A 56525-nucleotide genomic window follows, 5' to 3' on the forward strand; every position below is an offset into this window, starting at 1 on the left:
TTGATCAGGGCCGCTTCCGTGTGTACCACGCGCATGCCGCGTCCGCCACCGCCACCGGCGGCCTTGATGATGACCGGGTAGCCGATCTTGCGGGCAATTTGCACGATCGCTTTCGGATCGTCCGGCAACGCGCCTTCCGAGCCGGGTACGCACGGTACGCCAGCCTTGATCATGGTTTGCTTGGCCGACACTTTGTCGCCCATCAAACGGATCGATTCGGAGCGGGGGCCGATGAAGACGAAGCCCGATTTCTCGACGCGTTCGGCAAAGTCGGCGTTTTCCGACAGGAAGCCATAGCCTGGGTGAATCGCTTGTGCATCCGTCACTTCAGCGGCGCTGATGATGGCGGGCATGTTCAGGTAGCTCAGGGCGGACTGGGCCGGCCCGATACAAACGGATTCGTCGGCCAGCTTGACGTATTTCGCGTCCTTGTCGGCTTCGGAGTGGACTACAACCGTTTTGATGCCCATTTCGCGGCAGGCGCGCTGAATACGGAGGGCAATTTCACCACGGTTGGCAATCAGGATTTTTTCAAACATGGTAGGTTCGCGTATGTCTGTGAGAGCCGGCGAGCCGGCGAAACAACAAGTGTGGGAGGGGCTAGAACTGCAAACGGCCGTTGCCGGCCGTGTTGACTGGGTTTTAGCCGATCACAAACAGGGGTTGACCGAATTCGACCGGCTGGCCGTTTTCGACCAGGATCTGGGTCACGACACCGGCTTTGTCCGAGTCGATTTCATTGAGCAGCTTCATCGCTTCGATGATGCACAGGGTATCACCTTCCTTGACGGTGGAACCCACTTCGACGTACGCGGCGCTGCCAGGAGCGGAGGAACGGTAGAAGGTGCCGACCATCGGCGACTTGACCACATAGCCCGTTGGCTCGGCGGCAACGACGACAGCGGCGGCCGCCGGTGCTGGCGCAGCGGCTGGCGCGGCTGGCTGGTAGTGGGCTTGCATGCCTTGCGGCTGCATCATGACCATCTGGTTTTGCGGCATGGCCGACGATTTGACGATGCGAACCTTGCTTTCGCCTTCGGTAACTTCCAGCTCTGCGATATCCGATTCGGCGACCAGGTCGATCAAGGTCTTGAGTTTTCGTAGATCCATGTAAAACCCCTAGGAATGTAGTTTGTTTTATGAGTGATGCGGTGATGTCCAGAACCTATCGCCGCGCTAAATGCGTGCAGATCGCGTAGATTAACGTTTTTTAAGCGCAAAGTCGATGGCAAACCGATATCCATCGATACCCAGGCCGCAGATCGTCCCCTGCGCGATCGCGCTGAGAAATGAGTGATGTCGAAACGTTTCGCGTTGATAAATATTCGAGATATGGACTTCCACGAACGGAATGGCAACCCCGGCCAGCGCATCGCGCAAGGCGACGCTGGTATGGGTCAAACCGCCCGGATTGATGACGATGGCATCGATCCCTTCCGCTCGCGCGGCATGGATGCGGTCGATCAGCGCGCCTTCATGGTTGCTTTGGAAGCAGACCAGGTCGGCACCGGCCGCCATGGCTTGCGCCATTGCTGCCTGCTCGATATCGGCCAAGGTGCTGGCGCCGTAGACCTCAGGCTCGCGCGTTCCCAGCAAATTCAGGTTGGGACCGTTGAGCAGAAGGAGGTTTTTTGCCATGTATGGAAGACCGTTTTAGCGAAAGTTCCGCATTTTGCCGCCAAAGATACGCATTGGCAAGAGAAAAAAGCACGCTCCGAATTTACAATTTATCCAGATCGGCGCGCAACTGATCAAATTTCAAGCGTCCCAGATAGGTCTTTTTGACTTCGCCATCGGCGCCGATCAGCACCGTAAAGGGCAAGCCGCCCGTCGCATTGCCAAAATGGCGCGACAGGTCGGTGCCGCTCATGCCGGACACGTAGACGGGATAGGCAATCTTGACCTTGCTGGCAAAGGTGGCAATATTGCTGGCCGAATCGATGCCGATACCGATGACCTGCAGGTTTTTCCCCGCATAGTGGCCTTGCACTTCGGATAACTCCGGCATTTCTTCCACGCAGGGCGGGCACCATGGGGCCCAGAAATTGACCAGCAGGTTCTTGCCTTTCCATTGTGACAAGGCTTGCGTGGCGCCGGCCGCGTCCGGCAGCGACAGCGCATACAGTTCATTCACGGGGCCCGTCGCGCCCGGCGCGATGGTGGTCGTCAGCGGACCCGCTTTTTCCTTGTCCTTATGCAAACCTACGTATGCGCCCATGCCGCCAAACATCAGCGCAACGATGGTGCAAGCAATCCAATTCTTCTTTGTCATAGCTATTATTTATCTATCTGTTAGTGGGCGCGCCATCGGCCAGGCTGATGGCCAGCAGGCTGCGCAAGCCTGTGATATCCGTGCGCAGCACCTTGCCGTCCGCCTTGGCTTTCAGCGCGCCGCGCATATCGTCGAGCTCATACAGGGCCGCGTGCACGCCTTCGTTTTTCCATAAGAAACTGGCCGTCTCGACCGCATCATAACGCGCTCCCTTGAAATGCGGGCTTTCCGACATGTCGAGCACGACATTTTTATTCAGCAGGAAGATGTGAATCTCCTTGGCGCTCTCGGCAAACAGCTGCAAATAGATCTCGTCGTGCGGGCCGGCCGTGCCGTTGAGTACGGGGCCGCTAAGCAGGGGATGAAATTGTTGCAAGGCTTCCATTACCTGCAGCGCAATCGTGCGCAGCTGGAACAGGCGCGCCGGCTGGCTGTCGGCCAGGAACAGGGCATTGTACTGGCGTACCTGTTCCTCGATCAGATCGTTGTCAGGAAGTATATTGGGGCGGTTCGGCGCGTCGCCGAGGACTTGCCGCGCGGCCTTGCGCTTGGCGCTGGCATAGTCGGCGCCGTCCTGCGCCACCAGGCGCGCGGCGGCAGCGGCGATTTCCAGGCGCAACTGCGCGCTATCGTCAAATGCATCGTTTGTCATGAGCGAGATGATACTCTGAAGCGGAAAAAGTCATGGCGTCAGGTAAAATCCTACACTTGCTCTTTTTTATCTCACCGTCTTACTTAACTTCGCACCTTTCGCACTGATCACATGCACATTCATATCCTCGGCATTTGCGGTACCTTCATGGGCGGCCTGGCTGTCCTCGCCAAGGAAGCCGGCCATAAAGTTACCGGCTGCGACGCCAACGTCTATCCTCCGATGAGCACCCAGTTGGAATCGCAGGGAATCGAACTGATCCAGGGCTTTGACCCGGAACAAACCCGGCTGAACCCGGATTTGTATGTGATTGGCAATGTGGTCTCGCGCGGCAATCCGCTGGTGGAAGAGATATTGAACCGCAGCCTGCCATACGTGTCTGGCCCGCAGTGGATCGGTGAACATATATTACGCAACAAGTGGGTGCTGGCCGTTGCCGGCACGCATGGCAAGACGACCACCTCGGCCATGCTGGCGTGGATACTCGAAGACGCCGGCTACGCGCCTGGCTTCCTGATCGGCGGCGTGCCGATGAATTTTGGCATTTCCGCCCGCCTCAGCGGCAAGATCGACGGTAAAAGCGCCGATTCCGACTTCTTCGTCATCGAAGCCGATGAATACGACACGGCCTTCTTCGACAAGCGCAGCAAATTCGTGCACTACCACGCGAAAACGGCCGTCATGAATAACCTGGAATATGATCACGCCGACATCTTCCCCGATCTGCATGCGATCGAGACGCAATTTCATCACCTGGTGCGTACCGTGCCCGGCATTGGCCGCCTGATCGTCAATGGCGACGAAGCGTCGCTGCAGCGCGTGCTGGCGCGCGGTTGCTGGAGCGAACAGGAAAGTTTTGGTCAGGATGCCAACTGGCAACTGCAAGAGCAAGCCGATGGCAGCTTTGACGTGTTCTTCAATGGCAAGCAGGAAGGCCATGTGGCGTGGGCGCTCACGGGCAAGCACAACCGCAGCAATGCGCTGGCGGCGATTGCCGCCGCGCGCCACGTCGGTGTGCCGATTGCCCAGGCGTGCGCCTCGCTGGCCACGTTTGACAGCGTCAAGCGCCGCATGGAAGTGCGCGGCGTGGTCGACAGCATTACCGTGTACGACGACTTCGCCCATCACCCGACGGCGATTGCCACCACGGTGGGCGGCTTGCGCCAGAAAATCGGCCAGGCTGGCCGCATCCTGGCCGTGCTGGAACCGCGTTCGAACACCATGAAGCTGGGCGCCATGAAAGACGCGCTGCCGGGCAGCCTGAAGGATGCCGATCTGGTCTTCGGTTTCGGCAGCCAGCAAGCGCTGGGCTGGAGCCTGGGCGACGCGCTGGCGCCGCTGGGCGCGATGGCCAGCGCGTATGAGGACATCGATACGCTGGTGGCCGCCGTGGTGGCCGCCGCCCGTCCCGGCGACCAGATCGTGGTCATGAGCAATGGCGGCTTCGGCGGCGTGCACGAGAAATTGCTGAAGGCGCTGGGCCGATGATTCTGTATCTGCATGGATTCCGCTCGTCGCCGCTGTCGATGAAGTCGCGCCTGCTGGCTGAGCAGACGCAGGCGCTGGGCCGCACGGCGGAATGGCTGTGCCCGCAATTGCCCGCTTCGCCGAAGCTGGCCATCGAACTGGCCCGCTCGCTGGTGCAGTACGTGCCGCCGGCGGAATTGACGATCATCGGCTCCTCGCTGGGCGGCTATTACGCCACCTGGCTGGCCGAGCAACTCGCTTGCCGTGCAGTGCTGCTCAATCCGGCGATTGTTCCCTTGATCGACCTGGAACAGCATGTGGGCGTGACGACCGAGTTTCATTCGGACAAGCCGTTCGAATTCAAGCGCGAATATATCGATGAGTTGCGCGCGTTTGCCGTGCAGCACATTACTGAACCACAACGTTATTTCCTGATCGCCGCCACCGGTGACGAAGTGCTCGACTACCGCGACATGGTGGCGCATTATCGGGGGGCGCGCCAGCTCGTCATCGACGGCAGCGACCACGGCATCAGCGAATTTGCCGATTACGTGGCGCCCGTCCTGGCCTTTTGCGGTATCGATATCAATTCTGCAATGGCCGAAGGCGCGGCCCGGTGAGGCCGGGTTCGCTGCGGCAGGCGCAGTGGCATGCGCATGTGAACGCCGTCAATGCGCCCCCGGCCCTGCGCCACTGGCTGACGGGCGGCGGTTCGCTGACGGCCAAGCTGAAGGCGCATAGCCAGGCATTCCGCGTGCAATGTTTACATCAGGAAACGGCGCGTTGTCTGAGCGACGAGTCTGCCATCATCGGCCTGCATCGCGCGGGCCGGGTATGGGAACGCGAAGTGCTGTTGCGGTGTGATAATAGACCGGCCGTGTTTGGCCACACCGTCGTGCCCATGCAGGCGACGGCCACCGACTGGCCCCTGTTTTCCGCACTGGGCGAACGCTCGCTGGGGACGACCCTGTTTGGCGATCGCATGGTACGGCGTGGCACGCTCGAATTTGCCCGTTTGCGCGCGGGACACCCGCTGGTGCAGCGGGCGCAGGCGGCGCTGGCCCTGGAAGGCGCAGGCTGCGATGCCAAGGCGCTGTTTTTTGCCCGACGCTGCTTATATCAGCGTCATCAAGGATTGCTGCTGGTAACGGAAGTATTTCTGCCGGCGGTGCTGGAGCTGAATTTCGTCACTCGCACCGTTGCAACCGACACATTAATAAACAAAGCATAACAATGAATCTATTTTTTGAAGAATCCGGCGATTTCAAGGTCGGCACGGTCCTGTCGCAAGCGGGCGAGGCGTACCAGGTTGAAATGGCCAGCGGCAAGCGCAGCAAGGTCAAGATCAAGGATGTGCTGCTGCAGTATGAGAAGCCGGCCCCGGCCGAGCTGCTGGAGCAAGCCAAGGCTGTTGCCGCCGAGATCGACCTCGATTTCCTGTGGGAAGTGGCGGGCGAAGATGAATTCGGCTTTGCCGAGCTGGGCGCCGAGTATTTCGGCCATGTCCCCTTGCCGCCGGAAGCGGCGGGCCTGATCCTGGCCCTGCATTCGGCGCCCGTGTATTTCTACAAGAAGGGCCGCGGCCGCTACAAGGCGGCGCCGGAAGCATCGCTGAAGGCGGCCCTGGCCGGCATCGAAAAGAAAAAGCAGCAGGCGCTGGTGCAAGCCGCGTACGTGGAAGAGCTGAAACAGAACCGCTTGCCCGCCTCCATGCAGCCGATGGTGCTGCAGCTGCTGTTCAAGCCGGACAAGAACACCATCGAATACAAGGCGCTGGAAGCGGCATGCACGGAATTGCACACGACGCCGCCGCGCCTGATGCTGGCCATCGGTGGTATTGCTTCGCCAAAAGACTTGCACCTGTCGAAATTCCTCTTCGAGAATTTCCCCAAGGGCGCCGGTTTCCCCAGCGTGCCCGTGCCCTCCGTGACGGCCAAGCTGCCGCGGGCGGACGTGGCCGCGTTCTCGATCGACGACGTGACCACCACCGAGATCGACGATGCCTTCTCCGTGCAGCCGTTGCCGGATGGCACGGTGAAAGTGGGCATCCACATCGCCGCGCCGGGCCTGGGCATCCGCCCGGAAGACGTGATCGACAAGATGGCGCGCCAGCGCATGTCGACCGTCTACATGCCGGGTGACAAGATCACCATGCTGCCCGATGAAATCGTCAACGCCTTCACCCTGGCCGAAGGCACGACGTGCCCGGCCCTGTCGCTGTATGCCACGCTCGACCCGAAAGCCGACTGGGCCGTGGTCAGCACGCAGACGCGTGCCGAACTGGTGCCGATCGCCAGCAACCTGCGCCACAATCAGCTCGACGACCTGGTCAATGAGGAAACCCTGGCCAGCGGCGAGGGCGAGTACCCGCACAAGGCCGATTTTGCCGTGCTTTGGCAATGGGCGCAGCAGCTGGAACAGGGCCGCATGAAGAAGCGCGAAGCGTTTGGCCTGAAGCCGGAACAGAACAACCGCGTCGATTTCAACTTCTACGTGGAAAACGACATCGTCACCGTGGCGCGCCGCAAGCGTGGCGCGCCGCTGGATAAGATCGTCGCCGAATTGATGATTTTTGCCAACAGTACCTGGGGCAAGATGCTGCACGACCATGGCGTGCCCGGCATCTACCGCAGCCAGGGCGGTGGCAGCGGCAATAGCTGGGCGGCAAAGATGCAGGTGCGCATGGTCACCCATGCGGCGCCGCACCAGGGCCTGGGCGTGGATCAATACGCTTGGAGCACGTCGCCCTTGCGCCGCTATACGGACCTGGTGAACCAGTGGCAAATCATCGCCTGCGCCGAGCACGGCGTGACGGCGCCCCTGGTGGCGCCATTCAAGCCGCGCGACGCCAACCTGTTCGCCATCGTCTCGGCGTTTGATGCGGCGTATGCCGCGTATGGCGACTTCCAGTCGAACATGGAACGCTACTGGTGCTTGCGCTGGTTGCACCAGGAAAACGCACGCCAGGTCGATGCCGTCGTGCTGAAAGATGAAATCCTGCGCCTGGTCGACATTCCGCTGGTCATCAAGCTGCCGGGCATGCCATCGGTGGCGCGCGGCGCGCAAGTGAAACTGGACTTGCTGCGCTGGGATGAGGTCGACCTGAGCATCGAGGCGCGCCTGCTGGAAATCGCCGCCGTGCCGGATGCGGCGGCCGACGCCGAGCTCGATTACGAGGAAGACGCGGGCGACGACGTGGCCGACGATGGTGTGGCAGCAGCGGAAACATCGCCGGAAGCGGCGAACCAGGTCAGCGACGCCGACGCGGAAGTGGCGGAACTGGCCAGCGAAGACGTGGTCAGCGAGCCGGAGGTCAAGTAAGGCGTCGCTCCAGTCACAGGGCGGTGCTGAAAACTGTTACCAGCACCGCCCTTTGACGTAGAATTCAGCCATCTTGTATCTTGTGCTTGTTGCGAACTGGGTTGCGCGTGAAGTCTTTCCGAGAGTATCGTTTCCTGATGGTGGCCGTGGCGGTATCGCTGCTGGCGCACGGCGCCTTGCTGGCGATGCATTTTGTCGCCCCGGCGCCGCAGCGGGCCGTCGCCACCGACCCCGGCCTGGAAGTGATCCTCGTCAATGCCAAGCATGCCAACAAGCCGCTGAAGGCCGATGCCCTGGCGCAAGCGAACCTCGATGGCGGTGGCCAGGCCGACAAGGGCCGCGCCAAGTCGCCGCTGCCCGACCTGCGCAAGGTGGAAGAGGGCGAGAGCGTCAAGGCCAGCGCCCGGCGCATTGCCGAACTGGAACAGAAACAGCAGGAACTGCTGACGCAGGCGGCCAAGCCCACGCCCTACAGCGCCGCGCCCGTCACGGAAAAGGACAAGCCCAATCCGCTGGCATCCGGTTCGGACCTGATGGAAAGCAGCAAGGCCATCGCCCGCATGGCGGCCGAGATCAGCCAGACCGTGGAAGACCAGAACAAGCGTCCGCGCAAGACCTTCATCACGCCCAGCACGCAGGAGGTCGGCTATGCCATGTATTACAAGACCCTGCAAAAGCGCATCGAGGAAATCGGCACCCTGAATTTCCCGCAAAACAATGGCCGCAAGATGTATGGCGAACTGGTCGTGTACATTCCCATCTTCCAGGACGGTACGATTTACCAGAAGGAGGGCGGCGCCCGCGTCGAACGCAGCTCGGGCAATCCCGCGCTGGACGCGGCCGCCCTGGCCATCGTGCGCCGCGCGGCGCCCTTCGGTCGTTTCCCACCGAATATGTTGTCCAGTGACAAGGATGACCTGTGGGTCGTGATTACCCGCTTCAAATTTACCCGCGAAGAAAAAATGGAAGCCAACCTGACTGGCGGCAGCAATTGAACAAGCACAAGATGAATCCAGATCAATATTGCGTCTTCGGCAACCCGATCGCCCACAGCAAGTCCCCCCTGATCCACGCCGCCTTTGCCCTGCAGACGGGCGAGGCCATCGCCTATGAGCGCCGGCTGGCGCCGCTGGACGGCTTTGCGCTGGCGGCGCGCACGTTTGCCGCCGAGGGCGGCAAGGGCGCGAACGTGACGGTGCCGTTCAAGCTCGACGCCTGCGCGCTGGCCACGGAACTGACGCCGCGCGCGCGCGCGGCGGGCGCCGTGAATACCCTGCGTTTCGATGGCGACAGCATTCTTGGCGACAATACCGATGGCGCCGGCCTGGTGGCCGATATCGTGCGCAATGCCGGCGTGGCCATTGCCGGCAAGCGCGTCTTGCTGCTCGGTGCCGGCGGGGCCGCGCGCGGCGTGTTGCTGCCCCTGCTGGAATGGCAACCGCAGGAAATTGTCATTGCCAACCGCACCGTGGCCACGGCCCAGGCCCTGGTGGCGCAGTTTGCCGATGCGCTGAGCCACCCCGGCCAATTGCATGCCGGCGGCTTCGAGCAGCCCGGGGGCGTCTTCGATATCGTCATCAATGCCACCTCGGCCAGCCTGGCGGGCGACTTGCCGCCCGTGCCTGCCGGCATCTTCGGCAGCCATACCCTGGCGCTGGACATGATGTATGGCGCCCAGCCTACCGTCTTCATGGACTTTGCCGCCCGGCATGGCGCGCAGGTGCGCGATGGCCTGGGCATGCTGGTGGAGCAGGCGGCCGAAGCGTTTTACGTGTGGCGCGGCGTGCGGCCGCAGACGCAGGACTTGCTGGCGCAATTGCGCAGCGCCCTGTGAGCGGCGGCAAGAAGGGCGGCCGTAACGGCGCCGGCGGCCGCCGCTACGGCTGGATCAAGTGGCTGTTCATCGTGCCCATCCTGGCGTTTATCGTCGTGCAATTGTATTTTTTCCTGCAAATCTGGTGGTGGATCGACCATAACCCCAGCAGCACGGCCTTCATGCGCGAGCAGTTATCTGTTTTACAGGAAAAAAATCCGAATGCCGCCATCAAGCAGACGTGGGTGCCGTACAACCGCATTTCGACCAATCTGAAGCGGGCCATCATCGCCTCGGAAGACGCGAATTTCTCCGAGCACGAAGGCGTGGACTGGGAAGCCTTGCAAAAAGCCTATGAAAAGAATAACAAGAAGCAGAAAGTCGTCGCTGGCGGCTCCACCATTACGCAGCAGCTGGCGAAGAATCTGTTCCTGTCCGGTTCGCGCAGCTATGTGCGCAAGGGCCAGGAGCTGATCATTACCTACATGCTGGAAAGCCTGATGGACAAGCAGCGCATTTTCGAGATTTACCTGAATGTGGTGGAGTTTGGCACCGGCATCTTCGGCGCCGAAGCGGCGGCGCGCCATTATTATCACGTCAGCGCGGCCAGCCTGAGCGCGGCGCAGGCGGCGAAACTGGCCGTGATGCTGCCGAATCCCCGCTTCTATGACCGCCACCGCGACACGGGCTACCTGAACCGGCGCACCGGCGTGATCCTGCGCCGCATGGGCGCGGCGGCCTTGCCTTGATTTAAGTCATTCCACATTATCAAACATGCCTGAATTGAATGATTGCGTTCAGGCATCTTGAAATGCCCCCGATGTGCAGCGCCGCACATTTTTCCGCGAAAAAGCGCCACGCAGGGGTGGTCGTGAAAAGGCCTTTGCGGGTACACTTGCGCTGTTTTCATTTTTGGCGCCAGCGCCAGCACATCACGATAACCCAACATCCGGCTGAGAGCGCGCATGATCAATGTCTTTGTATTACAGAATGGCCGGCTCAACCAGGTGCCGATCGACAGCCGCGCAGACCTCGAAAATGCCGAACCGGTCTGGGTCGACCTGACCGACCCCACCGATGACGAACGGGCCTGGGTCAAGGCCATCTACAACGTCACCCTGCCGGGCGAAGACGAAGTCAAGGATATTGAAGCGTCGGCCCGCTATTACGAAGCGGAAAACGGCGACCTGCATCTGCGCACGGACTTTTTGCGCGAAGAGGACGACGGCCCGTCGCGCGTCATCACGGTCGCGTTCATTCTTGCCCGCAAGATCCTGTTTTCCATGCATACGGACGACCTGCCCGTGTTCCGCCTGGTGCGCATGCGCGCCCGCTCGCGGCCAGGCTCGATCGCCGACTACATGGACGTGCTGCTCGACCTGTACGCCACCGACGCCGAATATTCGGCCGACGTGCTCGAAGGCATCTACCAGAACCTGGAAGAAGTCAGCACGCGCGTGCTGCAAAAGGAATTTACCGATGCGCACGCGGCCGAAGCGCTGAATGCGATTGCCCACGAGGAAGATTTGAATGGCCGCATCCGCCGCAACATGATGGATACGCGCCGCGCCGTGAGCTTTCTGATGCGCGGCCGCTTGCTCAATTCCGAGCAGTTCGAGGAAGCGCGCCAGATCTTGCGCGATATCGAATCGCTCGATGGCCACACGTCTTTCCTGTTTGATAAGATCAACTTCCTGATGGACGCCACCGTCGGCTTCATCAACATCAACCAGAACAAGATCATCAAGATCTTCTCGGTGGCCAGCGTGGCCTTCCTGCCGCCGACCCTGATCGCCAGCGTGTACGGCATGAACTTCAAGCTGATGCCGGAGCTGGAATGGTCGTTCGGTTATCCCTGGGCCTGGGGCCTGATGATCACCAGCGCCATCGCACCCTTCCTGTACTTCCGCCACCGCGGCTGGCTGAAATAAGCCACCAGCGCCGGGACGCTCCTGCGCCCGGCGCCGTTGCCGGGCCCGCCCCAATTTCAAGGCGCACGCAGCAAATTCAAAAATCAGCGATAATCACTGGTATTGCGTGGTATTGAATTGGTATTTGTCGTTGCCACCATCATTCCTGTCCGCGCGCGCGGTGCTTGCTGAAAAAAAGTATCGCTATCTGTCCGCTTTTGGCGTGGCTGCGCCCGCCTGCTCCACCGTATGATTGCTGTGGCACCGCCTTGCCGGCTGGCCGCCGCATTTCCCGTCACCGTCGTTCTTTTGGAGAATCCATGCCTGATACCGCTACCGCCCAAGCGCGCTTTACCCACCTGATCAGCGACTGCGATGGCGTGCTGATCGACAGCGAAGCCGTGGCCCTGCAAGCACTGCTGGAATTGCTGGCGCCGCGCCTGCCGAACCTGCCCGCCGGCGTTACCCTGCAAGGCTTGATCGAGCCGCGCCTGGGCCAGCGCCTGGTGCCGCTGATGCAGGACATCTACCGGGAACTGGGCTTGCCGCAATTGCCGGCCGACGACATCATGTCCATCGGCAACGCCGTCGATGCGGCGTGCGATGCGCAATTGCGCGCCGTGCCCGGCGTGGCGCAGGCGTTGGCCGCCATTCCCCTGCCCAAGGCCGTGGCGTCGAACAGCGTCAGCGCGCGCGTGCTGTCGGCGCTCGAGCGCACGGGCATGGCGCCGCTGTTCGAGCGCCGCGTCTTCACGCCGGACCTGGTGGGTCACGCCAAGCCGCATCCGGGTGTCTACCTGGCGGCAGCGGCCGCCTTCGGCGTGCCGCCGGCCCGGTGCCTGGTGCTGGAAGACAGCGTCACGGGCGTGACGGCGGCCGTGGCGGCGGGCATGACGGTGCTGGGTTTCATCGGCGGCGGGCATATCGCTCCCGGCCAGGAAGCGCGCCTGAAGGCGGCCGGCGCGCATGTCGTGTTCAGCGACATGGCCAGCCTGCCGGCGCTGGTGGCGGACTTGCTGCAGACGGCCGTCGAGCAGCAAGTGGCTTAATTGCACGTGATTTAGCGGCAGGTGTAGCCGCCATCGACCGGCAGGCTGACGCCGCTGATCATGGCGGCGGCGTCGCTGAGCAGGAACAGGATGGGCTTGGCCACCTCTTCCGGGGTGGCGAAGCGGCGCAGCGGGATGGCGGCCAGCATGGGGCCGCTTTTTGCTGGGTCGCTCCAGTCCCGTTCGGCCATCGGCGTCAGGGTGACGGTGGGGTTGACGCTGTTGACGCGGATGCCGTGCGAACCCAGTTCCAGGCACAGGCTGCGCGTGATCGCATCCATGGCCGCCTTCGAGGCGCAGTACGCCAGGTGATGCTCGAGCGCCACCAGGGCCGCCTGGCTCGACACATTCACGATGCTGCCCTGATGCCCTTCGCGCAGCATGCCTTGCGCCACATGGCGCGCCATCATGGCCGCGCTGCGCGCATTGACGGCCATCACGCGGTCAAAGCTGGCCGTATCCGTTTCCAGGCAGGGCCGCAACTGCGAAATGCCGGAGCAATTGACGAGGCCATCGACGTTGCGCAGCGGCGCCAGCGCGGCCTGCATGGCGTCGCTGTCGCTGATGTCGAGCTGCAGCGGCTCGCAACCGGTGTCGTCGGCCAAGGCGGCCAGCCGGTCGGCGTTTTGCCCAATGGCAATTACCCGCGCGCCGGCGGCGCTGAGCATGCGCGCCGTGACGAGGCCGATGCCGCTGGACGCGCCCGTGACGATGAATTTCTTGTGGCGGAAATCGAATAGCATGCTGGTCCTCAGGTGGCGTGATGGATGCGGTGCATCAGGGGCCGCAATGCGGGATAGGCATCGCGGTAGTGCTCGAATGTGCGGCGGTAGATTGCGCTGGCGTCCGGCTGCGGCGTGCTGCGCGGCACCAGGCTGACCCAGCCCCGCTGCGCCGTTGCCTTGTCGATCAGGCCCGTGCCCAGCGCCGCCAGCAGGGCCGCGCCCAGTGCCGCCTCGACGTTTTCCGCGATGGTGTAGACGGGATAGCCGGTGATGTCGGCAATGATCTGCATCCACAGGGGCGAGTGCGCGGCGCCGCCGACGACGATCAGCTTGTCGTCGAGCGCGACCGTGCCGGTGCCCCTGGCGCCGGCCTCGATATTGTGTTTCAGCGCAAAACTCACGCCTTCGAGCACGGCGCGGTACAAATGGGCGCGGCTGTGGTACAGGCTCAGCCCCAGGAAGGCGCCGCTGGCCCTGGCATCCCAGATGGGGCTGCGTTCGCCCATCAGGTAGGGCAGGAACAGCACGCCGTCCGCGCCGGGCGGGATTTGTTGTGCCTGTTCTTCCATCCGCTGGTGCGCATCGGCATGGCCTAGCAGCCTGGCCGCTTCCACGTCGGCCTGGCAAAATTCGTCGCGGAACCAGCTGACGGAAGCGCCGGCCGTGATGGCGCCGCCAAACACATACAGGTCGGACTGGCTGTTGAACACGTGCGGCATGCTGATCAGGCCATGGCGCGCATCGACTTGCTGGTGGATATAGCCCCAGCACATGCTGGTGCCTATCATCGCCACATGCTGGCCCGCGCGGCTGACGCCGGCGGCGAAGGTGGCCACGGCCGCATCGACGCCGCCCGCGATGACGGGGGTGCCGGCCAGCAAGCCCAGCTGCTGCGCCGCCAGCGGCAGCAGCGCGCCCACCACCTCGGACGAGTCGACCAGGCGTTCCGGCATCATGCGCGCGGGGATGCCCAGCGCCTCGAGCATGGGGGCCGACCAGCCGCGCGCGGCCAGGTCGTACACGCCGCCGATATTGCCGGCCGAACTATGGTCGACCGCCACTTCGCCCGTCAGCAGATAGTTGACGTAGCTGTTCGGCGGCAGGAAGTAGCGCGTGCGGGCCCACACATCGGGGCGGTGGCGCTGCAGCCACAGCATCTTGGTATAGCCGTAATAGCTGTCGACGCCATTGCCGGTGATCGCTTGCAGGCGCTCCAGGTCGACGTGCTGCCTGACCCATTCCACCTCGTCGGTGGCGCGCCGGTCCATCCAGATCAGGCAGGGGTGCAGCGCTTGCATGGCGGCATCGACGGGGATGCCGGAACCGCCATACAGGCTGCTGACGCAGATGGCCTTGACGCTGTGCGCCGGCACGCCGCTGGCGTGCAGCACCTGCCGTACGCACGCCACTACGGCGTCGTACCACACGGCCGGCCATTGTTCCGCCCACAGGGGGCGCGGCGTGTCGACCTGGTAGCCGTGCGCATGCTGCGCCACGAGGGTGCCGCCGCTGGTGACCAGCAGGGCCTTGGTGCTTTGCGTGCCGATATCGACACCGATGACGTAATCCATGCCGGCTTCCCCGTTCAGCCCTGCGCTGCCGGCTTGAGCAGCACCTTGATGGAATCGAGCGAGTTGGCCAGGGCGAACGCCTGCTCCCAGTCTTCCAGCGGGAAGTCGTGCGTGACGATGCCTTTCGAGGTGACGAGGCCCCGCTCCAGCAGATCGATGGCGACCGGGTAGCAATACGGTCCCAGGTGGGCGCCGCGCACGTCGAGTTCCTTGCGGTCGCCGATGATGGACCAGTCGGCGCTGGTTTCCTTGCCGAATACGCTGAACTCGACGAAGCGGCCCAGCTTGCGGATCAGGTTCAAGCCCTGCGTCACGCCGGCCGGCACGCCCGTCGTCTCGATATACACGTCGCAGCCATAGCCGTCCGTCAAGCCATGGATGATGGCCAGCGCATCGTCCTGGGCGGGATTGATGGTGACGTGGGCGCCATATTCGCGCGCCAGCGCCAGGCGTGCCGGCACCATGTCGATCACCACCAGTTTTTTCGGCGTCTTCAGGGCGGCGATCTGCGTCATCATCAGGCCCAGCGGCCCGGCGCCGGCGATCACCACCACGTCGTCGAGCTGCACCTCGGCGCGGTTGACCGTGTGGATGGCGCACGCCATCGGCTCGATGATGGCGGCGTCTTCCAGCGAAATGCTGTCCGGAATCTTGTGCACGAGGGCCGTGGGCGGGATGCGCATGTATTCAGCCATGCCGCCATCGGCCACTTCGCGCTGGAAGCCGAAGATGTTATGCACTTCGCACATCCAGTATTTGCCCGATTTGCAAAAGCGGCACTTGCCGCAAGGCACGATCTGCTCCGCGATGATGCGCTCGCCCACCTTCACGCCGAAGTGTTCCTCGCCGTGCTCCCCCGCCTCGACCACGTAGCCGAAGAATTCATGGCCGGGCACCACCGGCGGCTTGACCCACGATGGCTGGCCGTCGCCGCCCCAGAACATGGCGGCGCCCGAATGGCATTTGCAGTCGCTGGCGCAGATGCCGCAGGCGGCGATGCGGATCAGCAACTCGTTCAGGCGCGGCGCGGGACGCGCGATTTTTTGCAGGCGGTAATCTTTCGGACCGTGGCAAACGACGGCTTGCATGTCGACTTCGGTGTACTTCATGGGAGGCTCCAGGTGGTAAAGGTGGGTCAAGCGGTGCTCAGGCGCGCTTGCTGCTGTTGCGGCTGATGTAAATGGCGAGCAGGATGATCACGCCCTTGATGATGTTTTGCAGGTAAGGCGAGACGCCCATCATGTTCAGGCCGTTATTCAGCACGCCAAGCATGATGGCGCCGATCAGGGTGCCGACGATGGAGCCGCGTCCGCCCGTGATGGCCGTGCCGCCCATGACGACGGCGGCGATCGCGTCCAGCTCGAAGCCGATGCCGGCGTTCGGCTGGCCGCTCATCAGGCGGGACGTCAGCACCAGGCCGGCGATGGCGGCCGTGCCGCCGCTGATGGCATACACGAGCAGCTTGTAGCGCGCCACGCGCACGCCGCTCAGGCGCGTCGCTTCCTCGTTGCCGCCGATGGCGTAGATATAGCGTCCCAGCGGCGTATGGTCGAGCAGCACATAGGCGACGAGGAAGACCAGCAGCATGGCCAGGATCGGCGTCTGCACGCCCAGCACGTTGCCGCGGCCAAAGAATTCGAACCAGTCCGGCAAGTCGTTGATCGGATAGCCGCCCGTGTACAGCAGGGCCAGTCCGCGCGCGATGCCCATGGTGGCCAGGGTGACGATAATCGGCGGCATCTTGGCGTAGGCGACAAAGAAGCCATTGCCCACGCCAAAGGCGATGCCCACGGCCAGGCCGGCGGCAATGGCCAGCCCGGGCGGCAGGCCGGCCACCATCAGGCCCGCCGTCAGGGTGCCCGTCAGCGCCATCACGGAGCCGACGGACAGGTCGATGCCGCCGCTGAGGATGGCGCAGCTCATGCCGACGGCGATGATGGCGTTGATCGACACTTGCCGCGCAATATTGACCAGGTTATCGCTGGAAAAGAAATGGTCGGTGGTGGCCGCCATCGCCGCCGACACCAGCAGCAGGCCGACCAGCGGCAGGAAGGCCGGCGATTGCCTCAGCCGTGCCCACAGGGCGCGCGCCGACAGGGAGGATGCGGCGCCGCGGCGCTGCGCGGCGAGGGGTTCAGTGTTGACCGGCTGTTGCATGGCGCATTACCTCGCTAGAATGAATGGACGCGCCTTCCAGCAGGGCCACGATGGCGCCCTGGCGGAAGACGGCGACCCTGTCGCACATGCCGGTGATTTCCGGCAGTTCCGACGAAATCAGGATGATGGAATAGCCATCGCTGGTCAGTTCACGCATCAGGCGGTAGATTTCCGCCTTGGCGCCGACGTCGATGCCGCGCGTGGGCTCGTCGAAGATGAGGATCTTGCAGTGATGGTTGAGCCAGCGGGCGATCACCACTTTTTGCTGGTTGCCGCCGCTCAGGGTGCCCACGCGCGTGCCGGGACCGGGCGCCTTGACGCCCACCTTGGCCATCATCGACCGCGTGCTGGCCAGCTCGGCCCGGCGGCGTATCCATCCATATCGCGTGTATTTCCCCAGGTTATTGATGGACAGGTTGTCCGTGATGTCGAAATCGAGGATCAAGCCCTCGGTCTTGCGGCTTTCCGGCAACAGGCCTATGCCGTGGCGCAAGGCATCAGCCGGATCGCGCAGGCTGGCCGGCTTGCCGCCGATGCGGACATCCTTGTGCCAGGCCGGGTGGGCGCCCATCACGGCCAGCGCCAGTTCCGTGCGGCCCGAGCCGACCAGGCCCGCAAAGCCGAGGATTTCCCCCTGCTGCAGCTGGAAGCTGTTGACGGGGCCATCCTTGCGCAGGCGCACGTCCCTGGCGTCGAGCACGATGGCCGGCGCCACGGGGCGGACAGGCTTGGCGGGAAAGTTCGCTTCGAGCTTGCGTCCCACCATCATTTCCACCAACTGGTCGATACTGGTGGCGGCCACGTCCGTCATGCCCACGTACTGGCCATCGCGCAAGACGGTGATGCGGTCGCATACGTCGAAGATTTCTTCCATGTGATGCGAGATGAAGATCATCGCCACGCCTTGCTGCCGCAGTTCGCGCATGATGGCGAACAGGTGTTCGGCTTCGCTGGGCGTCAGGGTGGCGGTCGGCTCGTCGAGGATCAGGATGCGGGCATTGAGCGACAGGGCCTTGCCGATTTCCACGAATTGCTGCTGGGCAATGCTGAGCTGGCTGATCTCGGCCGACAGGTCGATCTCGATGTTCAGGCGCGCAAAGATGGCGGCCGCCTGTTGCCGCATGGCTTTTTTCGACAGCAGGCCCACGGCATTCGTCAGCTCGCGTCCGAGGAAGATGTTTTCCACCGCATTCAGGTAGGGAATCAGGGAAAATTCCTGGAAGATGATGGCGATGCCGGCGGCGATGGCGTCGTTGTAGCTGTGAAAATCGCAGGGCAGGCCATCGACGACGATGCTGCCCGCATCGGGCCGGTAGATGCCGCTGAGAATTTTCATCAAGGTGGACTTGCCGGCGCCATTTTCACCGAGCAAGGCGTGGATCTCGCCCTGGCGGATGCTCAGGTTAATGTCGTTCAAGGCCTTCACGCCGGGAAAGCCCTTGGTGATGTTTTGTAGCTGCAAGATCGTATGCATGATGGGTCCGGAGGAACGGTGAGCCTCCCGCAGGCCGGCTGCGGGAGTGGACAGGCACGGTTGTGGCTGCCGTTACCAGCTGAAGGATTTGGCGGCCGCCTTGTCCACCAGCTTGACTTCGACGGGAATTTGCGCCGGCACGTTGGCGCCCCATTTCTTGGCCATGGCGATGGCCAGCGCCAGGCGCACCTGGTCGCGCGGGTACTGGGCGGCCGTGGCGATGAACTTGGAATTGGGTTTCTGCATCGCCTTGATGGCTTCCGGCGCGCCGTCGACGCTGGTCAGTTTCACGTCCTTGCCGCTCGCTTCGATGGCCGACAGCGCGCCCATGGCGCCGCCGTCGTTGACGCTGAAGATGCCTTTCAGCCTGGGCTGCGCCTGCAGGATGTTTTCCGTGACGGTCAAGGCCTGGTCGCGTTCCTGCTTGCCGTTCTGGCTGGTGACGATCTTGATGCCGGGAAAGGCCGCCAGCGCATCCTTGCAGCCGCGCACCCGTTCCAGGATGGGCACGACGGGAATGCCGTCGAGGATCGCCACGTCGCCCTTGCCGTCCAGGCTCTTGGCCAGGTAGGTGCAGGCCAGCTGGCCCGCATTGAAATTTTTCGAGCCGACGAAGGAATCGACGGGGCCGTTGGCATTCGCGTCGACGGCGACGACGATGACGCCGGCCGCCTTGGCCGACTTGACGGCCGACTGGATGCCCACCGAATCGGTCGGATTGAGCAGCAGGATATCGATCTTTTTCTGGATCATGTCTTCCACATCGCTCGTCTGTTTTGCCACGTCATGGCGCGCATCGGTGATCACCACCGTGGCGCCGATGCTGGCGGCCGCCTCTTCCAGCGCCTTTTTCATGGTGATGAAATACGGGTTATTGAGTTCCTGGAAGGACATGCCGATCTTCAGCGGCGCGGCGCTGGCGCTCATGGACAGGCTGGCGGCACACAGGGCAGTCGTGGACAGGGCAAGCAATTTTCTTTTCAACATCATCGTCTCCTCGTTTTTGAGCATGGTTTTTTTGATTGTCGTGGCAGCCTTGCCTTGCCTGCTGCCGGGGCATGAAGCGAAACATCAGTTGCCGGGCGCCGCCATCTTCAAGCCGTCGTAGCGGCGAAACTTGGACGGCGAGATCCCCTTGTGGGCGAGGAACTGGCGGTTGAAATTGGACAGGTTGTTGAAACCCACCTGGTAGCAGATATCCGTGATGCTCAAGGCGCTGTTGCTGAGCATTTCGCAGGACAGCTTGATGCGCAGCAAATTCACGTATTGCACAAAGGAAATGCCCGTGTGCTTGCTGAACGAGCGCGAGAAGGAGCTGACGTTTTGTCCGATCAGTTCGGCCAGCTCCGACTCGCGCAGGTCGGTTGACAGGTTCTTGCCGATGTAGGCCAGCGCCAGGTTGATTTTCGACGCCATGTAGCTGTGCGGATCGGGCAGGTAGCTGGGGCTGGACAGCGTGCGTCGTTCGCTGTCGTGCAGCAGCAGTTCCAGCAGCGACAGGAAGAGCATGACCCGGCGGCAGCCGCGCGCTTCCAGCAGCGCCTGCATCAGCGGGCGGGCGGCGGCGCCGGCTTCCGGCGTAAACAGCAGGCCGCTGCGCGATTCGGCCAGCAGGGTGGTGACTGGCTGCAATTCCGGGAAGGCGGCGATGGCCTTGGCGATGAATTCGGCCGTGAATTGCAGGATCAGGCAGCGCTGTGGCACGGGCTGGTTGTCGGGCAATTCGCTGACCCAGTTGTGCGGCAGGTTGGGGCCGGACATGACCAGGTTGCCCGGTTCAAAATCGCCGATATAGTCGCCGACGAAATACTTGCCGCTGGTGTCCGTGATCAGCTGGATTTCATATTCGGGGTGAAAGTGCCAGCGCACGGTGCGGTAGGGGTAGCCGTGCGACCAGGCTGTAAACGATTCATCGGCGGGCACGCAGACGACTTCGAGATCGGGATGCATGGCGGTCTCCGCGCGGTTCAGGCGAGGCGTGGAACGGCGCGGCGGAAACGTGGCGTGGCGGCGAGGCGGATGCGTGTCATGGCGTGTCTCCTGCTGGGTTACCGTGCGCTCCAGCCATGTTGCCGGCCGGGCGGGTTATTGGTTATGTCCCCATTCTATGCAGGCGAGCCGGGCAGGGCTACCGATTACATGTGATAAAACCGATACTTTTTTTGCATTTGCAGGGTCGGGGATGGCCCAGGGTCAAATTTTGTGCATTGCGTCAAATGCAATTGGGCAATGACGCGGTGGGGGCGGGGAGGCGGAAGCGCAGCGGCCAGGCGGGCCGCTGCGGGGTCAGGCAGAAGGGGGCAGCTGGATGCTGCAGCTTACGCCAGCTTGGCGAAGACCTTGCGCGCGGCGGCGATGGTGGCGTCGATGACGGCGTCATCGTGCTGCGCCGAGACGAAGCCCGCCTCGAAGGCGGCTGGCGCGAAGTACACGCCTTCGTCCAGCATGGCGTGGAAGAAGGCGTTGAACTTGCTGCGGTCGCCCGCCATCATTTCCGCATAGCTGGTCGGTGGGTGTTCGCTGAAATAAATGCCGAACATGCCGCCGATGTAGTCGGCGCAGAAGACCACGCCCGCTTCTTTCGCCGCGGCGGTCAGGCCTTCGGCAAGGCGCCGGGCCGTGGCGCCCAGTTGCTCGTAGAAGCCCGGCTGCTGGATCAGTTTCAGGGTTGCCATGCCGGCCGCCACGGCCACCGGGTTGCCCGACAGCGTGCCGGCCTGGTAGACGGCGCCCAGCGGCGCCATGTGGTGCATCAGCGCGGCGCTGCCGCCGAAGGCCGCCACCGGCATGCCGCCGCCGATCACCTTGCCCAGCGCAGTGAGGTCGGGCTTGATGCCGTACAGCGCCTGCGCGCCGCCCAGCGCCACGCGCAAGCCGCACATGACTTCATCGAAAATGAGCAGGGCGCCGTGCTGCGTGCACAGCTCGCGCATCGCCTGCAGGAATGCCGGCGTGGCTTTCACCAGGTTCATGTTGCCGGCCACGGGTTCGACGATCACGCAGGCGATGTCCGCACCGAAGCTGTCGAAGGCGTCCTTCAGTTGCTCGACGTTGTTATAGTCGAGCACCAGCGTGTGCTTGACGAAGTCTTCCGGCACGCCGGCCGAGGTCGGGTTGCCGAAGGTGAGCAGGCCGCTGCCTGCCTTCACCAGCAGCGAATCGGCGTGGCCGTGGTAGCAGCCCTCGAACTTGACGATCTTGTCGCGTCCCGTGGCGCCGCGCGCCAGGCGCAGCGCGCTCATGGTCGCTTCCGTGCCCGACGATACCAGGCGCACCTGTTCGATCGACGGCACCAGGCGCGTGATTTCCTCGGCCATCAGCACTTCGCCTTCCGTCGGCGCGCCGAACGACAGGCCCAGCGCGGCCGCATCCTGCACCGCCTTTACCACTTGCGGGTGGGCGTGGCCGACGATGGCCGGGCCCCACGAGCCGATATAGTCGATATAGCGCTTGCCGTCGGCGTCCCAGAAGTACGGGCCTTCGGCGCGCGTGATGAAGCGCGGCGTGCCGCCCACCGAGCGGAAGGCGCGCACGGGCGAGTTGACGCCGCCTGGCGTGGTTTTTTGCGCGCGGGTAAACAGGATGTCGTTCTGGGAAGTCGTCGTCATGATAATCGTGCCTTGAAAGTGGATCGTTGTCTGTGTCGTCTGGTCTGCACCGGCCAGCGGCTATTGGTCGCCGCACTGGCGCTGCTGCTGGAACAGCCGGTTCGGCACCAGCTTGCCCATGCCGTGGCGCTGTGCATGCGCCAGCGCGCCGGTGGTAAATTCCTGTGCCGCCACGACCGCTTGCGGCACGTCGTCCTCGTTTTCCGCCAGGGCCAGCAGGGCGGTGGCCGCCGCCGACAGGGTGCTGCCGGCGCCGTTGAAGATGCCGGGCAGGTGGCGCCACTCATCGTGGCGCACCACGCCATCCTCGCCGAACAGGGTATTGGCGCGCAGCTTGCCTTCGGCCGTGCCGGCCTTGCTGGCGTCGGCCGGCATACCGGTGACGAGCACGTATTCGCAGCCCAGCGCCACCAGGTAGTCGACATCGTTCTGCAGGGTGTCGTCCGGGTCGGCGTCGCGCCAGGTCTCGGCCAGGCGTTCCAGCTCCACCGGCGAGAGCACCAGCAGGGTCGTTTGCGGGATCAGCAACTGGCGCACGGCGGTGAGGATGTCTTCGTCGTCCATGCCCTGTTCCGGCAGCGCCGAAATGAAGGGATCGAGCACCAGCGGCACGTTCGGATAGTCGGAAACGATTTCGGCGATGGCCGTGACGTTTTCCACGCTGCCCAGCGCGCCGATCTTGATGGCGGCGACGGACATGTCTTCCAGCAGCACGCGCGCCTGGTCGGAAACCCAGTCAGGATCGATCGCCTGCACGTCTTCCACGCGCGCCGTGTCGCTGATCAGCAGGCCCGTGGTGACGGACAGGCCGTGGCAGCCAAAGGCTGAAAACGTGGCCAGATCGGCCTGGATGCCGATCGCGCCGACGGGATCGGACACGCCGAAGCTTAATATGAGGGGAGAAGTTTGGTTTTGCACGGCGGGTAGATTAAGATACCTAATTCAGCATTTTACTTGATTGAAGGGTGGCAGAACGTGAGTAGCAACGAAACAACGCAGCAATTCCAAACGTGGATGTGTCTTATTTGCGGCTGGGTTTATGATGAAGCGGCCGGCCTGCCCGACGAAGACATCGCTCCGGGCACGCGTTGGGCCGATGTTCCGATGAACTGGACCTGCCCTGAATGCGGCGCGCGCAAGGATGATTTCGAGATGGTAGCCATTTAATCAATCCTGATCAATTGGCAATCCGTTGTCATGTGCTTGATGGCCGCAGCCTATGCTATGGTATGAAAGATTGCCGAATAATCAAATGACGAGTCCGTTACTGCCCGAGGCATCGTCCGCTACGGCGTGCGCCGGCCCGACGATCCTGGTCATCGACGACAGCGCCACCATACGCTGCCTGGCCGAGAAAGTCCTGGGCGAGGCCGGCTACCGCGTGGTGGTGGCGGAAAACGGTTTCGCTGCGCTGGCCAAGATCGGCGACTGCCGCCCGGCGCTGATCGTGTGCGACATCCTGATGCCGCGCCTCGATGGCTACCGCACGTGCGCGCTGATCAAGGCCAGCGCGGGTTTTTGCACGACGCCGGTGCTGATGCTGTCGTCGAAGGAAGGCTTGTTCGACCGCGCGCGCGGCGCCATGGCCGGCGCCAGCGCCTGCCTGGCCAAGCCGCTGACGCGCGAAGCGCTGCTGGCGGCCGTGCGGCTGCACCTGGCCAGCCGTTTTTAGTATGATGTACCCAACGCAGCAAGGAAGTAAACACACACATGGCCATACACACAATTCTGATCGTCGATGACTCGCCGACAGAGCGCTACTACCTGAGCGAGATGCTGGTGCGCGCTGGCTATGCCGTCATGACGGCGGAAGACGGCGCCGACGCGCTGGCGCAACTGAAGCAGGCCAGGCCCGACTTGATCCTGATGGACGTGGTGATGCCCGGGGCGAATGGCTTCCAGATCACGCGCGCCATCGCCCGCGATCCTGAACTGCAGGACGTGCCGGTGATTATCTGCTCCAGCAAGAGCCAGGAAACGGACCGCATCTGGGGCTTGCGCCAGGGCGCGCGCGATTACCTGGTCAAGCCCGTGGTCGAAGCCGACCTGCTGGCCAAGATCGCCGCGCTGGCCTAGGCAATGCACACGATGCCCGGCAACGGCGTGCCTGCCCCGGCTTTTCTGCCTGCCATTCCCGCCATGCCCTCGCACGAGACTGGCGCGCGGCAGGGGCGCTTGCGCCAGTACCAGCTGCAATTGCTCGAGCGCGTGCAGGCCGCGCGCAGCGGCGCGCTGGCGGCGCGCAAGGAGCTGGGCGTGCTGCTCGGTGGCCGGCGCTGCCTGCTGGACCTGACGCAGCTCGGTGAAATCGTCATCCCCGCGGGCCTGTCCATCCAGGGCGTGCCGCTGGCGCAGGACTGGTACCTGGGCCTGGCAACCATGCGCGGCCGCCTGACGGCGGTCGTCGACCTGGCCCGCTACATGGGCGAAGCGGCCTGCGTGGCGGGCAGCGACAGCCGCATCATCACGTTTTCTCCCCGTTTGGGCATGAATTGCGCATTGCTGGTCGAACGCGTGCTGGGCTTGCGCCAGCAGCGCGGCATGCAGTCCGTCTGCCTGCCCGATGCGCCGCCGCACGCGCCGCTGCCGTGGGCCGCGCAGCTGCTGCGCGACGGCGAGGGTCAGCAATGGCTGCGCCTGGACCTGGCGCTGCTGGCGCAATCGGCGCGCTTCCAGGATGCCGGTTTTACTTGCATGCCCGTGCACGAGGACAGGCGCTGATGGGCGCCAGTTCCCCCATCCTGGCGGCCGGCTTGCCCGAGGCGGAGCACGGCCTGGGCGAGGCGGCGTTGCCGGCCGACCTGCCGCTGCGCCTGCGCGATGCGCTGGGCCGGCGCCGGTCGCTGGCCAGCGCGCCGGCCAGCGACTTGAAGCTGCCGCTGATCGGCCATCTGCCGCTGCAAAAGCAATTGAGCATCCTGTCGACGGTGATGGCCCTGAGCCTGGCCGCCAGCCTGCTGTTCGTGGGACTGAACACGCGCAGCGGCAACATCGCCTCGGCGCAGACGCAGCTGGCCAGCGACGCGCTGATGCACTCGCAGCGCATCGGCAAGGCCGCGCCGAACGCCGTGCAGGGCAATCCGGAAGCGTTCCGCCAGCTCGAGGAAAGCCGCAACGAGCTGAACCAGGATTTCCGCCTGATGCAGCGCGGCGGCACCTATCACGGGCGCGATATCGGCGAATCGCGCTCCGGCCTGCTGGCGGCGGTGGCCGATGCGCGTAAAAAATGGGCCAGCAGCGACCGCGCGGCCAGCACCATCCTGCGCCTGAAGACGGAATTGGGCGAATTCGACAAGACCTTGCAGCAATTGAACGCGCTGTCGCCCGCCTTGCTGGCGCAAACCGAGGAAATCGCGGCGCTCAAGGTGCAGCGCGGCGGCAATGGCCGTGACCTGGCCGTCATCGGCCGGCTGATGATGCTGACCCAGCGCATGAGCCGCAGCGCCAGCGAATTCCTTGGCTCGGGCAGCATCAGCTCGGAAACGGCGTTTTCGTTGGGACGCGACACGACGTATTTCCGCGCCGCCGTCGAGGGCCTGCTCAATGGCAGCGTCTCGCTGCAGCTGGCGCCCACGCGCGACGCCGAGCTGCGCGACCGCCTGGTGGCGCTGAAGGCCAGTTTCGACAACTACCAGAAGCTGGTGTCGTCGATCCTCGACCGCCTGGATAAATTCAGCTCGGCGAAAAGCGCCGAGCAGCTGATCTTCAACGAGAACGAGGACCTGCGCCAGCGCCTGACGCTGCTGCAGCAGATGTACCACGCGAACCAGGAAACGCTCGGCGTGGCCTTCTGGCTGATGGTCGGCGGCGTGCTGCTGACGCTGATCGCGGCGGCAGGCATCGGCCGCGTGCTGCTGCAGGATTCCGTCAACCGCACGCGCGACGCCGAGCGACGCCGCCAGGAAGCGGAAATCCTGCGCCTGCTGTCGCAGGAAAAGGAAGCGCAGGCAAAGGCCAAGAATGACCAGAACCAGGCGGCCATCCTGCGCCTGATGAACGAGCTGCAGAAGGTGGCTGACGGCGACCTGACGGTGCAGGCGACGGTGTCGGAAGACATCACGGGCGCCATCGCCGATTCCGTCAACTACACGGTCGAGGAGCTGCGCGGCCTGGTGGGCAGGGTGACGGCCACCGCCGAACAGGTGAACCGCGCCTCGACGCAGGCGCAAAGCATCTCGAGCAAGCTGCTGATCGCTTCGCAGCAGCAGTCGCGCGAAATCCTCGACGCCAGCGCCACCGTGGTGAAGATGGCCAACGCCATTACCGACGTGTCGAAATCGGCCAGCGTCTCGGCCGACGTGGCGCGCCAGTCGGTGGCGGCCGCGCTGCAGGGCTCGACGGCGGTGGAAAACGCCATCAAGGGCATGCATGAAATCCGCGAGCAGATCCAGGATACCTCCAAGCGCATCAAGCGCCTGGGCGAATCGTCGCAGGAAATCGGCGAAATCACGGAGCTCATCTCCGACATCACGGAGCAGACGAATGTGCTGGCGCTGAACGCCGCCATCCAGGCCGCATCGGCCGGCGAGGCGGGACGCGGCTTTTCCGTCGTCGCCGAGGAAGTGCAGCGCCTGGCAGAACGCTCGGCCGCCGCCGCCAAGCAGATCGGCGCGCTGGTGCGCACCATCCAGGCCGATACCCAGGATGCCACCCGGGCGATGGAAAAATCGACTCAGGGCGTGGTCGAGGGCGCGCGCCTGTCGGACGCGGCCGGCGCCGCCCTGAACGACATCAGCGAAGTGTCGAAGCACCTGGCCGAGCTGATTCAGGGCATCTCGTTCGCCACCGGCACGCAGGCCGGTTCGGCCAGCGGCGTGGCCTTGAACATCCAGCATATCCTGAGCGTGACGGAGCAGACCCAGGATGGCACGCAGCAAACGGCGCAATCGATCCATAAACTGTCGATGCTGGCGCAGGAACTGAAAAATTCGGTGTCGCGCTTCCGCGTCGCCGCCTGAACGCCGCGCCAGACGATGGCGCGGCGCGTTGTGCGTACCGATTTTCGCGCTACGATTCCTTTACCGAGGCATGCATGAGCACACCAGATAGTCCGCAGCAGTCCAAGCCGTTCGACAGCGAACCCCTGTCGTGGGTGATGGTGGAAATCCGCGAAGCGCTGGGCCGCTCGAAAACGGCGCTGTTCGAAGCCGGTGGCCGCGAGCGCGAGGAGCGCGCCACGGCCCTGCAGCATGCGCGTTCGCACCTGCATCAGGCGCATGGCGCGCTGGTGATGGTCGACGTGGCCGGCGCCAGCCTGCTGACGGCCGGCGCGGAACAGGCGCTCGCGCGTTTTCGCGACGGCAGCCTGGAATACACGGTCGATCATGCGCAGGTCGTCGCCGAACTGTATCAGGCCCTCGTCGAATACCTGGAAGACCTGGTGGCCGGCGCGTCGCCGCAACCGACCCGCCTGTTCCCCTACCATCGCGCCCTGCAGGCCATGCTGGGCGTGGAACGCATCCATCCGGCCGACCTGTTCTTCCCGCCGGCCGCCATGCTGGACGGCCACGCCATCGCGCTGGCCGAGGCGCCGCCGGCCGCGGATTATCCGGCCTGGCGCGGCCGTTTTGAAAAATCGCTGCTGCCTTTCCTGAAGGCGCAGGACGCCGGGGCGCAACGCCAGCATGCCGCCGCCCTGCACGAGACATTGACCCTGGTGGCCGACGCGCAGCAGGAAGCGCCTGCGCGCACCTTCTGGTTCACCATGCAGGCATTTGCCGAACTGGCGGCCAGCGGGCAGGTAGCGCATGGCTTGTATGTCAAGCAGCTGTTCGGCCTGATCAACCTGCAATTGCGCCGCCTGGCGCAGGGCGCTGCCAGCTTGCCCGAGGCGATGCTGCGCGACGCGCTGTTCTTCATCGCCGCGGCAGACGCACCGACGCCGGCGGCAAGCCAGCTGCGCGCCGCCTTTGCGCTGGACGGCCTGGCGGTGGCCGACGTGGAAACGCGGCGCTACGGCCAGGTCGACCAGGATGCGCTGCAAGGCGCGCGCGCGGCGCTGGCGCAGGCGCGCGCCAGCTGGAGCCGTCTGGCGCAAGCCGATCTCGATCCGGCGCTGGGCGACGCCTTCGATCAGTCGCTGCAACAGGTGGCCGCGCATGCCGATGCCCTGAAATTGCCGGCCCTGGCCAGCTTGCTGCGCCAGTGCGCGGACGTGGCGCGACAGGCCGTGGCGAGCGGGCGCAGCGCGGCGCTGGAGCAGGAGATCGGCACGGCGCTGCTGTTTGCCGAGACGGGCCTGGAGCAGGTGCGCCGTCTGCCCGACGATTTCGCCGGCAATGCGGAAACCCTCGCCGCGCGCCTGCAGGCGTTGCTGGCCGGCGCGGCGCCGCTGCCGGCCGCCGCCGGCGAGCTGTCGCGCCAGATCGAGCAGGGGCAGACCGTCGCCGCGCTGGCCGACGCCATGAAGGCAGGGCTGCGGCAGGTGGAAAAGTTGCTCAACGAGTACTACGCGGATGCCGCGCGGCAGGCCTCGCTGGCGGGCGTGTCTCCCGTGCTGGCGCGCCTGCAGGAGGGCCTGGCCGGACTGGGACTCGACGATGCGTGCGCCGCCGTGCAGCAGGTCGATACCGCCGTCGAGCGGCTGGCGGCAAGCGATGCGCCGGCTGGCGCGCAGGCCGAAGCGCTCGACGAGATCGCGCAAAATGTCAGCGCGCTGGGCTTCTTTGTCGATATGCTGGGACGCAACGCGCAGGCAGCCAGCGCGCGTTTTCATTTTGACGCCGCTGCCGGCACCTTCCGCGCGCTGCCGTTTGAAAAAGTCGCCGCGGCCGGGACGGTGCCGGTGCCGCTGCTTGACCAGGCCTTACCGCCGGCCGCGCCGGCCGCCGTGGATGCCGGGCCGGCGCTGGCCGATGTCGATGCCGAGATGCTCGATATCTTCATCGCCGAGGCGCGCGAAGTGCTGACGTTCATCGACAGCACCCTGGCGTTGCCGCGCGAGCAGGCCGCCAGCGGCGAACACCTGGCCATGCTGCGCCGCTCGTTCCACACGCTGAAGGGCAGCAGCCGCATGATCGGCCTGGCGCAGTTTGCCGAGGCTGCCGCCGCCGTCGAAAGAGTCATGAATACCTGGCTGGCCGAGGCGCGTCCGGCCAGCGACGATCTGTTCACCTTGCTGAACTACGGCTGGTACCAGCTCAGTGAATGGGTGGCCGAACTGGAGGGCGGTGCGGGGCGCGAGCGCGAAGCGGGCATGCTGCTGGCGGCGGCCGAACGGGTGCGCGAAGGCGGCCCGTTCGAGTTGCGCAAGCCGCGCCCGGCCGCGCCGTTGGCCAGCAATGGCAATGTGATCGGTTTTCCTTCCGCCACCGCGCCCGGCGTGCACGAGGCGCCCGACGATCACCTGAAACACGTGGGCGAGCTGCGCATCGGCCTGCCCTTGTACAACATCTACCTGGCCGAGACGGACGAACTGCTGCGCGTGCTGACGCGCGACTTCGGCGAGTGGCGCCATGAACCGCGCGCCGTCAGTGCCGAGGCGCTGCAAGCCGTGCATACGCTGGCCGGCACTTCGGGCACGGTCGGCTTCCTGTCCCTGCGCGACCTGGCGCATGCGCTGGAGACGACGATTGAAACGGCGGTGCCGCCGCTGGCGGGCCTGCAGGACGCGCAGCACGATGTGCTGGAACAGGCCACGCAGCGCATCGCGCAGATGCTGCAGGCGTTCGCGCTGGGCGACCTGGCGCCGGCGCAGCCGGACATGATCGAAGCGCTCAACGCCCTGTGGCGCGCGTTGACGGCGGCGCCTGGCGCGAGCGCGCAAGATCCGCTCGATGCCCTGTTTGCCGCCACCTATGCCAGCATCGTCGGCGCCGCGGCGCCGGAGACGCCGCCGGCCGAGGTGGCCGAGGTGACCGAAGCGGCAGAAACGGCAGCCGGCGCCGAGCCGGAAGCGGCCGTGCCGCAGCTCGATACGCTGTTCCAGACGACCTACGCCAGCATCGTGGCCGATGCGGTGCGGCCGCCGGTGCCGGCGCTGGAACGCGGCGCCAGCGACGACCTGTTCGACGCCGGCTTCGATCACCCGCCGCCATTGGAGCATGCCGTGCCGGATGCGCTGGTGCCTGCCACCATGCCGCCCGATGCGGCTGCGCTGCTGGCGGCCAGCGCCGGCATCAGCGATGAACTCGACCTCGACCTGCTGTCGGTCTTCCTGGAAGAGGGCACCGATCTGCTGCCGCAGATCGGCGAAGCGCTGCGCAGCTGGCAGCAGCAGCCGCAGGACAGCAGCCAGGCGCAGATGCTGCTGCGTACCCTGCATACGGTGAAGGGCAGCGCGCGCATGGCCGGCGCCATGCGCCTGGGCCAGCATGCGCATGAAATCGAGACGCATATCGAAAACATGCTGCATGCGGGCACGGCCACGCCACAGGCGTTCGAGGAATTGCTGGCCCATTACGACCATGCGCTGCACCTGTTCGAGCAATTGCAGCAGCCCTTGCTGCCGCTGCCTGGCATGGAAGACACGCCTGCCGCCGAACCGAAGGCGGCGCTGGTGCGCGTGCGGGCCGATATCCTCGACCGGCTGGTGAACCAGGCGGGCGAAGTGTCGATCACGCGCTCGAAAATGGAAAATGAAGTGGGCGTGCTGGGCGCGTCGCTGGCCGAGTTTTCCGACAACCTGCAGCGCTTGCGGCGCCAGTTGCGCGAAGTGGAAATGCAGGCCGAGTCGCAGATCGCCTCGCGCATGGCCGTCGGCAGCGAGCGCGATTTCGATCCGCTCGAATTCGACCGTTTTACGCGCTTGCAGGAACTCACGCGCATGATGGCCGAAAGCGTCAACGACGTGGCGTCCTTCCATGAAAACCTCAGCCATAGCGTCGACGCGGTGACGGACGACCTGGTGCTGCAGGCACGCCTGACGCGCGAGCTGCAGCGCGACCTGATGCAGATCCGCATGGTGCCGTTTGCCAGCATCGCCGAACGCCTGTTCCGCGTGGCGCGGCAAAGCGCCAAGGAAGTCGACAAGCGCGTCAACCTCGATATCCGCGGCAGCGGCGTGGAAGTCGACCGCAGCGTGCTCGAACGCATGGCGGCGCCTTTTGAACACCTGCTGCGCAACGCCATCGTGCATGGCGTCGAGCCGCGCGATGCGCGCCTGGCCGCGGGCAAGAGCGAAACGGGCGAGCTGCTGGTGCAGGTCAGCCAGCAGGGCAATGAAGTGGCGATCGCCTTTTCCGACGATGGCGCCGGCCTGGACCTCGAGCGCATTCGCGCCAAGGCGCACAGCGCCGGCCTGCTGGCGCCGGATGCGCAGCTGAGCGATGCGCAGGCGGCCGAACTGATTTTCGCACCCGGCTTTTCCACCGCCGACAGCCTGACGGAACTGGCAGGCCGCGGTGTCGGCATGGATATCGTGCGCTCCGAAGCGGTCGCCCTGGGCGGCCGCATCGAGACCGTGTCGGTGCCTGGGCAAGGCATGCGCTTCACTATTCATCTGCCGCTGACCCTGGCCGTGACGCAAGTGGTGCTGCTGGCGGCGAACGGGCAAACCTATGCCCTGCCTTCCGTGCTGGTGGAGCAGGTGCTGCACCTGAAGGGCGGGCAGCTGGCACAGGCGCAGGCGGCCGGGCGCATCGAGTCGCACGGGCAGTCGCTGGCGCTGCACCACCTGTCGGCCATGCTGGGCGAGCCGCCGGTGGCGCAAACCGTGCAGCGTTACGCGCCCGTGCTGTTGCTGAGGAATGGCAATGACAGGCTGGCGCTGCAGGTTGACGACGTGCTGGGCAACCGTGAAGTGGTGGTCAAGCACGTGGGCCCGCAACTGGCGCGCATGCCCGGCATTGCCGGCGCCACGGTGCTGGGCACGGGCGACATCGTGCTGATCCTGAACCCGGTGGCGCTGGCGCAGCACCTGGAGCACCATCCCGAACTGCTGTCGCAATACGCGCTGGCATCCGGTGCGCACCGCGCCGCCTCCAGCATGCTGGCCGCGGCGCGCGCCTGCGTGATGGTGGTGGACGATTCGCTCACCGTGCGCCGCGTGATGCAGCGCCTGTTCGAGCGCGAAGGCTACCAGGTACTGCTGGCGAAGGATGGCGTCGATGCGCTGGAACAGCTGCATGCACTGGAGGCGTCGGCCATGCCGGCGCTGCTGCTGCTCGACGTGGAGATGCCGCGCATGGATGGTTTCGACCTGACGCGCAATGTACGCAGCGACGACAAGACGCGCGACATTCCCGTCATCATGATCACCTCGCGCAGCGCCGACAAGCACCGCACGCACGCGTTCGAACTGGGCGTGAATGCGTATTTCGGCAAGCCGTTCCAGGAGGATGAATTGCTGGCCGAGGTGAACCGCCTGCTGACGGCGGCTTGAACGAAGCTTGCCTGTCCGCCAGGCGCGGACAGGCATGAAATGGGCAGGCAGGCTCACGGCAGGCCCTGCATTCTAAGACACAGCGGCAACCATGACAGGCGTGCAGCGGCACGCCAGGACAACAATGAGCATACACGCCAAACTGAAAAAACTCGAAGACAAGGCCATGCTCAAAGGCGAGCATGCGGTCGCTGCGGCGGCAGCCCATCTGTTGCAAGAGATCGACGCCGTGGACAGGCAAATTAACCTCGTCGGGGCGCTGCACGAAGTGGGCTACCTTCAAAACTCGTTGAAGCCATACTGGAATGAATTCAGGGCCGATGAGCCAGCATGGATAGAGCGCTGCCTGGCAAGGCTGGTCGTTGCCGATCATGATTATTGGGCCCTGGCCTCGCTTCTGGGCTGCGATGGCCCGACCACCGTCGGCCTCGCAAAGGGCAAGGGTTTCAAACCCGCCGCGACGAGGCGGTATGCGCGTTTTGACAAACCCGATGTCCAGGTCGAGACCCTGTATTTGACCGGCATGGGGAAGGTGCTGCATCCCATCCTGGAAATCGGCTATGACAGCAGGAACATGAGCAATGTCGACGTGGGACGGGCGCGGGCGCTGAGTCTGGACAATAAGCCGGACCATACACAATGGCAGCCGGGTGAGCCGCTGGGGGCGGGCGGACTGTCCCTTTCCATGCAGGCGAAACTCCCGCACGGCGCCTGGCGGTCGGTCTGGACGGCGTTCAATCCATGAGCGCTGCGGCGGGCACCGGCCACGCCGCCTTTCGCTGCCTTATTTCACCGCCTTGACGACGCCATAGCGCTCCAGCGTTTCCTTGCGCGCCGCATCGTGCTGTACCAGGGGAAGCGGATAGTCGCGGCCCAGCACGATGTTTTTTTGTTCGAGCAGCATGCGCGGCACCAGCCACGGCGCGTGGATTTCCCTGTCGCCCAGCGCCTTCAGTTGCGGCAGGTAGCGGCGGATGAAGCGTCCGTCCGCATCGAATTTTTCCGATTGCGTGACCGGATTGAAGATGCGGAAATAGGGCTGGGCGTCGCAGCCCGACGATGAGGCCCATTGCCAGCCGCCGTTGTTCGAGGCCAGGTCGAAGTCGTTCAGGTGCAGCGCGAAATACGCTTCGCCGCGGCGCCAGTCGATCCCCAGGTCCTTGATCAGGAAGCAGGCCGTGACCATGCGCAGGCGGTTGTGCATATAGCCTGTCTGGTTCAGCTGCGCCATGGCCGCGTCGACCAGCGGATAGCCGGTGCGCCCATCGCACCATGCCGCAAAGGCGGCGTCGGCCTCGGGTCCCGTTTCCCAGGCGATGGCGTCGTAGGCCGGTTTGAAGGCGCCCGTTTCCACATGCGGGTTCTGGTACAAAATCATGGCGTAGAAGTCACGCCAGATCAGTTCGGCCAGCCACACGGGCGCGCCATCGCCGCCGCCGCCCCGGTCCATCAGGTCGACCACGCTGCGCACCAGGTAGCGCAGCGAGACGGTGCCGAAGCGCAGATGCATCGACAGATAGGACGGCCCCTTCAGGGCGGGATAATCGCGCGCCACGTCATAGCGGGCCACGCGCGGCAGGAAGTCCTCGAACAGTTTGCTGGCGCCCGACATGCCGGTGGGGATGGCCAGTTCGGCCAGGTTGCTGGCCTCGAAACCCAGTTCGGCCAGGGTGGGCAGGGGCAGCGGCGTGCCGGCGCGGGGCGGCGCCAGGCGGGCCGCGTGCGGCTCGATATCGAATGGCGCCAGGCAGCCGGGGTCGGCGCGCATTTTCTTCAGCCAGGCGTTCTTGTACGGCGTGTAGACGGTGTACGGCTTGTCCGACAGCGTCAGTATCTCATCTTTTTCAAAGATCACCTGGTCCTTGAAACTGAACCACAGGCGCGCATCGCGCGTCAGCGCGGCGGCCACGCCGGCGTCGCGGGCGATGGCTTGCGGTTCGTAATCATGGTTGGCGAAGACGGCATCGGCGTGCAATTCGGCCGCCAGGCGCGGGATCGCTTCGGCCGCGTCCGCGTGCAGCACGATCAGGTCGCCACCGAGCTGGCGCAGCTCGGCCGCCAGTTCGGCCACGCTGGCCAGGATGAAGTCGACGCGCCGGTCGCGGCGCGGCAGCGCCGCCAGGATGGCGGTGTCATAGACAAATACGCAATGCACGGCCTGGCTCTGGCGCAGGGCGTGATGCAGTGCAGCATGGTCAAATGCGCGCAAATCGCGGCGGAACCACACCAGGGAAGTCTTGATTGTCATTATTTCGTGTGTTTAGGGTCAAGAATAGGCGATTTTTCGCCGTTCATGCGGCTTTATGGCCGCTCGCGCCATGCCTTTGGCGTCGCTGTAATGGCAATTCAGTGTAAACTACTGGGTATATGCGCCGCGTTTTGCGTGCGACAACGATTTTGCGATCAATTTTACAATTGACGTTGCGAAGGCGGCCAGGCGAGCTTGCAAGCGAGCTGGTTACTGACGCTCCGCACCACGCAAAGCGTAATTTGTAATCGAATTTACAACAATAATAGCGTCCGGCATCCCTGCGGCGCGCGGCCACCGTTCCGCGCCGCAGGGATCGCCAGGCGTACGACAGCAGGGGTAAGCGAGACTTGCCAGCAAGCCCACAGAGAGAGCATCGCGTATGAAGAAGAGTAAAATTGACCAGACTCTACCAGGACATCGATTGATGCAGGGAGTCGGAGAGCCGGCCGCAACCGGTTCTTCCACCCTGAATCTGGCCAACCATTTCCTGATTGCGATGCCGGCGATGCAAGATCCCATCTTTGGCGGTACGGTGGTTTACGTTTGCGAGCACAATGAAAACGGCGTGCTGGGCGTCGTCATCAACAAACCCACCGACATGACGATGGAAGTGCTGTTCGATCGCATCGACCTGAAACTGGCGGCCGGCAGCGACGCGCCCATCATCAACGAACCGATCATGTTTGGCGGCCCCGTGCAGGATGACCGCGGCTTCGTGCTGCATACGCCGGGCGCGCGCTATTCCTCGTCGCTGACGGTGACGGACGAAGTGGCGTTTACCACCTCGATCGACGTGCTCGAAGCCGTCGCCAAGGGCGATGGCCCCGAGCGCATGCTGGTCTCGATCGGCTATTCGGGCTGGAGCCCGGGCCAGCTGGAAGACGAGATCGGCCGCAATGGCTGGCTGACGGTGGGCGCCTCGGCCGATATCCTGTTCGACTTCCCCATCGAAGAACGCTATGTGGCAGCCATCAAGCTGCTGGGCATCGACCCGCTCATGCTGGCGAGTGAGGCTGGCCACGCATGAGGTGGATGGCATAAACCTGCCGCGCAGCCCACTTTCGGGCATCCGTTGCTCGCCGTACCTGCGACCAGCTCCGCTACTCAACCCGACATTGAGCTTGCCCGTTACGGTTTCTGGCACCACCTATGTTGATTTTTATTATGGAAAAATGCTGTGACGAGTGACGCCATCGACACCATCCTTGCCTTCGATTTCGGCCTGAAACGCATCGGCGTGGCCATCGGCAATACCATGATTTGCCAGGCCAAGCCGCTCAGCGTGATCACGGCCACGGCGAATGAGCCGAAGTTTGCCGCCATCGCCAGCCTGATCACGGAGTGGGGCGCCAGCCGCATCGTGGTGGGCCTGCCCAGCCATCCCGATGGCACGGAACACGAGATGAGCGCGCGCTGCCGCCGTTTCGCCAACCAGGTGCATGGCCGCTTCAACCTGCCGGTGGAACTGGTCGACGAACGCTATTCCTCGGCCGTCATCGCCGCCAGGCGCGGTGAAGTGATCGACGACCGCGCCGCCGCCATCATCCTGCAGCAGTATTTCGACGCGCATTGTTGACCTGACCTACCACGTATTTTCCGAACCGAATTCCTGAACCGAATTTCCGAACCATTAAGAGCTCTATGCCGAATCCTACGAATCCTTCCCAACTCGACGCCGAGGCCCTGTATGCGGTCTTGCTGCAACAGGTGCAGAACGGCCTGGCTGGCATCCCCAACGTGGCCATCGTCGGCATCCATTCGGGCGGCGCCTGGCTGGCCGAACGCCTGGCGCGCGACCTGAACCTGCTCGACCGCCTGGGCGTGCTCGACGTCTCGTTCTACCGCGACGACTTCGCCCAAAAAGGCCTGCATGCCGACGTCAAGCCGACGCAGATCAGCTTTGACGTGGCCGGCGCCACCATCCTGCTGGTCGACGACGTGCTTTACACGGGCCGCACCACGCGCGCGGCCATCAACGAATTGTTCGACTATGGCCGTCCGGCGAAGATCATGCTGGCCGCCCTGGTCGACCGTGGCGAGCGCCAGCTGCCGGTGGCCGCCGATTTCGTGGCCGCCTTCACTGCCGTGCCGCCGGGCCAGGCGCTGGTCCTGAAGCAAGCCGACGATGGAAAATTCACGCTCACCATAGATACCCACCATGCTTAATCCGCAACTGAATAAACACGGCGAACTGCAACATCTGCTGACGATCGAAGGCTTGCCGAAGTCTATCGTCAACCACATCCTGGACACCGCTTCCTCGTTCGTCGGCATCTCCGACCGCGACGTGAAGAAGGTGCCGCTGATGCGCGGCAAGAGCGTTTTCAACCTGTTCTTTGAAAACTCCACGCGCACCCGCACCACCTTCGAAATCGCCTCGAAACGATTGTCGGCCGACGTCATCAACCTGAACATCCAGGCATCGTCGGCCAGCAAGGGCGAGTCCCTGCTCGACACCATCGACAACCTGTCGGCCATGCATGCCGACATGTTCGTCGTGCGCCACGCGCAATCGGGCGCGCCCTACCTGATCGCCAAGCACCTGATCGACACCAAGCAGCCGCATGTCCACGTCGTCAACGCCGGCGACGGACGCCACGCGCACCCGACCCAGGGCTTGCTCGACATGTACACGATCCGCCACTACAAGAAGGATTTCACGAACCTGACGGTGGCCATCGTGGGCGATATCCTGCACAGCCGCGTGGCCCGTTCCGATATCCACGCGCTGACCACGCTGGGCGTGCCGGAAGTGCGCGCCATCGGCCCGCACACCCTGCTGCCGGGCGGCCTGGAACAGATGGGCGTGCGCACCTTCACCAACATGGATGAAGGCCTCAAGGGCGTCGACGTGATCATCATGCTGCGCCTGCAAAACGAACGCATGAGCGGCGCGCTGCTGCCGTCGGCGCAGGAATATTTCAAGAGCTACGGCCTGACGCCGGAACGCCTGGCGCTGGCCAAGCCGGACGCCATCGTCATGCATCCGGGCCCGATGAACCGCGGCGTGGAGATCGATTCGGCCGTGGCCGACGGTCCGCAGGCGGTGATCCTGCCGCAGGTGACGTTCGGTATCGCCGTGCGCATGGCGGTGATGAGTATTTTGGCTGGTAATCAGGGCTGATAGCCCAAGGACGAGTAAGCAAGCATGACGACACTACATATCAAGAACGGCCACCTGATCGACCCCGCCAACGGCATCGATGGCGTGCAAGACCTGTTCATCGCCGACGGCAAGGTGCTGGCCGTGGGCAGCGCCCCGGCCGGCTTCGCCGCCGACACCACCTTCGACGCGGCCGGGCTGGTGGTTTCCCCCGGCCTGGTCGACCTGTCGGCCCGCCTGCGCGAGCCTGGCTACGAATACAAGGCGACGCTGGAATCGGAATTGCAGGCGGCGCTGCAAGGCGGCGTGACCAGCCTGGTCTGCCCGCCCGACACCGATCCCGTACTCGACGAGCCGGGCCTGGTGGAGATGCTGAAATACCGCGCCAAGACGCAGAACAAGGCGCACGTGCACCCGCTGGGCGCGCTGACCATGGGATTGAAGGGCAAGTCGCTGACGGAAATGGCGGAACTGACGGAAGCGGGCTGCATCGGCTTTGCGCAGGCGGAAGAGCCGATCGAGGACACCACCGTGCTGCTGCGCGCCATGCAGTATGCGAACACCTTCGGCTACACCGTCTGGCTGCGTCCGCAGGATCCGCACATCGGCCGCGGCGGCATCGCCCACAGCGGCCCGCTGGCTTCGCGCCTGGGCCTGTCCGGCGTGCCCGTGATGTCCGAAACCATCGCGCTGCATACGATTTTCGAGTTGATGCGCGCCAGCCGCGCGCGCGTGCACCTGTGCCGCATCTCGTCGGCGGCGGGCCTGGAGCTGATCCGCGCCGCCAAGGCCGAAGGCTTGCCCGTCACCTGCGACGTGGGCGTGCACCATGTGCACCTGACGGACGCCGATATCGGCTTCTTCGACCCGAATGCGCGCGTCACGCCGCCGTTCCGCAGCCAGCGCGACCGCGATGCGATCCGCGCCGGCCTGCTTGACGGCACGGTCGACGCCATGTGCTCGGACCACACGCCGGTCGACGACGATGAAAAACTGCTGCCGTTCGGCGAAGCCTCGCCGGGCGCCACGGGCCTGGAGCTGCTGCTGTCGCTGGCCTTGAAATGGGCCGACGACTATGCGCTGGCACAGCCGCAGGCCGGTGCGCGTCCGCTGGCGCGCGCCGTGGCCAAGGTCACGTCCGACGCGGCCCGTGTCGCGGGTATCCCGGCCGGCAGCCTGGCCGTGGGCGAAGCGGCGGACATCTGCGTCTTCGACCCAGCCGCGCGCTGGACGGTGTCGTCGGCGTCGCTGGCCAGCCAGGGCAAGCACACGCCTTTCCTCGGCTATGAGCTGAGCGGCATCGTCAAGGCGACCATCGTTGCCGGACAGGTGGCGTTTCAGCGCTAATTATTTGTATCGGGGCCGTAGGTCGGATGAGCGGCACGCGTAATCCGACAAGTCCATGGCGGCTCCTTGTCGGCTTGCGCCGCGCCTCACCGGCGCAGCCAGGCCGACCTACGTGGCTGTATGGATTTGCTTCCAACCTTGGTGTGATTTGAAACTTCTGCTTACCTACCGCCTCGCGCGCATCGCCATTCACCTGAGCTGCGGCATGGCCAAGAGCGCCGTGCTGTTTCCCTGGCTGGACCTGGAGGGGCGCAACCGGCGCATCCGCCGCTGGTCGACGCAGCTGCTCGATATCTGCGGCGTGCATGTGGCGCAGCCGGCGGCCAGCCTGCCGGCGCTCGACCACGCGATGGTGGTGGCGAACCACGTTTCGTGGCTCGACATCTTCGTCATCAACGCCGTCCATCCCTGCCGTTTCGTCGCCAAGGCGGAGATCCGCGCCTGGCCCATCCTGGGCTGGCTGGCGGGGCGTGCCGGCACGATCTTCATCTCGCGCGGCAGCAAGCGCGACCTGCGGTTGATCTTCCAGGGCCTGGTCGACAAGCTGCAGGCGGGCGAGCGCATCGCGTTCTTCCCCGAAGGCACCACCGCCGCGCAAGGGCAGATCCTGCCGTTCCACGCCAACCTGTTCGAGGCGGCCATCGACGCGCAGGTGCCGGTGCAGCCGTTCGCGCTCGTGTATGTGGATGACAAGGGCGCGCTGCACCATGCCGTCGACTTCATCGGCGACATGAGCTTTGCGCAAAGCATGGTGGCGATCCTGAGCGGTCCGCCGATCACGGCGCGCCTGACCTGTCTGGCGCCGGTGGCGACCCTGGACGCGCACCGGCGCGAACTGGCGGCGGCAACGCAGGCGGCGGTGGCCGCCGCGCTGCCGCTGGACGAGGCGGCTTAATTCTTCACATGCAGCCAGCGCGCATGGGCGGCGCGGGCCAGGTAATCGAGGATGAAGCCTAGAATCCCGATCAGCACGATGGCGGCCATCAGCTCCGAGTACGCGAGGCGGTCGCGCGTATCGAGGATGAAGTAGCCGAGGCCGGCCGAGACGCCCAGCATTTCCGCCGGCACCAGCACGATCCAGATGATGCCGATGGCCAGGCGCACGCCCGTCAGGATGTCGGCCGTGATGCCCGGCAAAATCACCTTGAAGACGATCTCGCTGCGCGTGGCCGACAGGCTGCGCGCCAGCAGCAGCCAGTTCGGATCGAGCCGCGCCACGCCGGCCGCCGTATTGAGCAGAATCGGCCAGACAGCGGCAAACGCCAGCAGGAAGTACACGGGCGCGTCGCCCACCCCCAGCACCATCACGGCGATCGGCATCCACGACAGCGGCGAAATCATGCGCAGCAGCTGGAACAGCGGCATGGCCGCGCCGGAAAAGCTCTTCGACATGGCCACCAGCACGCCCAGCGGCACGCCGATGACAATCGCCAGTCCCAGTCCCACGGCCACCCGTTGCAGGCTCAGTACCACGTGCAGCCAGATATCCGGGCCGCCCAGCATGTCCTTGAACGCCAGCGCCGTCGGCAGCGGCGCAAACGCGGTGGCGATCGGCGTGGATTTCTCCAGCGCCGTCACGCCCAACGACCATAACAGCAAGGCACAGGCCAGCCCCACCAGGGGCAGGCCGAATTTCATCAACAACCTGCTCGTCATCGTCAGACCGCCACGGTTTCGCTGCGCAGCAGGTTGGCCGGCAAGCCGAAGGCGGCGGGGCCGCCGACAGCCGTGATGGCCTTGCGCACGAAGCGGTCATCGACCAGGTCGCGTGCGGCGAACTTCGGATCGAGGTTGGCCAGGAAGCGGGTATCGCCTTCCACCTTGGTGCGGCCGATGGCGCGCACCAGTTCTTCCGTGTACGAGGCAAACGGATACGGCTGGAAGTCGATGCGGCGCTGCTGCCAGTTCTTGTGCACGATCAGGCCCTGTTTTTCGTAGCCGGCGTAGTCGGTGGTGGCCAGCACCTTGGTCAGCACCTGCAGCGGATGCGGCGTGTAGCGGTGCTCGCCCACGTTCGACAGCAGCTTGGCCGTGTCGACCTGGTTCGAGCGCGTCCACAGCTGCGCCTTGACGATGGCGTTGGTGACCTTTTGCGCCCATTCCGGACGCGTATTGATGTCGCGCTCGGAGAGGAAGGTGACGCAGCATGCATGGTTCTTCCACACGTCGCCCGAGAAGCGCAGGATCTTGCCGATGCCGGCGTTTTCCGCCGCCGCGTTGAACGGCTCGGCGACGATATAGCCGGCGATCGACTTGCTGGCCAGCGCCGAGACCATTTCGGCCGGCGCCAGCACGATCAGGTTCACTTCGTTCGGCTTGATGGCGGCGTTGCGCGCGCGCGTGACCGGGGTCAGGCCGTTGGCGCTCAAAATCTGCTGCAGCAGGATGTTGTGGATCGAGTACCAGAACGGGATGGCGACCGTGCGCCCGCCCAGGTCGGACACCTTGTTGATCTCGTTGGCCACCGTCAGCGCTGAACCGTTGACGTGGTTCCAGGCGACGACTTTCGCGGGGAACTTGGCGCCATAGCGCACCCACAGGGTGGCCGGCGACAGCAGGTGGATCACGTTGACCTGACCGGCCACGAAGGCTTCGATGATCTGTGCCCAGCTGCGGAACAGGCGCGGCGTTTCCGCCTGCAAGCCCTCGGCCTCGAACAGCTTGCGCGCGTGGGCGACGAGCAGCGGCGTGGCGTCGGTGATCGGCAGGTAGCCGATTTTCACGGGCTGGTCGTCGCCTTTCGGGCCTTGCTGGGCCATGGCGTCGCCGGCGAACAGCAGCGGCGAGGCGACGCTGGCTGTGGCCAGCGCCGACATGCGCAGGAAGTCGCGCCGCGTCAGGCCGCAGTCGCAGTCGGAAGAGGCGCAGATGTGCAGCGGTTTGTTATTTTCCTGGAAGGACATGGGAGTGCTCCGATTGGTTATAGGGGGGCGAAGGCTGGCTGCTGGTCCTGTCGTTGCAGGGTTTGCAGGGCGTCGAGGATATCCATCTTGAGGGCGATGACGTCGGCGCTGTGGCCTATGCGCGGCTGGTCGATGGCGACGGGCCATTCGCGCACGATGTTGCCTGGCTTGCCACCCATCAGCAGGATGCGGTCGGCCACGAGGATCGCTTCGTCGATATCGTGGGTGACGAGCAGCACGGCCGTATGCCAGCGGTGCACCACGTCGACCAGCAGCGATTGCATCTCGGCGCGCGTGATGGCGTCGAGCGCGGAAAACGGTTCGTCGGCAAACAGCAATTCCGGCTCGCGCGCCAGCGCGCGCGCCAGCGCCACGCGCTGCGCCATGCCGCCCGACAGCGCGGAGGGGTACAGTTTTTCGCGGCCCTTCAAGCCCACCGCGTCGATGGCTTGCGCCACGCGCGCCTGGTGCGCCTCGCGCGTCAGCTGCGGCTGGTGCTTGAAGTCCAGGCCGAAGCCGGCGTTGCCCGTGACGTTCAGCCAGGGCAAGAGGCTCGCTTGCTGGAAGACGAGGGCGCTGCGCGGGTCCGGCTCGCGCATGGGCGCGCCGAGGAACTGGATCTCGCCCGTCGATGGCGGCTGCAGGCCGGCCAGCACGCGCAACAGGCTCGATTTGCCGCAGCCGCTGCCACCGAGCAGGCAGACGATTTCACGCTTGCGCACGCCCAGCGCGACGTGCCGGAACACGGGCGCGCTTCCCGGATAGGCAAAGCTCAGGTCCTGCGCCTGCAGCGCCCAGTCCTGCGGTTCCGCTGCTGCCGTCATGCCTGCGCTCCCGCCGCCTTCGCGGCCTGCTGGCTGTCGAACAGCTGCAAGGCCGCCTGCAATTGCGTCAGGCTCGGGGTGACGATGGGGATGAACGAGGATTCGCGCCAGCGGCGGGCAAAGCCCTGCTGTTCGGCGTTCAGGTAGGCGCGCCCGCCCATCGCCTGCAGTTCCAGCATCAGCGCCTGTTGCAGCAGTTCTGCCAGCTGTATGCGCAGGCGGAACATGGCCGGCGCCTGCGTCTTGAAGCGGCCATCGTGCACGCCGGCCAGCAAGGTGTCGACGGCCGTCGACAGTGTCGATTGCAGCGCCTCGATGCGCGGCGTGAGCTGGTTGCGCGAGCCGGCGGAAATTTGCGCCGCCTGCGCCAGGCTGGCGCGCGCCAGTCCGATCGACAGGCCGCACTGCATGCCGAGGAATGATGGGCGCACCTGCGGCAGCCAGGCCGGCGCGTTGTCGCTGATGATGTCAGCGGCGGGAATGTGCACCTGCGCCAGCTTGACGGATGCCGTATTGCTGCCGCGCAGGGCGATCAGGTCCAGGTCATCGCTGCGCTGCACGCCCGGCTCGCTGCTGTCGAACGCGACGATGACGGGGGGCGCGCCATCATTCGGCGCCACGGCGGCGGCGGCGACAAAGCCCGCCTTGCGCAAGTTCGTCACCCAGGCCAGGCCGCCATCGATCAGCAAGCCATCCTGGTGACGCGCGCCCGTGATTTGCAGCTGTTCGATGCCGGACAAGAATTTCATGGCGTTCGACAGGCCGCTGGCGCCCGCCTGCGTGCCTGCCAGCAGGGCCGGCAAACGCCGCTCGGCCAGCGCGCGGTTCCCGCTTTGCAGCAGGAATTCGATGAAGCAGCGCTGGCCCCAGAAGACAAAGGCCGCCGTCACCGATTGCTCGGCCACCTTGGCGATGGCGTCGATGGCATCGCGCACGTCGCCGCCCGCACCGCCATGTTCCTGCGGCACGCCGATGGCCAGCAGCTTGTCGCCGGCCAGCGCCGGCAGGACGGTTTCAGCCAGCTGCGACGATTGGTCGAGCTGGTCGGCATGCATGTGCAGCCAGTGAGTGAGGTTCGCCATCTCAGACGGCGCCGGGCAGGTAGGGCGTCAACTGCGGATTGACGGGCGTGCCGGCCAGGCTGTTGGAGAAATTGCACAGGGTGGCCAGGCTGATGCCCAGCACCACTTCCAGTGCCTGCTGTTCGTTGTAGCCGGCCGCCAGGAAGGCTTGATACTCGCTGTCGGCGACGGCGCCGCGCGTGGCGATGACGGCCGTGGCGAAGGCGGCGACGGCGTCCAGTTGCGCGTCGCCCGTTGGCTTGCCGTGCTGCAGGGCGCGCACGATATCGGGTGTCTGGCCGGCTTTTTTCAGCGAGATGGCGCTATGGCCGGCGATGCAGAAGTCGCAGCCGTGGATGCGCGCGGCCGTGATCTGCACCACCTCGCGCTCCATCAGGCTCAGGCTGGCGCGCGCATTGATGCCGGAGACGGTCAGATAGGTTTCCAGTGCCAGCGGGGCATTGGCCAGCACGCCGATCAGGTTGGGCAGGAAGCCATTGTTGGCGATGGCCTTTTCCACGAACGGGCGGCTGTCGGCCGGGGCGGTGTCGAGGGTGTGCAGCGTCAGACGGGACATGGGGTACCTTGCTAAGTTAGTAAGTCACCCAGGCATTATATCGGCCATATCGTGCGTGCAACAGACGTGAGCGTCGCCCTTTTGTGCTCGTTCGTCTGCGATTTCCCGATCCTTGATCTCAGCTGGCCAGCTGGCGCAAGCGCTGGTCGCGCCGGTACGCGCCTGGCTGTTCGCCCGTGACCCGCTTGAAGGCGCGCGTAAACGCGGCGTGCGAACGGTAGCCCACCAGTTCGGCCGCGCGCTCGACGGATGCGCCATCGTGCAGCCGGCGCGCGGCGATCTTCATGCGCAGCATGAGCAAAAACTGGGCTGGCGAGTGGCCGCTGGCGCTGGCGAAATGCTTGCAGAAGCTGGCGCGCGACATGCAGGCCGCCTTGGCCATGTTCTCGATCGACCAGTCGTCGGCGGGCGCATCGAGCATGCGTTCGAGCAGCGGCGAGAACTCGGGCCGGTACAACAGCGACAGCAGGCCGGCCGCCACGTGCTCGCCCTGTGCCACATGGCGTATCAGGTAAAAGAACAGCAGTTCGACCAGGCGGGCGATCAGCGGCGACGGCTGCTCAGGATCGCCGCCCGCTTCGCCGAGGATCAGGTCGAACAGCGAGGCGGCGGCGCTGAAGGCGGGGGCGTCGCCGCGTATCAGCAGGTAGGGCGGGAACGAGTCGACGATCAGTTTTGATGCCACGCCGCGGAACTGGAAGAAGCCGCAGGCGAGCGAGGTTGCCAGGCCGTTGGTGGGCGCCTGTAGCGGCAGCATCGCCTGCGCGCTGACGGCCTGCAGCGGATCGCTGTGGGGACTGAGGAAGTGCGGCAGGTCGCGCAACAGGAAGACGCCGTCGCGCGGGCCGAGGGCAATCGGCGCGGCGCCATCGAAATGCAGGTAGCAGTGGCCATCGAGGACCAGGTGGAAGCTGCCCAGCTCCCGGCCGGCCGTGGAGGCGCGCCAGCGGCCGCAATACTGGCCCACGTGCAGTACGGCGGTGTCGAGCTCCAGGCTGCCAAGCAGCCAGCGTGCCAGCCTGTCGGTATCAGGATTCATCTGCGTGGAGGGGCAAAAATACCATCATACGATGGACGCGACGCGGTACCAACGACACATTTTGACTAAGCATATGCGGCCGCTGATTTACTGCTTGCCACTGTGTTGCTGAAACGCGGGACAGGCCACCTGCAGCAGCGAACGGTCTTCCAGGCACACGGCGGAGAGTTTTCCACCCCAGACGCAGCCGCTATCGAGGCCGATCAGGTGGGGCCGCAATTGCAGTCCCAGCGCCGACCAGTGGCCGAAGACCACCGTGTCGCCGGCGCTGCGCCGGCCCGGCACGTCGAACCACGGCAGCAGGCCTGAACCGGGCGGCGCACTGCCGCTTTCCTTCATCTTGAAATCCATCACGCCGTCCGGCGTGCAAAAACGCAGCCGCGTCATGGCATTGACGATGCAGCGCAGGCGGTCGGCACCCTGCAAGTCGTCGCGCCAGGCGGCCGGCTCGTTGCCGTACATCGTGCGCAGGAAACCGGCCCAGTCATCGCTGCGCAGCATGGCCGACACTTCGCCGCTCAAGGCCAGCGCCTGCTGCGCGCTCCATTGCGGCAGCAAGCCCGCATGCACGAGCAGATGGCCGTCATGCGCCAGCGCCAGGGGGCGGCAACGCAGCCAGGCGATCAATTCCTCGCGGTCGGGTGCATCGAGGATTTCGGCCAGCGTGTCGGACGCGTGCTGTGGACGGATGCCGTTGGCCACGGCCAGCAGGTGCAGGTCATGGTTGCCCAGCACGCTGTCGGCCAGGCCTTGCCGCGCCAGCGCATGGACATGGCGCAAGGTGGCCAGCGAGGCGGGGCCGCGGTTGATCAGGTCGCCCGCAAACAGGAGGCGGTAAGGGCCATCGGCTGCCGCCTGGATCTGTTCGATCAATTCGACAGTCTGTGCATGGCAGCCTTGCAGATCGCCGATAAAATAGGTTTTCATGTGTGCTGGAGATGGTGGATGGCTGGACGATCTCATTATTACATGCATGATGCCTGAAACCGGCTGCTTTGATGGCGACAGGGCGGATGGCGCGCCCGCCATGCAGGGAAGGGCGGCAGCATCGCCGATTATCGCGGCTGGCCATTTCCGTTTTATTCTGCCGCCGCCGCTATCGGAACACCGCGCGTGATACCGAGAATAAAACGCTGCCGAAGGCGATTGCGTTATGCATGCCGTGCTGCCAGCATGGCAAATAGATCGCTGCTGAATAATATGCGCCGGCATGCTGCGGATTGGCTGGCTTGCACGCCGCCTTTCTTATAAGAAAGCGATGCGCGCTGTTTTGAGAAAAGCGAATCCCGCCATGTTTATTGATTATCCATTTCGCCCTGCCGTCATATTCTTCATTTAATCTTAATGTTGGCCATGTAAATAAAATTCCGAATGCAAAGCTATGGCTGGTGATTATTCAGGCGGCACGCAGATATTTTTACAATGTAGTATATTTCATGGGATTTTATTATTACTCAGATTAACGTAAAGGATGTAAGTGATGGATCTGTCAACGATGACGATGCTGGAATTGCGTAAACTGGACGATGGCGTCAAGCAGGAATTGCAGGGCCGCGAACGTGACGATTTGAACAAGGCGCGCGAACAGATCATGGCGATTGCGCAGCAGGCAGGCATTCCACTGAAGCAATTGATACTCGACGGCCTGCATCCGCGCACGGGCAAGGTCGCGGTGCGCTATCGCCATCCGGACAATGCGGCCGAGCAGTGGACAGGCCGTGGCCGCCAGCCGTTGTGGGTCAGGCAGTGGGTGGAATCGGGCAAGTCCATCGATCTGCTGCGCGTATAATCCGGTATACTTTTGGCGCAGTTGCAAGCGTATGCCTGCCATGCACCATACCTTGGGCCCAACTTCATACCGACCAAACCATGCTTCCACTGTCAAGAACGATCTTCAAAGCCTACGATATTCGCGGCATCATCGCTCAAACCCTCGATGCCGGCGTAGCCCACAAGATTGGACAGGCGTTTGGCGCGGCGGCCCTGGAAAAGGGAGAAAAGCGGGTAGTGATCGGCCGCGATGGCCGGCTGTCCGGCCCCGAATTGACGGCGGCACTGGCGCAGGGCCTGCAGGCCGCAGGCGTCGACGTGATCGACCTGGGCGTGGTGGCCACGCCGATGGTGTACTTCGGCACCAATGTGCTCGATACGCGCTCCGGCATCATGGTCACGGGCAGCCACAATCCGCCCAACTACAACGGTTTCAAGATGGTGCTGGACGGCGAAGCGATACACGGCGAGGCGATCCAGGCACTGTACCACCGCATCGTGGCGCAGGACGTCGGCACCACTGACATTGCCCGTTTGGGCAGCTACGCCACGCACGACATCCGCGCCGCCTACCTGGAGCGCATCCTCGGCGACGTGAAGCTGGCGCGCCCGATCAAGATCGCCGTCGATTGCGGCAATGGCGTCGCTGGCGCGTTCGCGGGCGATCTGTTCCGTGGCCTGGGCTGCGATGTCATCGAGCTGTTCTGCGACGTCGATGGCAGTTTCCCCAATCACCACCCCGATCCGGCGCATCCGGAAAACCTGCAGGACCTGATCCGCTGCCTGGCCGGGACGGATGCCGAAATCGGCATCGCCTTCGACGGCGACGGCGACCGCCTGGGCGTGGTCACCAAGGATGGCCAGATCATCTACCCTGACCGCCAGATGATGCTGTTTGCGGCCGACGTGCTGAGCCGCCATCCAGGCGCGCAAATCCTGTATGACGTGAAATGCACGCGCCACCTGGCGCCGTGGATCAGCAAGCATGGCGGCGTGCCGTTGATGTGCAAGACGGGCCACTCGCTGGTGAAAGCCGAGCTGCGCGCGACGGGGGCGCCGCTGGGCGGCGAAATGAGCGGCCATATCTTCTTCAAGGACCGCTGGTATGGCTTCGACGACGGCCTGTATGCGGCTGCGCGCCTGCTGGAAATCCTCACGCGCGAGGCCGATCCTTCCGCTTTGCTGAATAGCCTGCCGCAGTCCGACAGCACGCCTGAATTGCAGCTGGAACTGAAGGAGGGCGAAAACGTCGCGCTGATGGACGTGCTGCGCCGCGACGCCCTCTTCCCCGGCAATGAACGGATCATCACCATCGATGGCTTGCGCGTGGAGTACGCCGACGGTTTCGGCCTGGCCCGCTCGTCGAACACCACGCCGGTGATCGTCATGCGCTTCGAGGCGGAAACGCCGGCAGCCCTGGCGCGCATACAGGATCAGTTCAAGCGCGTGATCCTCGCTGCCAAGCCTGACGCTGTCCTGCCGTTCTGACGCCATGACCGCTCAATCCGGCGCACAGGCGCCCCTGAAAATCCTGCTGGTGCGCGTTTCCTCGTTGGGCGACGTGCTGCACAACCTGCCGATGGTGCATGACATCGCCCGCCATTATCCGGACGCCACCATCGACTGGGTGGTCGAGGAGGGCTACACGAGCCTGGTGCGCCTGAATTCGCGCGTTGGCACCATCTTCCCATTCGCGCTGCGGCGCTGGCGCAAGAGCCTGGGCAAGAAAGAGACGCGCGCGGAAATTGCCGCCTTTTTCCGCAGCCTGCGCCAGACGCGCTACGATTATGTGTTCGATACCCAGGGCTTGCTCAAGACGGGCATCATCATGGGCGCCGCGCGCCTGGCGCCGGGCGGCCAGAAAGTCGGCCTGGCCAACGGCAGCGAAGGCTCGGGCTACGAAGGCATCTCGCGCCTGTTTCACACGAAAAGCATACCCCTCGACCCGCGCACGCATGCGGTAGCGCGTGGCCGGCTGGTGGCCGCCGCCGCCCTGGGCTACACGGTCGACACGCCGGCCGATTTCGGCTTGCCGGAAGTGTCAGGCAGCGAGCCGCGCCCGGACTGGATGGGCGAGGCGCCGTATGCCGTGTATTTCCATGGCACGGCGCGCGACGCCAAGAAATGGGCGCCGGAAAACTGGATCGCCCTCGGTCACGCGCTCTCGCCCATGCCGATTTTGCTGCCCTGGGGTTCGCCCAAGGAAAAGGCGGAAGCCGAGTTGCTGGCGGCGAGCCTGCCGAATGCGCGCGTGCTGCCGAAACTGTCGATGAGCGACGCCACCATGCTGGCGCGCCGCGCCGCGCTGGTAATCGGCGTCGATACGGGCCTGACGCATATCGCCGCCGCCTTTTTGCGGCCAACGGTGGAAATCTATGCCGATTCGCCGCTGTGGAAAACGGAAGGCAACTGGTCGCCGAAAATCATCAACCTGGGCGATAAAGGTACGCCGCCCGGCGTGCCGGAAGTGCTGGCCGCGGCACAGCGCCTGCTGGCCGACTATCCTCCCGCCTGACTTCAACGTTCAAATCATCATGCGACTTCTTTATACCCTTGCCTGGTGGCTGGCCTTGCCACTGGTGCTGGCGCGGCTGTGGCTGCGGGGCCGCCAGGAGCCCGGCTATCGCCAGCACTGGGGCGAACGCCTCGGCTTCTACGGCCGCCGGCCTGCCCCTGTTCCTCCTACGATCTGGCTGCACGCCGTCTCCGTCGGAGAGACGCGCGCGGCCGAGCCGCTGATCGATGCGCTGCTGGCTGAATGGCCCGCTTGCCGCATCGTCCTCACGCACATGACGCCGACGGGGCGCGCCACGGGCAAGTCGCTGTTCGCCAAGCACGGCGCGCGCCTCTTGCAAAGCTACCTGCCCTACGATACGGGCGCCATGCCGGCCAGTTTCATCCGTCACTTTGCGCCGCGCATCTGCATCCTGATGGAGACGGAAGTGTGGCCGAACCTGATCCACCAATGCAATCGCCACGGCGTGCCCGTGGTGCTGGCCAATGCGCGCCTGTCGCAGCGTTCGCTGGGCAAGGCGCAGCGCCTGGGCAAGCTGATAGGCGACGCCGCGCGCGGCATCACGCTGGTGGCGGCGCAGACGCAGGACGACGCGCAGCGCGTGCGCCAGCTGGGCGTGCCGGACGTGGTGGTCACGGGCAGCATCAAGTTCGACGTCGTCGTGCCCGATGCCGCGCTGGCGACCGGAGCGTGGCTGCGCGGCGCCATCGGCGCCCGCCCCGTGCTGCTGTGCGCCAGCACGCGCGAAGGGGAGGAGCCATTGATCCTCGACGCCTGGCTGCGCGCCAGCCAGCCTGCCGGCGTGCTGCTGCTGATCGTGCCGCGCCACCCGCAGCGCTTCGACGAGGTGGAAAAAATGGTGCTGGCGCACGGCCTGGCCGTGCAGCGCCGCTCCAGCCTGACCGGGGATGGCGTCGTGGCGGCGGGCACGCAGGTGCTGCTGGGCGATACCATGGGCGAGATGTTTGCCTATTACGCGGCTTGCGACTGCGCGTTTGTCGGCGGCAGCCTGCTGCCGCTGGGCGGGCAAAACCTGATCGAGCCGGCGGCGCTGGGCAAGCCCGTGCTGATCGGGCCGCATACCTTCAATTTTGCGCTGGTGACGGAGCAGGCGATTGCCGCCGGCGGCGCCGCGCTGGTGGCCGATGCCGATGCCTTGATGATGCAAGCGTCGGCACTGCTGCGGGATCCGGCGCGCCTGGCGGCGATGGGAGCTAAAGCGCTGGCGTTCGCGGCGCAGCACCGCGGCGCCACGCCGCGCACGATAGCGGCCATCAAGCCCCTGTTGCCGTAATGGATACACGGCCAACAATGTTGTCGGATTACGGCCTGCGGCCTAATCCGACCTACTGCCGTGATCGAGGTAGGTTGGATTAGGGCCTGCGCGTAATCCGACAGGCGACTACTGCCGTGATCGAGGTAGGTCGGATTAGCGCTTGCGCGTAATCCGACAGGCGACGCCAACAATGTTGTTTACGCGAACAGGACTGGCAGCTCTTGCGAGCGCTTCCTCAGCGCCTGCTTGGCGCCGTCGTAATCGGGATAGATCGATTCCACGGTGGCCCAGAAGCGGGGGCTGTGGTTCATTTCCAGCAGGTGCGACAATTCGTGCGCGACCACGTAGTCGACCAGCGGCAGGGCGAAATGGATCAGGCGCCAGTTCAGGCGGATCTTGCGCTCGATGGTGCAGCTGCCCCAGCGCGTGCCGGCCGAGGACAGCGACAGCGAGTCGTAGCGCACGCCCAGCTTGTCCGCATACAGGTCCAGCCGCGCCTCGAACAGCTGGCGCGCCTCGTGCTGGAACCAGGCTTTCACTTTTTCCTTCAATTGCTGCTCGCTGCCTGCGGGTGTGACCCATACGTGCAGCTCGTTCGTCTCGCGCTGGAAGCTGGCGCGGTGGCGCGGTGCCTGGTGCAATCGCAGGGTGATTTCGCCACCGAGATAGGGCAGCGTGGCGCCATCGATCCATTCCATCGGGGCCCGCTGCTGACGCTGCACCTTGCGCTCGCCCCGTTCCAGCAGCTTCGAGACGATCCAGCCCTGCTTGGCGCGGATGGCGCTGTCGATTTCGGCCAGGGTGACGCGCTTGGGCGCCGTGACGCGCAAGCCGTTATCGTCGATCATGAAGCCGATGGAACGGCGCGTGGAGCGGCGCAGGGCAAATTCGACCAGGTGGCTGCCCAGCTGCAGCTGGCGCAATGGCGGGCCGTCGGCGGTGCGTGGCGGGGAAGGCAGGGCAGGGGGAGCGGGAACAGGAACAGCGATGGGCGAGACGGGCGCCACGGGCGGTGGCGCAAGGTGGACCGGCGCCACCACGGGCGGCGCTGGCGGTGCCGTGGGGCGCACCGCCAGGGGCGTGCTGGTCGAGACGTCGTGCGCGAACAGATCCAGTTGCTGGTCGCCGACCTTGATGGTCTTCATCTGCTGGCGCAGGGTCGGCTCCTGGATGACCGCGCTGATGCCGTCTAGCCAGCGTTGTAGGCGTGAGGCGAAATGACGCGCATTTCTGATTCTATCCAATTTTCCACCTGTTGCATCATGCTGTCCGGGGTGTGCCCTTCCGGCGAAATCGGTTTGCCTATCGAGACGGTGATCAATCCCGGGCGTTTGAGGAATGACTGCTTGGGCCAGCATTCGCCTGAATTATGCGCAATCGGCACCACCACGGCGCCCGTGGCAATGGCCAGGCGCGTGCCGCCGCTCTTGTACTTGCCCGTCTGGCCCACCGGGATGCGGGTGCCTTCGGGGAACATGATAATCCATTGGCCGTCCGCCAGGCGGCGCTTGCCATGCGCGACCACGCTCTTGAACGCATGCTTGCCCTGTTTGCGGTCGATCGGGATCATGCGCAGCAGCGCCATGGCCCAGCCGAAGAACGGGATGTACAGGATCTCCTTCTTGAACACATATACCAGCGGACGGGGCAGGCTGGGCAGCAGGAAGATGGTTTCCCAGGCCGACTGGTGCTTCGACAGCACGATGGCCGGCGCGTCGGGGAAGTTCTCGGCGCCTTTGACTTCGTAGCGGATGCCGCAAATGACCTTGGCACACCACAGGATAAACACATTCCAGCGCGAGGTGACCCAATAGCGCTTGTTGTAGCTCAATGGCGCGGCAAAAAAGCACACGCAGGCCCAGACGATGGTGGCCACGATCATGATGATCATGAACAGCAGGGATCGCAGGAACAGGGAAATATTACGCAATGCGGTTCTCCGAAGATTAGATACTGAATGCCACGGTGGGCGCCGGTACGACTGGCGCCTTGAGCAGGTGGCCGACCACGGCCGCCAGGTCGGGGAAGACCTGGGTGCCGGGTGGCAGGCCGCCCGTCTCGTTGGTTTTTTCGCCCTTGCCCGTCAATACCAGGTAGGGCGTGCAGCCGCTGATGAAACCGGCCTGCAGGTCGCGCAGCGAATCGCCAACGGTCGGCACGCCTTTCAGGCTGGTGTTGTAGCGCTGCGAAATTTCATGGAACATGCCTGGCTTGGGCTTGCGGCAGTCGCAATTGTCCGCACCCGCATGCGGGCAAAAGAAGATGGCGTCGATATCGGCGCCCACCTGCTGCGCCAGCGTGTGCATCTTCTGGTGGATCGCGTTCAAGACCGTCATGTCGAAGTACTCGCGCGCGATGCCCGACTGGTTCGAGGCGATCACCACGCGATAGCCTGCCTGGTTCAGGCGGGCGATCGCTTCGAGCGAGCCGGGAATCGGCAGCCATTCGGCCGGCGACTTGATGAAGTCCGGCGAGTCATGATTAATGACGCCGTCGCGGTCGAGAATAATCAGTTTCAGCGCCGGAATGCCCATTATGCCGCCAGCTTGGAAATGTCGGCCACGCGGTTCATCATGCCGTGCAGCGACGACAGCAATGCCAGGCGGTTGTTGCGCAGGGCGACATCCTCGGCCATCACCATGACGTCGTTGAAGAAGCCGTCGACGTCGTCGCGCAGCTGCGCCAGCGTTTGCAGGGTGCCCGCAAAATCGCCCTTGGCAAACGCCGCGTCGATTTCCGGCTGCACGCGCGAGACGGCGGCGGCGAGTTTTTTCTCCGCCTCGTCCTGCAGCAGCGCCACGTTGACGCCGCCGGCAGCCACCTGGCTTACGGCTTCCTCGTTCTTTTTCAGGATATTCGTGATGCGCTTGTTGGCGGCGGCCAGCGAGGCGCTTTCCGGCAGGGCGGCAAAGGCCTGCACTGCCTCCAGGCGCTGCACGATGTCGTCCAGGCGGTCAGGATTCTGCGCCACGACGGCTTCGATTTCATTCGGCGAGAAGCCGCGCTCGCGCAGGATGCCGCGCAGGCGGTCGAGCATGAAGGTGGTGACATCGGCCACCGGATCCTTGAAGCCGGGGATGGCGGCAAATTGCGCTGCCGCGTCGGCCAGCAAGCCCTGGATCGACAGGGGCAGGCGTTTTTCCAGCAGCATGCGCAGCACGCCGAGGGCATGGCGGCGCAGCGCGAACGGGTCCTTGTCGCCCGTCGGCGCCAGGCCGATGGACCAGATGCCGACCAGGGTTTCGAGCTTGTCGGCCAGCGCCACGGCGGTGCCGGTGGCGGTGGTCGGCAGGCTGTCGCCGGCAAAGCGTGGCTGGTAGTGCTCGGAGGCGGCCAGCGCCACTTCCTCGGCTTCGCCGTCATGGCGCGCGTAATACGTGCCCATGATGCCTTGCAGCTCGGGGAATTCGCCCACCATGTCGGTCAGCAGGTCGGCCTTGGCCAGCAGGGCGCCGCGTTCGGCCAGGGCCACGTCGTAGTGCAATTTGGCGGCGATGGCGCCGGCCAGCGACTTGACGCGCTCCGTGCGTGCCGCCTGCGTGCCCAGCTTGTTGTGATAGACGACATTGGCCAGCAGCGGCAGGCGCGCTGCCAGCGTCTTCTTCTTGTCCTGCTCGAAGAAGAACTTGGCGTCCGACAGGCGCGGTCGCACCACGCGCTCGTTGCCGCCGATGATGTGCTCGGGCGTGTCCGTTGCGATGTTCGAGACGATCAGGAAGCGCGAGCGCAGCTTGCCGTCGCTGTCGGTCAGGGCGAAGTACTTCTGGTTCGTCTGCATGGTGAGGATCAGGCATTCCTGCGGCACGGCCAGGAATTCTTCCTCGAAGTGGCATTCATACACGACCGGCCATTCGACCAGGGCCGTCACTTCGTCGAGCAGCGCCTCGGGCATCAGCACCTGGTCGGCGCCGGCCTTGTCCAGCAACTGGGCGCGGATGCGCTCCTTGCGTTCCTCGTTGCTGGCGATGACGCTGGCGTTGAGGATCAGCGAGGCCGCATAGTTTTCCGCGTGCGCGATGGTGATCGGCGCGCCATCGGTGAGGAAGCGGTGGCCCAGCGTCGTGCGGCCGGCGGCGAGGCCCAGCAGGGTCAGGGGCAGCACGTTGATGCCGTGCAGGGCGATCAGGCTGTGGGCCGGGCGCACGAATTGCACGGTGGTGCCGTCCGGGCGCTGGTAGCTCATCAGTTTTGGAATCGGCAGCTTGGCGGCCGCTTCCGTCAATGCCGCCTGCGCGCCGGTGGCGAGCTGGCTGCCTGGCGCCGTGTACGTGTAGAAGAAGCTCTCGGCCTTGCCGTCGACGGCGCGTTCCAGCTCGGCCAGCGTCAGTTCGGGGAAGCCCAGCGCGGCCAGTTTCTTGGCCAGCGGCGGCGTGCCGTTGCCGTTCGCGTCCAGCGCCACGGAGACGGGCAAGACCTTTTCGCGGATCGATTTGTCGGGCGAGACTTCGCGCACATTGGTGATGGAGACGGCCAGGCGGCGCGGCGAGGCGTAGCTGGTGGCGACGCTGTCGGCTTCCAGGAAGTCGCGCGATTTCAGTCCGTTGACGATGCCGGCGGCAAAGGCGGCGCCCAGTTTGGCCAGCGCTTTCGGCGGCAGTTCTTCGGTCAGCAGTTCGATGAGCAGTGTTTGGTTCATGGTGTTCTTGTCTGGTACGGCGGTGTGGAGGCTCGAATTAGGCGGCGGATTGGTCTGCGGCGGGCAGCATCGGGAAACCGAGGCGCTCGCGCGAGTCGTAATACGCTTGCGCCACCAGGCGCGACAGGGTGCGCACGCGGCCGATGTAGGCGGCGCGTTCCGTCACCGAAATGGCGCCGCGCGCATCGAGCATGTTGAAGCTGTGCGAAGCCTTCATGATCTTTTCGTAGGCGGGCAGGGTCAGCTGCAGCTCGATCAGGCGCTTGGCTTCCGCTTCGTAGTTGCCGAATTGTTCGAACAGCAAGTCCGTATTCGCGTGTTCGAAGTTGTAGGTCGATTGCTCCACTTCGTTCTGGTGGAAGACGTCGCCGTAGGTCAGTTTCTTGGTCGTGCCGTTTTCTTCCCACTCGGTCCACACCAGGTCGTACACGTTTTCCACGCCTTGCAGGTACATGGCCAGGCGTTCGATGCCGTAGGTGATCTCGCCCAGCACGGGCTTGCAATCGAGGCCGCCCACTTGCTGGAAGTAGGTAAACTGGGTCACTTCCATGCCGTTCAGCCAGACTTCCCAGCCCAGGCCCCAGGCGCCCAGGGTCGGGCTTTCCCAGTCGTCTTCGACGAAGCGCACGTCATTCTGCTTCAGGTCCAGGCCCAGCGCGGCCAGCGAGCCCAGATACAGGTCGAGGATGTTTTCCGGCGCCGGCTTCAGGACCACCTGGTACTGGTAGTAGTGCTGCATGCGGTTCGGGTTTTCGCCATAGCGGCCATCTTTCGGCCGGCGCGACGGCTGCACATACGCGGCGCGCCAGGGTTCCGGGCCGATCGCGCGCAGGAAGGTGCCGGTGTGGAAGGTGCCGGCGCCGACTTCCATGTCGTAGGGCTG

Annotated in this window: 53 protein-coding genes (2 of these 53 cut by a window edge); 26 read left to right on the top strand and 27 right to left on the bottom strand. The window is 64.5% G+C overall.

The genetic code is table 11. The features are described from left to right. The 5 genes from accC to YQ44_RS02485 form a co-directional block, all read right to left on the bottom strand. Positions 1 to 539, bottom strand: the 5' portion of a protein-coding gene (accC, locus tag YQ44_RS02465; RefSeq protein ID WP_071322023.1) for an acetyl-CoA carboxylase biotin carboxylase subunit. It extends 877 nt beyond the left edge of the window; only the first 539 of its 1416 coding nucleotides appear in the window; it begins with the start codon at positions 537 to 539; its stop codon lies beyond the left edge, outside the window. Positions 540 to 642: 103 nt separating this feature from the next. Beyond that, on the bottom strand, positions 643 to 1110 hold the full coding sequence (accB, locus tag YQ44_RS02470; protein WP_071322024.1) for an acetyl-CoA carboxylase biotin carboxyl carrier protein: 468 nt from the start codon (positions 1108 to 1110) through the stop codon (positions 643 to 645). Positions 1111 to 1200: 90 nt separating this feature from the next. Then, entirely contained in the window at positions 1201 to 1638 is a 438-nt protein-coding gene (gene aroQ / locus YQ44_RS02475; protein ID WP_034746628.1) for a type II 3-dehydroquinate dehydratase, read from the bottom strand. An 82-nt stretch (positions 1639 to 1720) separates the two neighbouring features. Next, positions 1721 to 2272, bottom strand: coding sequence for a TlpA family protein disulfide reductase (locus YQ44_RS02480; RefSeq protein ID WP_071322025.1), 552 nt, complete (start codon positions 2270 to 2272; stop codon positions 1721 to 1723). A gap of 13 nt (positions 2273 to 2285) precedes the next feature. Continuing rightward, positions 2286 to 2924, bottom strand: a complete 639-nt coding sequence (locus YQ44_RS02485) for a hypothetical protein (protein ID WP_071322026.1) — start codon at positions 2922 to 2924, stop codon at positions 2286 to 2288. 147 nt (positions 2925 to 3071) lie between these two features. On the opposite strand from YQ44_RS02485, the gene mpl reads away from it, so the two are divergent. The 9 genes from mpl (at position 3072) to YQ44_RS02530 (ending at position 12484) form a co-directional block, all read left to right on the top strand. Then, positions 3072 to 4412: a UDP-N-acetylmuramate:L-alanyl-gamma-D-glutamyl-meso-diaminopimelate ligase gene (gene mpl / locus YQ44_RS02490; RefSeq protein WP_071322027.1), complete on the top strand. Its 1341-nt coding sequence runs from the start codon at positions 3072 to 3074 to the stop codon at positions 4410 to 4412. Next, positions 4409 to 5011: a YqiA/YcfP family alpha/beta fold hydrolase gene (locus YQ44_RS02495; RefSeq protein WP_071322028.1), complete on the top strand. Its 603-nt coding sequence runs from the start codon at positions 4409 to 4411 to the stop codon at positions 5009 to 5011. Before mpl ends, YQ44_RS02495 begins: the two co-directional genes overlap by 4 nt. Beyond that, positions 5008 to 5622, top strand: coding sequence for a chorismate--pyruvate lyase family protein (locus tag YQ44_RS02500; protein ID WP_071322029.1), 615 nt, complete (start codon positions 5008 to 5010; stop codon positions 5620 to 5622). Before YQ44_RS02495 ends, YQ44_RS02500 begins: the two co-directional genes overlap by 4 nt. Positions 5623 to 5624: 2 nt before the next feature. After that, a complete protein-coding gene (locus tag YQ44_RS02505; RefSeq protein ID WP_071322030.1) occupies positions 5625 to 7712 on the top strand; it encodes a ribonuclease catalytic domain-containing protein in 2088 nt (695 codons plus the stop codon). A gap of 137 nt (positions 7713 to 7849) precedes the next feature. Next, positions 7850 to 8707, top strand: coding sequence for an energy transducer TonB family protein (locus YQ44_RS02510; protein WP_071322031.1), 858 nt, complete (start codon positions 7850 to 7852; stop codon positions 8705 to 8707). 11 nt (positions 8708 to 8718) lie between these two features. Further along, complete coding sequence (aroE, locus tag YQ44_RS02515) at positions 8719 to 9546, top strand: shikimate dehydrogenase (RefSeq protein ID WP_071326212.1); 828 nt, start codon at positions 8719 to 8721, stop codon at positions 9544 to 9546. After that, positions 9528 to 10274 (top strand): monofunctional biosynthetic peptidoglycan transglycosylase, encoded by a 747-nt coding sequence (gene mtgA, locus YQ44_RS02520; protein ID WP_442905926.1) that lies wholly within the window; start codon positions 9528 to 9530, stop codon positions 10272 to 10274. Before aroE ends, mtgA begins: the two co-directional genes overlap by 19 nt. A gap of 216 nt (positions 10275 to 10490) precedes the next feature. Continuing rightward, complete coding sequence (gene corA, locus YQ44_RS02525; RefSeq protein WP_034746658.1) at positions 10491 to 11456, top strand: magnesium/cobalt transporter CorA; 966 nt, start codon at positions 10491 to 10493, stop codon at positions 11454 to 11456. 299 nt (positions 11457 to 11755) lie between these two features. Next, positions 11756 to 12484, top strand: a complete 729-nt coding sequence (locus tag YQ44_RS02530) for an HAD-IA family hydrolase (RefSeq protein ID WP_071322033.1) — start codon at positions 11756 to 11758, stop codon at positions 12482 to 12484. An 11-nt stretch (positions 12485 to 12495) separates the two neighbouring features. Here YQ44_RS02530 and YQ44_RS02535 read toward each other — a convergent pair whose 3' ends face one another. The 9 genes from YQ44_RS02535 to thiD all read right to left on the bottom strand — a co-directional run bounded on the left by YQ44_RS02535 (position 12496) and on the right by thiD (position 22937). Continuing rightward, on the bottom strand, positions 12496 to 13227 hold the full coding sequence (locus YQ44_RS02535; protein ID WP_071322034.1) for an SDR family oxidoreductase: 732 nt from the start codon (positions 13225 to 13227) through the stop codon (positions 12496 to 12498). Between the two features lie 8 nt (positions 13228 to 13235). Next, positions 13236 to 14780: an FGGY-family carbohydrate kinase gene (locus YQ44_RS02540; protein ID WP_071322035.1), complete on the bottom strand. Its 1545-nt coding sequence runs from the start codon at positions 14778 to 14780 to the stop codon at positions 13236 to 13238. Positions 14781 to 14794: 14 nt separating this feature from the next. Then, complete coding sequence (locus YQ44_RS02545) at positions 14795 to 15889, bottom strand: alcohol dehydrogenase catalytic domain-containing protein (RefSeq protein ID WP_071322036.1); 1095 nt, start codon at positions 15887 to 15889, stop codon at positions 14795 to 14797. A 37-nt stretch (positions 15890 to 15926) separates the two neighbouring features. After that, positions 15927 to 16937 carry an ABC transporter permease gene (locus YQ44_RS02550; RefSeq protein ID WP_198043862.1) on the bottom strand — a complete coding sequence of 337 codons (1011 nt, stop codon included), beginning with the start codon at positions 16935 to 16937 and terminating at the stop codon, positions 15927 to 15929. Next, positions 16915 to 18411, bottom strand: coding sequence for a sugar ABC transporter ATP-binding protein (locus YQ44_RS02555; protein WP_071322037.1), 1497 nt, complete (start codon positions 18409 to 18411; stop codon positions 16915 to 16917). The genes YQ44_RS02550 and YQ44_RS02555 overlap by 23 nt, the downstream gene beginning before the upstream one ends. 72 nt (positions 18412 to 18483) lie before the next feature. Beyond that, the gene (locus YQ44_RS02560; RefSeq protein WP_083412093.1) at positions 18484 to 19401 is read right to left on the bottom strand and encodes an ABC transporter substrate-binding protein; all 918 of its coding nucleotides are present in this window, start codon (positions 19399 to 19401) and stop codon (positions 18484 to 18486) included. Between the two features lie 81 nt (positions 19402 to 19482). Then, positions 19483 to 20361: an AraC family transcriptional regulator gene (locus tag YQ44_RS02565; protein ID WP_071322039.1), complete on the bottom strand. Its 879-nt coding sequence runs from the start codon at positions 20359 to 20361 to the stop codon at positions 19483 to 19485. A gap of 368 nt (positions 20362 to 20729) precedes the next feature. Beyond that, positions 20730 to 22019 carry a glutamate-1-semialdehyde 2,1-aminomutase gene (gene hemL / locus YQ44_RS02570; protein WP_071322040.1) on the bottom strand — a complete coding sequence of 430 codons (1290 nt, stop codon included), beginning with the start codon at positions 22017 to 22019 and terminating at the stop codon, positions 20730 to 20732. Between the two features lie 60 nt (positions 22020 to 22079). Continuing rightward, complete coding sequence (gene thiD / locus YQ44_RS02575; protein WP_071322041.1) at positions 22080 to 22937, bottom strand: bifunctional hydroxymethylpyrimidine kinase/phosphomethylpyrimidine kinase; 858 nt, start codon at positions 22935 to 22937, stop codon at positions 22080 to 22082. Between the two features lie 96 nt (positions 22938 to 23033). Here thiD and YQ44_RS28015 point away from each other — a divergent pair, with 96 nt between their 5' ends. From YQ44_RS28015 to YQ44_RS02605, 7 genes are all read left to right on the top strand, one after another. Further along, positions 23034 to 23186 (top strand): rubredoxin, encoded by a 153-nt coding sequence (locus YQ44_RS28015; RefSeq protein WP_038488910.1) that lies wholly within the window; start codon positions 23034 to 23036, stop codon positions 23184 to 23186. Positions 23187 to 23271: 85 nt separating this feature from the next. Further along, the gene (locus YQ44_RS02580; protein ID WP_071322042.1) at positions 23272 to 23691 is read left to right on the top strand and encodes a response regulator; all 420 of its coding nucleotides are present in this window, start codon (positions 23272 to 23274) and stop codon (positions 23689 to 23691) included. A 38-nt stretch (positions 23692 to 23729) separates the two neighbouring features. Further along, complete coding sequence (locus tag YQ44_RS02585) at positions 23730 to 24095, top strand: response regulator (protein WP_071322043.1); 366 nt, start codon at positions 23730 to 23732, stop codon at positions 24093 to 24095. Between the two features lie 3 nt (positions 24096 to 24098). After that, the gene (locus YQ44_RS02590) at positions 24099 to 24740 is read left to right on the top strand and encodes a chemotaxis protein CheW (protein ID WP_083411607.1); all 642 of its coding nucleotides are present in this window, start codon (positions 24099 to 24101) and stop codon (positions 24738 to 24740) included. Beyond that, positions 24740 to 26977, top strand: coding sequence for a methyl-accepting chemotaxis protein (locus tag YQ44_RS02595; protein WP_071322044.1), 2238 nt, complete (start codon positions 24740 to 24742; stop codon positions 26975 to 26977). The genes YQ44_RS02590 and YQ44_RS02595 overlap by 1 nt, the downstream gene beginning before the upstream one ends. 74 nt (positions 26978 to 27051) lie before the next feature. Beyond that, positions 27052 to 32340, top strand: coding sequence for a hybrid sensor histidine kinase/response regulator (locus YQ44_RS02600; protein ID WP_071322045.1), 5289 nt, complete (start codon positions 27052 to 27054; stop codon positions 32338 to 32340). Positions 32341 to 32464: 124 nt separating this feature from the next. Further along, positions 32465 to 33085, top strand: coding sequence for a hypothetical protein (locus YQ44_RS02605; protein ID WP_071322046.1), 621 nt, complete (start codon positions 32465 to 32467; stop codon positions 33083 to 33085). Positions 33086 to 33124: 39 nt separating this feature from the next. Here the strand turns inward: YQ44_RS02605 and YQ44_RS02610 are convergent, their stop codons facing one another. Continuing rightward, positions 33125 to 34588: a cryptochrome/photolyase family protein gene (locus YQ44_RS02610; protein ID WP_071322047.1), complete on the bottom strand. Its 1464-nt coding sequence runs from the start codon at positions 34586 to 34588 to the stop codon at positions 33125 to 33127. Between the two features lie 427 nt (positions 34589 to 35015). On the opposite strand from YQ44_RS02610, the gene YQ44_RS02615 reads away from it, so the two are divergent. The 6 genes from YQ44_RS02615 (at position 35016) to YQ44_RS02640 (ending at position 39936) form a co-directional block, all read left to right on the top strand. Continuing rightward, complete coding sequence (locus tag YQ44_RS02615; RefSeq protein WP_071326215.1) at positions 35016 to 35618, top strand: YqgE/AlgH family protein; 603 nt, start codon at positions 35016 to 35018, stop codon at positions 35616 to 35618. A 165-nt stretch (positions 35619 to 35783) separates the two neighbouring features. Continuing rightward, positions 35784 to 36167 (top strand): Holliday junction resolvase RuvX, encoded by a 384-nt coding sequence (gene ruvX / locus YQ44_RS02620; protein WP_071326216.1) that lies wholly within the window; start codon positions 35784 to 35786, stop codon positions 36165 to 36167. Between the two features lie 65 nt (positions 36168 to 36232). After that, the gene (gene pyrR / locus YQ44_RS02625; protein ID WP_071322048.1) at positions 36233 to 36757 is read left to right on the top strand and encodes a bifunctional pyr operon transcriptional regulator/uracil phosphoribosyltransferase PyrR; all 525 of its coding nucleotides are present in this window, start codon (positions 36233 to 36235) and stop codon (positions 36755 to 36757) included. Beyond that, positions 36750 to 37715 (top strand): aspartate carbamoyltransferase catalytic subunit, encoded by a 966-nt coding sequence (locus YQ44_RS02630; protein ID WP_034746695.1) that lies wholly within the window; start codon positions 36750 to 36752, stop codon positions 37713 to 37715. The genes pyrR and YQ44_RS02630 overlap by 8 nt, the downstream gene beginning before the upstream one ends. Before the next feature lie 24 nt (positions 37716 to 37739). Further along, positions 37740 to 39041 carry a dihydroorotase gene (locus tag YQ44_RS02635; RefSeq protein ID WP_071322049.1) on the top strand — a complete coding sequence of 434 codons (1302 nt, stop codon included), beginning with the start codon at positions 37740 to 37742 and terminating at the stop codon, positions 39039 to 39041. Between the two features lie 148 nt (positions 39042 to 39189). Then, a complete protein-coding gene (locus tag YQ44_RS02640; protein ID WP_071322050.1) occupies positions 39190 to 39936 on the top strand; it encodes a lysophospholipid acyltransferase family protein in 747 nt (248 codons plus the stop codon). On the opposite strand, the gene YQ44_RS02645 is transcribed toward YQ44_RS02640, so the two are convergent. From YQ44_RS02645 to YQ44_RS02675, 7 genes are all read right to left on the bottom strand, one after another. Next, complete coding sequence (locus YQ44_RS02645; RefSeq protein ID WP_442905890.1) at positions 39933 to 40679, bottom strand: ABC transporter permease; 747 nt, start codon at positions 40677 to 40679, stop codon at positions 39933 to 39935. The two genes, YQ44_RS02640 and YQ44_RS02645, sit on opposite strands and share 4 nt — an antisense overlap. A gap of 20 nt (positions 40680 to 40699) precedes the next feature. After that, positions 40700 to 41944 (bottom strand): ABC transporter substrate-binding protein, encoded by a 1245-nt coding sequence (locus YQ44_RS02650; RefSeq protein WP_071322051.1) that lies wholly within the window; start codon positions 41942 to 41944, stop codon positions 40700 to 40702. A gap of 17 nt (positions 41945 to 41961) precedes the next feature. Further along, a complete protein-coding gene (locus YQ44_RS02655) occupies positions 41962 to 42768 on the bottom strand; it encodes an ABC transporter ATP-binding protein (protein ID WP_071322052.1) in 807 nt (268 codons plus the stop codon). Further along, complete coding sequence (locus tag YQ44_RS02660) at positions 42765 to 43850, bottom strand: acyl-CoA dehydrogenase family protein (RefSeq protein WP_071322053.1); 1086 nt, start codon at positions 43848 to 43850, stop codon at positions 42765 to 42767. Before YQ44_RS02660 ends, YQ44_RS02655 begins: the two co-directional genes overlap by 4 nt. A gap of 1 nt (position 43851) precedes the next feature. Beyond that, positions 43852 to 44406, bottom strand: a complete 555-nt coding sequence (locus tag YQ44_RS02665) for a carboxymuconolactone decarboxylase family protein (RefSeq protein WP_071322054.1) — start codon at positions 44404 to 44406, stop codon at positions 43852 to 43854. A 118-nt stretch (positions 44407 to 44524) separates the two neighbouring features. Continuing rightward, a complete protein-coding gene (locus tag YQ44_RS02670; protein WP_071322055.1) occupies positions 44525 to 45445 on the bottom strand; it encodes an AraC family transcriptional regulator in 921 nt (306 codons plus the stop codon). A gap of 87 nt (positions 45446 to 45532) precedes the next feature. Further along, positions 45533 to 46372, bottom strand: a complete 840-nt coding sequence (locus YQ44_RS02675) for a symmetrical bis(5'-nucleosyl)-tetraphosphatase (protein ID WP_071322056.1) — start codon at positions 46370 to 46372, stop codon at positions 45533 to 45535. A 553-nt stretch (positions 46373 to 46925) separates the two neighbouring features. On the opposite strand from YQ44_RS02675, the gene YQ44_RS02680 reads away from it, so the two are divergent. From YQ44_RS02680 to waaA, 4 genes are all read left to right on the top strand, one after another. Next, entirely contained in the window at positions 46926 to 47234 is a 309-nt protein-coding gene (locus YQ44_RS02680) for an H-NS histone family protein (RefSeq protein ID WP_071322057.1), read from the top strand. Positions 47235 to 47314: 80 nt separating this feature from the next. Next, a complete protein-coding gene (locus tag YQ44_RS02685; protein WP_071322058.1) occupies positions 47315 to 48703 on the top strand; it encodes a phosphomannomutase/phosphoglucomutase in 1389 nt (462 codons plus the stop codon). Positions 48704 to 48707: 4 nt separating this feature from the next. Then, positions 48708 to 49730: a lipopolysaccharide heptosyltransferase I gene (waaC, locus tag YQ44_RS02690; protein WP_071322059.1), complete on the top strand. Its 1023-nt coding sequence runs from the start codon at positions 48708 to 48710 to the stop codon at positions 49728 to 49730. Positions 49731 to 49749: 19 nt separating this feature from the next. Further along, on the top strand, positions 49750 to 51024 hold the full coding sequence (waaA, locus tag YQ44_RS02695; protein ID WP_071322060.1) for a lipid IV(A) 3-deoxy-D-manno-octulosonic acid transferase: 1275 nt from the start codon (positions 49750 to 49752) through the stop codon (positions 51022 to 51024). A 179-nt stretch (positions 51025 to 51203) separates the two neighbouring features. On the opposite strand, the gene YQ44_RS02700 is transcribed toward waaA, so the two are convergent. The 5 genes in view from YQ44_RS02700 to glyQ are tightly spaced (at most 44 nt apart) and all read right to left on the bottom strand, a layout consistent with a single transcriptional unit that may run on beyond the window. Next, complete coding sequence (locus YQ44_RS02700; protein ID WP_071322061.1) at positions 51204 to 52151, bottom strand: M48 family metallopeptidase; 948 nt, start codon at positions 52149 to 52151, stop codon at positions 51204 to 51206. A 44-nt stretch (positions 52152 to 52195) separates the two neighbouring features. Beyond that, positions 52196 to 52936, bottom strand: coding sequence for a lysophospholipid acyltransferase family protein (locus tag YQ44_RS02705; RefSeq protein WP_071322062.1), 741 nt, complete (start codon positions 52934 to 52936; stop codon positions 52196 to 52198). Between the two features lie 16 nt (positions 52937 to 52952). Further along, positions 52953 to 53540 carry a D-glycero-beta-D-manno-heptose 1,7-bisphosphate 7-phosphatase gene (gmhB, locus tag YQ44_RS02710; protein WP_071322063.1) on the bottom strand — a complete coding sequence of 196 codons (588 nt, stop codon included), beginning with the start codon at positions 53538 to 53540 and terminating at the stop codon, positions 52953 to 52955. Then, positions 53540 to 55642 (bottom strand): glycine--tRNA ligase subunit beta, encoded by a 2103-nt coding sequence (gene glyS, locus YQ44_RS02715; protein WP_071322064.1) that lies wholly within the window; start codon positions 55640 to 55642, stop codon positions 53540 to 53542. Before glyS ends, gmhB begins: the two co-directional genes overlap by 1 nt. A gap of 37 nt (positions 55643 to 55679) precedes the next feature. Continuing rightward, a protein-coding gene (gene glyQ / locus YQ44_RS02720) for a glycine--tRNA ligase subunit alpha (protein ID WP_071322065.1) crosses the window boundary here: on the bottom strand, positions 55680 to 56525 show its 3' portion. The gene runs 69 nt beyond the window's last position; the window shows 846 of its 915 coding nt (coding positions 70-915); the start codon falls outside the window, past its right edge; its stop codon occupies positions 55680 to 55682.

This window comes from Janthinobacterium sp. 1_2014MBL_MicDiv (genome assembly GCF_001865675.1).
Taxonomy (GTDB): Bacteria; Pseudomonadota; Gammaproteobacteria; order Burkholderiales; family Burkholderiaceae_D; genus Janthinobacterium.

Coding starts and splice junctions, on each gene's coding strand:
- YQ44_RS02660 (WP_071322053.1), bottom strand. CDS start 43,850: ATGGCGAACCTCACTCACTGGCTGCACATGCATGCCGACCAGCTCGAC.
- YQ44_RS02565 (WP_071322039.1), bottom strand. CDS start 20,361: ATGCATCCCGATCTCGAAGTCGTCTGCGTGCCCGCCGATGAATCGTTT.
- YQ44_RS02655 (WP_071322052.1), bottom strand. CDS start 42,768: ATGACGGCAGCAGCGGAACCGCAGGACTGGGCGCTGCAGGCGCAGGAC.
- YQ44_RS02595 (WP_071322044.1), top strand. CDS start 24,740: ATGGGCGCCAGTTCCCCCATCCTGGCGGCCGGCTTGCCCGAGGCGGAG.
- waaA (WP_071322060.1), top strand. CDS start 49,750: ATGCGACTTCTTTATACCCTTGCCTGGTGGCTGGCCTTGCCACTGGTG.
- YQ44_RS02700 (WP_071322061.1), bottom strand. CDS start 52,151: ATGAAGACCATCAAGGTCGGCGACCAGCAACTGGATCTGTTCGCGCAC.
- YQ44_RS02550 (WP_198043862.1), bottom strand. CDS start 16,937: ATGCAACAGCCGGTCAACACTGAACCCCTCGCCGCGCAGCGCCGCGGC.
- YQ44_RS28015 (WP_038488910.1), top strand. CDS start 23,034: ATGTGTCTTATTTGCGGCTGGGTTTATGATGAAGCGGCCGGCCTGCCC.
- YQ44_RS02505 (WP_071322030.1), top strand. CDS start 5,625: ATGAATCTATTTTTTGAAGAATCCGGCGATTTCAAGGTCGGCACGGTC.
- YQ44_RS02590 (WP_083411607.1), top strand. CDS start 24,099: ATGCACACGATGCCCGGCAACGGCGTGCCTGCCCCGGCTTTTCTGCCT.
- hemL (WP_071322040.1), bottom strand. CDS start 22,019: ATGACGACGACTTCCCAGAACGACATCCTGTTTACCCGCGCGCAAAAA.
- YQ44_RS02685 (WP_071322058.1), top strand. CDS start 47,315: ATGCTTCCACTGTCAAGAACGATCTTCAAAGCCTACGATATTCGCGGC.
- YQ44_RS02645 (WP_442905890.1), bottom strand. CDS start 40,679: ATGAAATTCGGCCTGCCCCTGGTGGGGCTGGCCTGTGCCTTGCTGTTA.
- YQ44_RS02665 (WP_071322054.1), bottom strand. CDS start 44,406: ATGTCCCGTCTGACGCTGCACACCCTCGACACCGCCCCGGCCGACAGC.
- gmhB (WP_071322063.1), bottom strand. CDS start 53,540: ATGGGCATTCCGGCGCTGAAACTGATTATTCTCGACCGCGACGGCGTC.
- YQ44_RS02670 (WP_071322055.1), bottom strand. CDS start 45,445: ATGAATCCTGATACCGACAGGCTGGCACGCTGGCTGCTTGGCAGCCTG.
- YQ44_RS02485 (WP_071322026.1), bottom strand. CDS start 2,924: ATGACAAACGATGCATTTGACGATAGCGCGCAGTTGCGCCTGGAAATC.
- YQ44_RS02535 (WP_071322034.1), bottom strand. CDS start 13,227: ATGCTATTCGATTTCCGCCACAAGAAATTCATCGTCACGGGCGCGTCC.
- YQ44_RS02545 (WP_071322036.1), bottom strand. CDS start 15,889: ATGAAGTACACCGAAGTCGACATGCAAGCCGTCGTTTGCCACGGTCCG.
- YQ44_RS02610 (WP_071322047.1), bottom strand. CDS start 34,588: ATGACAATCAAGACTTCCCTGGTGTGGTTCCGCCGCGATTTGCGCGCA.
- YQ44_RS02580 (WP_071322042.1), top strand. CDS start 23,272: ATGACGAGTCCGTTACTGCCCGAGGCATCGTCCGCTACGGCGTGCGCC.
- YQ44_RS02605 (WP_071322046.1), top strand. CDS start 32,465: ATGAGCATACACGCCAAACTGAAAAAACTCGAAGACAAGGCCATGCTC.
- mpl (WP_071322027.1), top strand. CDS start 3,072: ATGGGCGGCCTGGCTGTCCTCGCCAAGGAAGCCGGCCATAAAGTTACC.
- YQ44_RS02600 (WP_071322045.1), top strand. CDS start 27,052: ATGAGCACACCAGATAGTCCGCAGCAGTCCAAGCCGTTCGACAGCGAA.
- YQ44_RS02650 (WP_071322051.1), bottom strand. CDS start 41,944: ATGTCCTTCCAGGAAAATAACAAACCGCTGCACATCTGCGCCTCTTCC.
- accB (WP_071322024.1), bottom strand. CDS start 1,110: ATGGATCTACGAAAACTCAAGACCTTGATCGACCTGGTCGCCGAATCG.
- YQ44_RS02560 (WP_083412093.1), bottom strand. CDS start 19,401: ATGATGTTGAAAAGAAAATTGCTTGCCCTGTCCACGACTGCCCTGTGT.
- YQ44_RS02680 (WP_071322057.1), top strand. CDS start 46,926: ATGGATCTGTCAACGATGACGATGCTGGAATTGCGTAAACTGGACGAT.
- YQ44_RS02675 (WP_071322056.1), bottom strand. CDS start 46,372: ATGAAAACCTATTTTATCGGCGATCTGCAAGGCTGCCATGCACAGACT.
- YQ44_RS02615 (WP_071326215.1), top strand. CDS start 35,016: ATGCAGGGAGTCGGAGAGCCGGCCGCAACCGGTTCTTCCACCCTGAAT.
- YQ44_RS02495 (WP_071322028.1), top strand. CDS start 4,409: ATGATTCTGTATCTGCATGGATTCCGCTCGTCGCCGCTGTCGATGAAG.
- YQ44_RS02635 (WP_071322049.1), top strand. CDS start 37,740: ATGACGACACTACATATCAAGAACGGCCACCTGATCGACCCCGCCAAC.
- aroQ (WP_034746628.1), bottom strand. CDS start 1,638: ATGGCAAAAAACCTCCTTCTGCTCAACGGTCCCAACCTGAATTTGCTG.
- waaC (WP_071322059.1), top strand. CDS start 48,708: ATGACCGCTCAATCCGGCGCACAGGCGCCCCTGAAAATCCTGCTGGTG.
- YQ44_RS02540 (WP_071322035.1), bottom strand. CDS start 14,780: ATGGATTACGTCATCGGTGTCGATATCGGCACGCAAAGCACCAAGGCC.
- YQ44_RS02630 (WP_034746695.1), top strand. CDS start 36,750: ATGCTTAATCCGCAACTGAATAAACACGGCGAACTGCAACATCTGCTG.
- YQ44_RS02510 (WP_071322031.1), top strand. CDS start 7,850: ATGGTGGCCGTGGCGGTATCGCTGCTGGCGCACGGCGCCTTGCTGGCG.
- pyrR (WP_071322048.1), top strand. CDS start 36,233: ATGCCGAATCCTACGAATCCTTCCCAACTCGACGCCGAGGCCCTGTAT.
- glyS (WP_071322064.1), bottom strand. CDS start 55,642: ATGAACCAAACACTGCTCATCGAACTGCTGACCGAAGAACTGCCGCCG.
- YQ44_RS02530 (WP_071322033.1), top strand. CDS start 11,756: ATGCCTGATACCGCTACCGCCCAAGCGCGCTTTACCCACCTGATCAGC.
- aroE (WP_071326212.1), top strand. CDS start 8,719: ATGAATCCAGATCAATATTGCGTCTTCGGCAACCCGATCGCCCACAGC.
- YQ44_RS02585 (WP_071322043.1), top strand. CDS start 23,730: ATGGCCATACACACAATTCTGATCGTCGATGACTCGCCGACAGAGCGC.
- YQ44_RS02555 (WP_071322037.1), bottom strand. CDS start 18,411: ATGCATACGATCTTGCAGCTACAAAACATCACCAAGGGCTTTCCCGGC.
- corA (WP_034746658.1), top strand. CDS start 10,491: ATGATCAATGTCTTTGTATTACAGAATGGCCGGCTCAACCAGGTGCCG.
- YQ44_RS02480 (WP_071322025.1), bottom strand. CDS start 2,272: ATGACAAAGAAGAATTGGATTGCTTGCACCATCGTTGCGCTGATGTTT.